Genomic DNA, 44,945 nt, shown 5'->3' on the forward strand with positions numbered 1-44,945 from the left:
TCCAGCAACTGGATCTGCCGACTCAGCGGCGGCTGCGTCATGTTCAGACGCTCGGCGGCGCGGCGGAAGTTGAGTTCGGTGGCGACCGTGGTAAAGCAGCGCAGTTGGGTGAGTTCGAACATTGATCTAATCCAGGTATCAATCGAATGCCTGTTTAGATTAGACGGGATCAATGCACGACGTCCATGATCGGCTCATTGCTTCAAGTCATCCCTAAAAAAACAAGATCGGGAGTCGCCCCTTGAAAACCCTCCAGAGTCCGCCGGACATCACGGTGCTCGCCCGCGCCGCCGCCAAGGTCAAACGCCACGTACTGCCGCTGTTCGTGGTGATGTTCATCGTCAACTACATCGACCGGGTCAATATCGGTTTCGTGCGCAGTCATCTGGAGACCGATCTGGGCATTGGCGCAGCGGCTTATGGACTTGGCGCCGGATTGTTTTTCATCGGTTATGCGCTGTTCGAAGTGCCGTCGAACATGCTGTTGCAGCGCTACGGCGCGCGGGTCTGGCTGACGCGGATCATGTTCACCTGGGGCGCTGCGGCCATGGCCATGGCCTTTGTTCAGGGCGAAACCAGTTTCTACGTACTGCGCTTTATTCTTGGCGCGGCTGAGGCCGGGTTCTTCCCGGGAATCATTTACTACTTCACCCAATGGCTGCCAGCGTCCGAGCGCGGCAAAACCATGGCGGTGTTCCTTAGCGGCTCGGCGATTGCCTCGGTCATTTCCGGCCCGGTGTCCGGTGCGCTGTTGCATATCAGCGGATTGGGCATGCACGGCTGGCAGTGGATGTTTCTGATCGAAGGCGCAGCGTCGGTGGTGCTGTGTGCTTTCGTCTGGTTCTGGCTGCAATCGCACCCGCGCCAAGCCAAGTGGCTGAGCGAGGAGGAGCGTGAAGCGCTGGTCGCGGCGATTGCCGAGGAGCAGCGCGCTCGCGAAGCGGTACAAGTCGCCAAGCCGTCGATGTTCAAGCTGCTGGCTGACCGACAGATCGTGCTGTTCTGCTTCATCTACTTTTCCATTGCCCTGACCATCTACGGCGCAACCTTCTGGCTACCGAGCATGATCAAGAAGATGGGCAACCTCGGTGATTTCCAGGTCGGGCTGCTCAACTCCATTCCGTGGATCATTTCGATTGTCGCCATGTACGGCTTCGCGGCGCTGGCCGGCAAGTGGAAATTCCAGCAGGCCTGGGTCGCGCTGACCCTGGTGATCGCCGCCATCGGTATGTTCATGTCGACCACCGGCGGGCCGGTGTTTGCCTTTGTCGCGATCTGCTTCGCCGCCATCGGTTTCAAAGCGGCGTCGGCGCTGTTCTGGCCGATTCCGCAGAGCTATCTGGATGCGCGCATTGCTGCGGCGGTGATCGCGCTGATCAACTCCATCGGCAACCTTGGCGGCTTCGTCGCGCCGACCGCGTTCGGCATCCTTGAACAAACCACCGGCTCCATCGAGGGCGGCCTGTATGGCCTGGCGGCGACATCGCTGATCGCTGCCGTGGTGATCTTCTTCGCCCGCACGGCGCCTGGCGCCAAAGATAAAACCCCGGCAAAGCCAAGTGACGAAGCCGCCGTTGTGGCGCCGGCTCGTCCGGCTGCGAGCCACTGAATCGATTGTTGATCTGTCAGGAGCGTTATCTTGAAAATCACCCGTGTCAGCGTCACCCCGATTGCCTTTCGCGATCCGCCACTGCTAAACGCCAGCGGCATCCACGAACCCTTTGCCCTGCGCTCGATCATCGAGATTGAAAGTGACAACGGCTACATCGGCCTCGGCGAAAGCTACGGCGATGCCCCGGCGCTGGCGATCCAGCAACAATTGCAGAGCCAGTTGATCGGCCTCGATCCGTTCAACCTCAATCAATTGCGCGCGATCGTGCAGGCCACCGTGGCGGCGAATAAACCCGCCGGCGTCGCTGGTGCCGAACTGGCCCCCGGTTCCCACGCCAGCAAAGCGGAGAGCAATGCCTACTCGGCATTCGAAGTGGCGTTTCTCGATTTGCAGGCGCACTACCTGAACGTGCCGCTGGTGGACCTGCTCGGCGGCGCGATCCGCGATGAAGTGCCGTTCAGCGCCTACCTGTTTTTCAAATACGCCGAACATATCGAGTCCCCCTACAAGCCGGACAACTGGGGCGAGGCGCTGAGCGAGCAACAGATCGTCGCGCAGGCAGCGCGGATGATCGAGGCGTACGGTTTCAAGAGCATCAAGCTCAAGGCCGGCACCTTGCCGCCGGAGCATGAGGTGGCATGCATCAAGGCACTGAAGAAAGCCTTTCCGGGTTTTCCGCTGCGCATCGATCCGAACGGCAACTGGTCGCTGGAGACAGCGATTCGCATGGCCGAACTGCTCGGCGATGATCTGCAGTATTACGAAGACCCGACGCCGGGCCTTGATGGCATGGCCGAACTGCACAAGCGCACCGGTCTGCCCTTGGCGACCAATATGGTCGTCACCGATTTCGACGAGTTCCGCCGCAGCGTTGCGCAGAACAGCGTGCAAATCGTCCTCGCCGACCACCATTATTGGGGTGGCCTGCGGGATACGCAGACGCTGGCAAAAATGTGCGATGTGTTTGGCCTCGGCGTGTCGATGCATTCCAACTCGCACCTGGGCATCAGCCTGATGGCCATGGCGCACGTTGCGGCGGCGGTGCCGAATCTGGATTACGCCTGCGACACCCACTACCCGTGGCAGGAGCCGGACGAGGAAGTGATCAAGGGCGGCAAGCTGCCGATTGTCGATGGCTGTGTGAAGATCAGCCGTGCGCCGGGGTTGGGGCTGGAACTGGACCATGAGCAACTGGCCAAGCTGCATGACCAGTACCTGACGTGCGGGATTCGCCAGCGCGATGATGTGCGGCAGATGCAGCGGTACAAGGCGGATTGGCGGGCGGTCAAGCCGAGGTTTTAAGTTCGTTGCGACTGGCTTCTTCGCGAGCAGGCTCGCTCCCACACTTGACATACGTTTCCCTGTGGGAGCGAGCCTGCTCGCGAATGGCCGCGACTCGATCCTTCAGAGGGTATCAATCAGCCAATCCCTGAACGCCTTCAACGAAGGCAGATTCTCATTACGCGGCGGGTACACCAGGTAATAGCTGCGTCGGCTGGTAATCGGCTCGCCCAGTTGCAGCAATTCGCCCTTGAGCAATTCGTCTTCGACCAGAATTCGCGGCACCAGGCCAACACCGATATTGGCGCGTACCGCCTGGATCAAGTGCGAGGTCATTTCAAAGCTCGGTCCGATCCGCATGCTGCGATGCGCAAGTTGGTGATGGCTGAACCATTCCGCCCATGCCTGGGCATTGCTGCTGACGTTGAGCAGCAACTGCCCGGCAATGTGCCGTTCGGCCTCCTCGCGTTCCGTTGCCGACAACTGCGCGCTGGCAATGGCCACCAGTTCTTCGGTGTGCAGGGGCAGGGCGGTCAGGCCTGGCCATTCACCGCCGCCGACGCAGATCGCCGCGTCGATTTCGCTGGTATCGAAGTCGATGGTTTCGATCCGCGAGTGCAGGTGCACGGTCATGCCCGGGTGCGCCGTGTAGAAATCCTTCAACCGTGGCAGCAGCCATTTCGAGCCGAAGGTCGGCAGCGTCGCCAGGCGCAGGCTGTGGATGCCCGAACCAAACGCCATTGCCTGCAAGGTTGCGCTGCGAATCTGCCCGAGGGCTTCGCTGAGTTCGCGCTGATACATGCGCCCGACATCCGTCAGCACCACCTGCCGGCCTTCGCGGCTGAACAAGCGCATGCCGAGCATCTTCTCGAGAATCTGTACCTGGCGGCTGACCGCGCTCTGCGTCAGTGACAGTTCATGGGCGGCGCGGGTGTAGCTCTCGTGTCGAGCGGCGGCCTCGAAAGCCAGCAGCAGCGACATGGACGGTGTGAGGGTGCGCGGATTCATTCGTAAAACTCATCGATAGCGGGTCGAAATTACGCTTGTTCCTGGGTTCGCCAGCAATGAACATGGGCGCAATCAGATGGCGGAGCCTGACGCAATCATTCGTTGCGCACAACTGTCCACCGCCACACAGCCCGATTTGACCGAGATAACCCGACCGATGATTGCCCAGCTGTCGCCCGCCAAAGCCTTGACCGGCGATTACCAACAATTCCTCGCCGCCCTGAAAATCAGCGGTTTTCGCGGGGAAATCAGCGCCGATTACGCCAGCCGTGTGGTGCTCGCGACCGACAACTCGATCTATCAGCGCCTGCCGCAAGCCGCTGTGTTTCCGCTGGATGCGGACGATGTGGCACGTGTCGCACGGCTGATTGCCGAACCGGCGTACGAGAAAGTGGTGATCACCCCGCGTGGCGGTGGCACCGGCACCAACGGCCAATCGCTGACGGATGGCATCGTCGTCGATCTGTCGCGGCACATGAACCGCATTCTGGAGATCAACGTCGAACAGCGCTGGGTGCGGGTGCAGGCCGGGGTGGTCAAGGATCAGCTCAACGCCGCGCTGAAATCCGCCGGGCTGTTTTTTGCTCCGGAACTGTCGACCTCGAACCGCGCCACGGTCGGCGGCATGATCAACACCGACGCCAGCGGCCAGGGCAGTTGCACCTACGGCAAGACCCGCGACCATGTGCTGGAACTGGAGATGATCCTGCGCGGCGGCGAGCGTTTGCGCGGTCTGCCGCTGACCGAGGATGAGCTTGCAGCGCAGTGCGCCCGTGACGACCGGGTCGGCGAAGTCTATCGTTGTGCGCGGCAGATCATTGATGAACAGGGCGAGCTGATCAAGGCACGCTTTCCGGATCTCAACCGCTGCTTGACCGGTTATGACCTGGCGCACCTGCGTGAGGCCGATCAGCGCTTCAACCTCAACAGCGTGCTCTGTGGCGCGGAGGGCTCGCTGGGCTTCGTCGTCGAAGCGCGGCTCAACGTGCTGCCGATTCCCAAGCACACGATGCTGGTGAATATCCGCTACGCCGGGTTCATGGATGCCTTGCGCGATGCACGGGCGTTGATGGCGCTCAAGCCGTTGTCGATCGAAACCGTCGATTCGAAAGTCTTGCTGCTGGCGATGCAGGACATCGTCTGGCACGGCGTTGCCGAATATTTTCCCGAAAACCCTGAGCGACCGACTCTGGGCATCAACCTGGTCGAGTTCTGCGGTGACGATCCCGAAGACCTGCAGCGCCGCGTCGAAGCGTTCCTCGAACATCTGCAAAGCGACCGCACCGTGGAGCGCCTCGGACATACACTGGCGATCGGTCAGGCAGCGGTGAACAAGGTCTATGGCATGCGCAAACGGGCGGTGGGCCTGCTCGGCAACGTCGCCGGCGAAGCCCGCCCGCAGCCTTTCGTCGAAGACACCGCAGTGCCGCCGCAGCATTTGGCCGAATACATCGCCGAGCTGCGCGAGCTGCTCGACAGCCACGGTTTGCAGTACGGTATGTTCGGCCATGTTGACGCCGGCGTACTGCACGTGCGGCCGATTCTCGACATGAAAGACCCGCAGCAAGCGGCGCTGGTACGCCCGGTGTCTGATGGCGTCGCCGCGTTGACCCAGCGCTACGGCGGCCTGCTCTGGGGCGAGCATGGAAAGGGCCTGCGTTCGGAGTACGCGCCGGCATTCTTCGGCGAGTTGTACCCGGCGCTGCAAGCCTTGAAAGCCGCGTTCGACCCGCTCAATCAGTTCAACCCTGGCAAAATCGCCACGCCGGCCAACGGCGGCGCGGCATTGCTGAAGATCGACGAAGTGACCCTGCGCGGCGAGCTGGATCGGCAGATCGACGAGAAAGTCTGGCAAAGCTACGGCGCGGCCATGCACTGCAATGGCAACGGCGCCTGCTACAACTTCGATCCCGATGACGCCATGTGCCCGTCGTGGAAAGCCACCCGCGAACGCGCGCAGTCGCCCAAGGGCCGCGCTTCGCTGATTCGTGAATGGCTGCGGTTGCAGGGCGAGGCGGGCGTCGACGTGCTCTCGGATGCGATTCGCAAACCGGCTTTTTTCCGCTCGCTGTGGCAGCGCTGGCGCAACAGCCGCGATCCGTCGGCGGACTTCTCCCATGAAGTGTATGACGCCATGGCCGGTTGCCTGGCCTGCAAATCCTGCGCGGGGCAGTGCCCGGTCAAGGTCAACGTGCCGGAATTCCGCTCGCGTTTTCTCGAGCTGTATCACAGTCGTTATCTGCGGCCGGCACGGGATTACCTGATTGCCTCGCTGGAATACACCATTCCCTATATGGCGCGGATTCCGGCGCTGTACAACGGTCTGATGGGCGCTGGCTGGGTGCGTGGCGCACTGGCGCGGATCGGTGGCATGGTCGATGTGCCGTTGCTCAGCCGTTTCGATTTCCACGCAGCGATGCGCCGTTGGCAGGTGCAGCCAGCAACGGTTGCAACGCTGTCGGCGCTGACCCCAGAGCAACGCGAACGCAGCGTGGTTATCGTGCAGGACGCCTTCACCCGCTACTTCGAAGCGCCGCTGCTGGCTGATCTGGTCGAGCTGATTTCACGCCTGGGTTATCAGGCCTATCTCGCGCCATTCAGCGCCAATGGCAAACCGCTGCATGTGCAGGGCTTTCTCTCGGCGTTCAATCGCGCGGCGTTGCGTAATGCTGAGCAGTTGCAGGCGCTGGCGCAGACCGGGGTGCCCTTGCTGGGGCTGGATCCGGCGATGACTCTGGTCTATCGCCAGGAATACCTGAAAGTACCGGGCCTGAATGAATGTCCTGAAGTGGCGCTGGTGCAGGAATGGTTGCTCAAGGTCATGCCAGAACGGACGCCTGATGCTCAGCCGAAAGCGTTCCGTCTGCTCGCCCATTGCACGGAGAAAACCAACGCGCCGGCCGCGACCCGCCAGTGGGAACAGGTCTTCGAACGTGCCGGACTGAAGCTGGCCACACAAGCCACCGGTTGCTGCGGCATGTCCGGTACCTACGGCCACGAAGCGCGTAATCGGCAGACCTCGGCAGTCATTTATGAGCAATCGTGGGCGCGTCAGGTGCAGGCTTCGGCGGAGCAGGGCGAGGCGTTGGCGACCGGCTATTCCTGCCGCAGCCAGGTCAAGCGCCAGTCGGATCAGGCGCTGCGCCATCCGTTGCAGGTGCTGCTGGAGACTCTGCGTCGCTGATCGTGTCGCTGGTGTCCTTGTCCCAGATCAGGCGCGGGTCGAAACTCATCGCCGCGAGCATGGTGAACACCACGACCAGGCCGAAGAACAGGATGCCCGGTCGTGGTTCGATATCGCCCAGCGCCTGGAATTTCACCAGCGCCGCGACCAGCGCGACCACCAGCACATCGAGCATCGACCAGTAACCGATCAGCTCGACGAAGCGATACAGCTTGGAACGCTCCTTGCGCGCCCAGTCGCTGTTGCGCTGCACGGTGACGAGCAGCAAGGTCAGGGCGACGAATTTGATTCCCGGCACCGCGATGCTGGCGATGAAAATGATCAGGGCAATGTCCCACGCCCCGGCCTCCCAGAACTCCAGCACGCCACTCATGATCGTGCTGTCGGCACCGTTGCCAAGCATCACCGTATTCATCACCGGCAGCAGATTGGCAGGAACATAAAACGCCAGCGCGGCGAGCATGTACGCCCAGGTGCGCGCCAGCGAATTGGTCTTGCGCCGGTGCAACGGCGCATCACAGCGCGGGCACTGGTGTGGCTCGTCGGTCATGTCACAGGCCAGGCCACAGCTGTGGCACAGGCACAGGTTGAGTTCGCTGGCGGTCGGTGGACGCTTCATAAAATGTCCCACAGTTCACGAATGTCCCGGCCGGCAATGCGGATCATCATCAGGCTCAGCACCGCCAGGGCGAACAGGCCGATCCCGGGCAGCACATCGAGCAAGCCGGCGAGTTTGAACACCGCGACCATCGCCCCCAGCAGACACACTTCGAGCATGCTCCACGGGCGCAGGGTTTCCAGCCAGCGCATGCACAGGTTGAATCCCGGTGCCCGACGCAGGCCGAGGGCAAAACTCAACACCCAGACCAGCAACACCAGCTGAAATGCCGGGGCGATGATGATCGCGATCGCCGCGACCATGGCGATAAAGGTGATCGGCCCCTGGCTCAGCGCGAGCACCGAATCCCATAGGGTCGCGCTGTTTTTCATGCCTTTGAGGCTGATGCTCATCACCGGGTAGAAATTGGCGAACAGCCACAGCATCGCCGCCGTGAACGTCAGCGCCAGACGCTGCTCGATGGTCAGGCCGTTGAAGCGCTGCAGCACGCCACCGCAGCGCACGCACAGGGTTTTCTGGTGTTTGGCGAGCACGACTTTCTCGTACACACAATCACAGTGCTCGCAGATGATCAGATGTTCGGTGTTGACCATGGACAACGCTCGAGGAGGGCCGCGACAGCAGGGCAGACCTGTTCACTATAGAAGCCCGGGGCCGATGGGCAACCTTGATCCTGACTTGTTTGGGTTTTGCTTTTTTGATGTTATAAGGTAACGCTAATTTGCGGGCGGCGTTGCGGCCGTCCGGTGTTATCCCTCTCGATTGCGAAAGATCCATGACCCCTGTGCTTCCCCGTTCTGCCCCATTGACGACTGGCCGGCTGCTGTCTATTGATGCGCTCCGAGGCCTGGTGATCCTGTTTATGCTGCTCGATCACGTGCGCGAAACCTTTCTCTTGCACCGACAGGTCTCCGATCCGATGGACATCGCCAGCACCGAGCCGGCGCTGTTTTTCAGCCGCACATTGGCGCATTTGTGTGCGCCGGTGTTTGTCTTGCTGACCGGTTTGTCGGCATGGCTCTACGGCGAAAAATACGCTGGCAAAGCCGATGTCAGCGCGTTTCTGTTCAAGCGCGGATTGTTCCTCGTGGCGCTGGAATTCACTTTGGTCAACTTCGCCTGGACGTTCCAGTTGCCGCCCAGCGTGATCTACCTGCAAGTGATCTGGGCGATCGGCCTGAGCATGATCGCGCTGGCGCTGCTGGTCTGGTTGCCACGTGCGGTGCTGCTGACGCTGAGCCTGGCGATCATCGCCGGGCACAACTTGCTTGATACGCTGCATTTCCCGGTCGAGTCGGCGCTGCATGTGCCTTGGGCGATTCTGCATGATCGAGGCTGGATCGAGATCAGCGACACCCTGCGCCTGCGCACCTCGTACCCGCTGCTGCCGTGGATTGGTGTAATCGGCCTGGGCTATGCACTGGGACCGTGGTTTGCCCGGGGCATGGATGCGGCGGTGCGTCAGCGTCGTTTGCTGATTGCCGGGGTCGGTGGATTGCTGGGCTTCGTGGTGCTGCGCTTGATTAACGGCTACGGCGAAAAACCGTGGGCGATCAACGATTCGCTGGTGCAGACACTGATGAGTTTTTTCAACATCACCAAATATCCGCCGTCGCTGCTGTTCATCGCGCTGACTGTGAGCGTGGGGCTGTTGCTGCTGCTCGTCTTTGAGCGCGTGCAGAGTCGCCGCTGGATTGGCTGGCTGACGGTGTTCGGTTCGGCGCCGATGTTTTTCTATCTGCTGCACTTGTACGTGTTGAAGGTGTTGTACCTGATTGGCGTGGCGCTGTTCGGCCTGAATCAGGGCAACTATTTCGGCTTTTCGACGGTGGCGGCGGTGTGGCTGGCGGCGGTGGTTCTCGCCGTGGTGCTGTTCCCGACAGTGCGCTGGTTCTCTGCATTGAAAGCGCGGCGGCGGGACATCAGCTGGCTGAAATATCTGTAAATTGCGTGGACTTGTGGGAGTGAGCTTGCTCACGAAAGCGGTGAATCAGCCGGTATAAATGCTGGCTGATGCACCGCCATCGCTGGCAAGCCAGCTCCCACAGGGTTCTATGGTGTTTGCTGTATCAGTTTCCACCGCAGTATTTGTGGGAGCTGGCTTGCCAGCGATGGCGCCGGTGGATTCGGCATCTTCATCGCTTGATACACCGCTTTCGCGAGCAGGCTCGCTCCCACAGGTTTTACAGCATCCGGCTTATTTACGATCCAGCCACACGGTCTGCGCGTTGCAGAATTCCCGTACGCCAAAGTGCGACAGCTCACGACCGAAGCCGCTTTTTTTCACGCCGCCGAAGGTCACACGTGGATCGCTGGCGGAGTAGCCGTTGATGAACACGCCGCCGGTTTCCAGTTCACTGGTCAGTTGCTCAGCCAGCGCCACGTTCGCGGTGTAGATAGTCGCGGTCAGGCCGAAATCGCTGTCGTTGGCCAAGGCCACGGCGTGTGCGCAATCGCGGGCGGTGATGATCGAAGCGACCGGGCCGAACAGCTCTTGCTTGAACGAAGTCATGCGGTCGGTGACATCCGCCAGTACCGTCGGCTCATAGTAGTTGCCCGAACCCTCAACCTTGCCGCCCCCCAGCAACAGCGTCGCGCCTTCCTCCAACGTGTCGCGCACTTGCTGATCCAGCTCATCACGCAGATCGAACCGCGCCATCGGCCCGATGTAAGTGTCGGCGTTCAGCGGATCGCCCACTTTCAACTGGCGTGTAGCTTCGACGAACTTACGGGTAAATTCCTCGACCACACCTTGTTCGATGATCAAGCGTTTGGCAGCCGCGCAGACCTGGCCGGAATTCTGATAACGACCGACCACCGCCGCGTGCACCGCCTCATCCAGGTCAGCATCGTTGAGCACGATGAACGGATCGGAGCCGCCGAGTTCCAGCACGCATTTCTTCAATGCCGCACCGGCCTGAGCGCCGATGGCCATGCCGGCGCGGACGCTGCCGGTCAGCGTCACAGCGGCGATGCGCGAATCGGCAATGGCGCTGGAAACGCCTTCCGGGGTGACGTTGATCACCTCAAACACGCCATCCGGGAAACCGGCACGAACAAACGCATCGCGCAACAGATAAGCGCTGCCCATCACGTTTGGCGCGTGCTTCAGTACGTAGGTGTTGCCAGCGATCAGCGTCGGCACCGCGCCGCGCAGCACTTGCCAGATCGGGAAATTCCACGGCATTACCGCCAGAATCGGCCCCAGCGGGCGGTACTCGATGCGCGCCTTGCCGCCTTCCACCTGAGTCGCCTCGGCGTCGAGCATGGCTGGGCCGTGTTCGGCGTACCACTCGCAGAGCTTGGCGCATTTCTCGATTTCGCCACGGGCCTGGGCGATCGGCTTGCCCATTTCCTGGGTGATCATGGTTGCCATCGCTTCTGAGGTTTCACGCAGCGCGCCGGCGAGGGCGGTCAAAAGGCGCGAACGATCCTGCAGCGGCTTGCGCTTCCACTTGCCGAAAGCGAAGGCAGCGCGAGTCAGTGCCGCATCAAGGGCAACGGCGGATTCAAACGCGTATTGCCCGATCTGCTCACCGGTGGCGGGGTTGATCGAGATGGCGTGGGTCTGGCTGGAAATCTGGCTCATGACGTTGTCCTGTAGGTTCGTCGGATGGGCCTAGAGTAGGGTGGCGTTAGTTTTCTGGAAACTGAATAATAAAGAGCGTTTCTTTCACGATTGGAGAATGACTTTGGATCTGGTGCAACTGGAAATCTTCAAGGCCGTGGCCGAGCACGGCAGCATCAGCGCCGCCGCCACGCAGATCCACCGCGTGCCGTCGAACCTGACTACGCGGATCAAGCAGCTTGAGCAGGATCTCGGCGTCGATCTGTTCATCCGTGAGAAAAGCCGATTGCGCCTGTCGCCGGCCGGGTGGAGTTTTCTCGAATACACGCGGCGCATTCTCGATCTGGTGCAGGAAGCCCGAGCCACGGTGGCGGGGGAGGAACCCCAGGGCGCGTTCCCCTTGGGTTCGCTGGAAAGTACCGCAGCGGTGCGTATCCCCGAACTGCTGGCGGCGTACAACCAGCAGCACCCAAAGGTCGACCTCGATCTTTCAACCGGGCCATCGGGGACGATGATCGACGGTGTGCTGTCCGGGCGTCTCGCCGCTGCATTCGTCGACGGCCCGGTACTGCATCCGGCCCTGGAAGGTGTGCCGGCGTTCGAGGAGGAAATGGTCATCATCGCGCCGCTCAATCATTCACCGGTCGAGCGTGCGGCGGACGTGAATGGCGAAAACATCTACGCCTTCCGTTCCAACTGTTCTTACCGGCATCATTTCGAAAAATGGTTCAGCACTGACGCTGCCGTACCGGGCAAGATCTTCGAAATGGAGTCCTACCACGGCATGCTCGCCTGCGTCAGCGCCGGTGCCGGCCTGGCACTGATGCCGCGCAAAATGCTGCAAAGCATGCCCGGCAGCGCGACGGTCAGCGTCTGGCCGCTGACCGCGGACTTCCGCTATCTGACCACTTGGCTGGTGTGGCGCCGGGGCACGGTGTCGCGCAGTCTGAGCATGTTCGTGCGCTTGCTTGAAGAGCGGGGCGTGGTGCGTGAGCAAGCCTGATCGAGCATGTCTTTATGGCGTGCCGTTGCGCCCGTACAAACGATAACCGTCGCGCTGATTCAAGCGATCGTAATAGGCGCGCACCGCAGCAAGATCCCCGTGATCGAGCGGCGTTTCGAACCAGCGATTGACCGACAGCCCGATCGGGATGTCCGCCAGGGAAAACTGCTCGCCACTGACGTAAGCGCCGGTCTTCTCCAGTTGGCGATCGAGGATTTGCATGTTGCGCGTCCAGTCCCGGCAGCCGGCGGCCAGGGCATCGCGATCCTGATAGTCCGGCGACTTGCGCACCAGCGCCATCAGCGGATACGACCACGAGCGATTCAGCTCCGAGGCCTGCCAGTCGGTCCACTGATCGACCCGCGCCCGGGCAACAGGCTCAGCGGGATACAAATGCGCGCCGCCGTAACGCGTCGCCAGATAACGAATGATCGTGTTTGATTCCCACAAGGTGAAATCGCCGTCCTGGATCACCGGCACCATGGCGCAGGGATTCAGCGCGAGAAACTCCGGCGTGTTTGGCGACTTGAAACCCGAACCCCAGTCTTCGCGCTCGAACGGGATGTCCAGTTCGGCACAGGTCCACAGCACTTTGCGCACGTTGATCGATGAGGCTTTGCCGAGTAGTCGCAGCATGGGATTTCCTTCTCCGGGTAGTGGACGCAGAAAAATACCATAGCGTAAAACACAAGGCCCGCATTGCGCGGGCCTTGGTTCATCAGCATCTGACTACGGCTTTTGCCGGGCGGGATTACCGGTTGAGGAACGCCAGCAGATCTTCATTCAACGCCTGCGCATGGGTTACGGCGAACCCGTGCGGCGCGCCGGCGTAAACCTTCAACTCAGCGCCTTTGATTTGCGCAGCGGCCTGCTTGCCGGTGGTTTCGAACGGCACGATCTGGTCGCCGTCACCATGGATCACCAGGGTCGGCACATCGATCTTGGCCATATCCGGGCGGAAGTCGGTTTCCGAGAACGCGGTCACGCAATCGACGGTGCCCTTGAGCGAGGCCATCAGCGCGATGTTCAGGGTTTGCGTGAGCACGCCGTCAGAGACTTTCTGGCCCTGATTGGTGCCGTAGAACGGCGCGTTGAAATCAGCGATGAATTGCGCACGATCCTTCAGCAGGCCGGCCTTGATGCCGTCGAACACCGATTTGTCGACGCCGTCGGCGAAGTCGGCTTTCTTGCCGAACAGCGGCGTGACCGCACCGAGCAATACCAGGCCGGCAACACGCTCGCTGCCGTGGCGGGCGATGTAGCGGCTGACGTCGCCGCCACCCATGGAGAAGCCGACCAGAGTTACGTCGCGCAAGTCCAGATGGTTGATCAAACCGGCGATGTCATCGGCGAAAGTGTCGTAGTCGTAGCCGGTCCACGGCTGCTCCGAGCGACCGAAACCACGGCGGTCGAAGGCGATGGTGCGGTAGCCGCGACTGCTCAGGTACTCCATCTGGTATTCCCACATGTCGGCATCCAGCGGCCAGCCGTGGCTGAACAGCACGGGCTTGCCGCTGCCCCAGTCCTTGTAATAGATCTCGGTGCCGTCTTGGGTCTTGAAGGTGCTCATGCAAACTCCTTGTGATCGTGTGTGGCAAGAATAGATGCCGAATGGGCAACGGCCACTATCCGCGCAAAACGCGCCCGCCACTTGTACGCAGGTGCTGGTTTCACCCATATGAAAGCGCGGCAAATCCCGATGAGCGGAACAAACTTAAGTTTGACGTCAAAATGATGGCCCTCTAATATCGCGCCACTATTTTGATGTCACTTTTTATGTCGAGGGATCGAACATGTTTTCACCCGCCTTCACGGCGCGGTTGTGCCTGGCGCTGCTTTGCCTTTCTCCGCTTGAATCTGCCTGGGCCGCGCCCACTCCTGGTGAAACCGACCTGATCCGCGAACGTCAGAGCCGCTTGCTCGAAGAGCAGCAGCGGCGCCTCGAAGAACTCAAGGATCTGCCCGGCAAAGACGCCAAACCGGCGCAACCGACAACCCCCGTCGATACGCGCTGCTTCACCATCAAGGACATCGAGCTCAAGGGCGCCGACAGCCTCTCGGAGCGTGAGAAGACGCGGCTGCTCAAGCCTTATATCGGCGAATGCCTCGGCGTGCCGCAGCTCAACGAGCTGCTCAAAGTCATCACCGATCACTACATCGAAAAAGGTCTGGTCACCAGTCGTGCGTATCTGCCGCAACAGGATCTGTCCGCCGGACACCTGAAAGTGCTGGTGGTCGAAGGCAAACTCGAAGGCATGAAAGGCGCAGAAAACAGCCGGCTCTCGGATCGCGAACTGGCCATGGCCTTTCCCGGCAAAAGCGGTGAACTGGTCAACCTGCGCGAGATCGAGCAAATGGTCGACCAGCTCAATCGCCTGCCGTCCAACCAGGCCAAAATGGAGCTGGCGCCGGGGCAGAATGTCGGCGGCAGTGAAGTGCGCGTCACCAACACGCCGCAGAAACCTTGGCGCGCCGGCCTGTCGCGCAGCAACGATGGCCAACGCAGCACCGGCGAGCAGCAGTGGGGCACGTCGTTCGACTGGGACAGCCCGCTGGGGCTGGCTGACCAATTGAGCCTGCGCGGCGGCCACGATGCGATGACCGATCACCAGCACACCTCCAACAACGCCATGCTCAATTACAGTCTGCCGTGGGGCTGGTGGACGTTCAGTTACACCTACAGCCAGAGCGAGTACCGCTCGCAGATTGCCGCCAACGGCTACAACTTCAAGCAGACCGGCGACAGCGAAAACCATCAGTTGCGCGCCGAACGCGTGATCCATCGCGACGCGGTCAGCAAGACCTCCCTCAGTGCGGGACTTTCGTACCTGCGCAGCAACAACTTCATCGAAGACAGCAAACTCAAACTGAGCAGCAATCGCATCAGCGAAGCGCAATTCGGCTTCAACCACGGCCGTCGTGTCGGCAGCGCGTTCGTCAACTTCGATGCTGGCGTGCAGGAGGGCATCGGCGCTTTCGATGCGCAGGGCAGTCACGATCCCGGTCCTGGCGAGCCGGACGCACGCTACCGCAAATACACCGCAACGCTGAGCTATTTGCAGCCGTTCAAATTGCTCGGTGAATCCTTCAGCTTCAGCAGCCTGATGACCGGCCAGCGCAGCGAAGATGTGCTGTTCAGCCCACAACGCACGAGCCTCGGCGGCTCGGCGTCGATCCGTGGCTACAAGGATCAATCGCTGTCCGGCGACAGCGGTGGTTACTGGCGCAACGACCTGCGCTGGAGCCGCCCGGTGACTGCCGAATGGCTGCAACTGGTGTTCGCCGAGTACGGCACCAGCCTCGGATACGACCAGGGCGTAATTCGCGGCGATCGCTACAACGGCGATCAGCACGGGCGCATGTCGAGCAACTCGCTGGAGCTGTTCGCCCGTGGTCAGCATGTGGCCGCCAGCGTGACTTTCGCGCATTCCCTGGAACGACCCGACGCGCTGACCGAGCGTGAAGCGCCGATCTATTTCCGCCTGGATTTCTTCATTTAATTTTTGCCCGCTTCGAGATTCTGATATGGACATTCGCCACCTGGCCTTCCTGGCCAGCCAACCTTCTGCGGCCGTAAAAAAGCGCGAGCAATTCTGCGGCATGCCCAAGCGTGGTCTGGCCTTTTTGCTGGCGAACGTCATGTTCTGGCAACCGGTGTGGGCGCAGGCGGACGGCATCGTTGTCAGTGCACCCGGCACCAGTCTGGATCGCGCCGGCAATGGCGTGCCAATCGTCAACATCGCAGCGCCCAATGGCAGTGGCCTGTCGCATAACCAGTTCCACGACTACAACGTCGGTGCGCAAGGCGTCATCCTCAACAACGCCACCGACCGCATGCAACAGACGCAACTGGGCGGGATCATTCTCGGCAACCCGAACCTGCGTGGCGCAGCGGCACAAACCATCCTCAACGAAGTCAATGGCGGCAGCCCGAGCCAGTTGCGCGGCTACACCGAAGTCGCAGGGCAATCGGCACGGGTGATCGTTTCCAATCCTTACGGCATCAGTTGCAACGGTTGCGGTTTCATCAACACGCCACGTGTCACGCTGACCACCGGTAAGCCGGTGCTCGACAATGGTCGCCTGGAGCGCTTTCAGGTCGACCAGGGAAGCGTTTCGATTGACGGCGTCGGTCTTGATGCGAGCAACGTCGACAGTTTCGAAATCATTACTCGCAGCGCGCAGATCAATGCACAGATCCACGCAAAAAACCTGAACATCACCACCGGCCGCAACGACGTCAACGCCGACACGCTCAGTGCCACCGCCCGTGCCGATGACGGCAGCGCCAGACCACAACTGGCCATCGACTCCTCGGCGCTCGGCGGCATGTATGCCGGTGCAATCAAACTGGTCGGTACCGAGCAGGGCGTTGGTGTGAAGCTGGCGGGGGATCTTGCCGCCAGCGCCGGTGACATCCGGATCGACGCCAATGGCCAGCTGACCCTGGCTAAAGTCACGGCGGGTAATGCCGTCGATGTAAAGGCCAAAAGTCTCGATGCCCAGGGCGCGGTTTATGCCGGTACGCAGGTCACCGTACAAACCGCCGAAGACCTGATCAATCGCCAAAGCCTCGCTGCCCGTGACAGCGTCAGCCTGAGCAGCGGCGGCAGGCTGACCAACGCTGGTGTGATCGAAGCCGGGGTGAACGCAGACAACAGCCGCAACGCCAAGGGTGATCTGTCGATCAACAGTGCTTCGGTGAGCAACAGTGGCAGCGTGTTGGCCAGCCGCACCCTGGCCGCCAGCGCAGCCGCAACGTTCGAGAACCAGAACGGTACCGTGCAGGCTCAAGACCTCACTCTGAACGCGGCGCGCCTGGTCAACCAAGGTGTGAATGCGCGTGTTTATGGTGAAACCCGTCTGGTCGTGAGCGCGCCGGCCATCGTCAACCTCAGCGGCCTGATTCGCTTCGCCGATGGGCAAGAGGCAACACTGGTGGTCGACAGTATCGACAACCGTCAGGGCCGTATCGAAATCGCCGGCGGCAGCCTCAAGCTCAATGCTCAGGAGGTAAAAAACACCGGCGGCAAAGTGATCGCCGGTCGCCTCGACGTGGACGCCCGTCAACTGGACAACGGTGGCGGCCTGATCGGCGCCAGCGACGGTGAGGCCAAGGTTGTCGCCCGCGAACGTCTGAATAACGGCGCGGGCAAGATCCAGGCGAAAACCACACTGGCACTGTCGGGAGGGGAGTTGCTCAATCAGGGTGGGACGCTGGCTGCCGACGACATTCACGTCACGGCCACTCGCCTTGATAACAGCGCCAAGGGTGTGATCAGCGCGGAAAACGGTGCTGCTGATCTGACGCTGACTCAGGATTTCGACAACCACGACGGCAAGGTGCAAGCCTCGGATCGCTTGACCGTCACTGCGCAGAGCATCAACAACCGCAACGCAAGTCTGACGGGCAAAACCCTCGAGGTGGCCAGTCGCGGCACGCTGGATAATACGCAAGGCGCGATTTCGTCCGATGACAGCGTGGTTTCCAGTGCAGACCTGGATAACAGCCTTGGCCTGATCCAGGGGACCGATCGCCTGAGCCTGACCGCGCAGGATCTGCAAAACGCCAGCGGCCAACTTTTGGGCGGCATCGTCGACGCAAACCTGCGCAATCTGATCGGCAACAACGACGGCACGCTCAGCGCCGAAACCGGGCAACTGACGCTCCTCGTCCAGCAGCACTTGAACAACGCATTGGGCCGTCTGCAATCCATCAAAGGCGATGTGGAACTGCGTGCCAGCTCTATCGATAACCGTGGCGGTGTAGTCGCCGCCCGGCAATTGCTGGTGGTGGCCAAGGACGGATACGTCGACAACCGTGGCGGGCGGATGATCGCCGACGACCTGGAGTTGCACGCGGCCAGCCTTGATAACCGTGCCAACGGGTTGTTGGCCGCAGGTGCCGATGGCGCGCGGTTGATCCTCAAGCAAACTGCACCAAGCCAGTCGCAACTGCTGAATCAACAGGGCCGGATTCAGAGCGAAGGTCAGTTGCACATCGACGGTGACGAGATCGACAACAGCGCCGGTGTCCTGCTCGGCAACGCTATCGACATCAATGCCAAACAACTTGGCAACAACGACAAGGGCGGCATCGTCGGTAATGGCGGCGATGTCGTCCTCAACATTGCCGGAGTTTTCAGCAACGTCACCGGTCTGGTCGATGCTGGCGCACAGCGCTTGCTCCTTGATCAACTGACCTCGCTGGATAACCGGGGCGGCACCCTGCAAGGCAAGCGCCTGGACATCAATAGCGCCTGGATCAACAACAACGCTGCCGGGCAGATCATCGCTGGCAGCGACGGCCTGAAGATTACTGGCAAAACACTGCTCAACCAGCAAGGTGTGATTCTGGCCAACGGCAGCCATGCCGAACTGGCGCTGAACAACGGCAATTTGCAAAACCAGGGCGGCACGCTGCAAGCCGACTCGGTGAGCATCACCAGTGCCGACCTCGACAACAGTGCAGCCAGCGGCAAGGCCGGGCTGATTTCCAGCCTGATTGATGACTTGACGCTGACCGTGACGCGCTTGGCTAACCGCGCCGGCAGAATGTTCGGCAAGGATCAGGTGATCTTCACTGGTACCAGCCTGGACAACACCGGCGGCGAGATCAGCGGTAATCAGCTGGGGCTCGAAGCCGTCGGGCAGGTTCTCAATCAGGGCGGCCTGATCGAATCGGCGAACAGCCTCAAGCTGACTGCCAGCGGCTTGGATAACAGCGCCGGCGGCCAGCTCCGCGCCCTCGGTGGCGCTGCGAGTCAGATCAAGCTGACCGGCAATCTGAACAACCAGAGCGGCGTGATCGAAATCGGCAGTCAGGACCTGCTGCTGTCGGGTGCCGAAATCAATAACTTCAGCGGCAATGTGCGCCACGCGGCGCAGGGCCTTTTCGACCTGGATGTGAGCCAACTGGCCAACAACCAGGGCAGTCTCACCGGGCTGGGCAATGGTGTATGGGATGTCGGCTCGGTCAACGGTGTTGGTACCTGGCAACTGAACGGCGGGCTGACCTACACCAGTGCGCAGAACCTGACGCTCAATGCTGGCGAACGGATCGCCAGTGCTTCGGCGCTCAGCCTCAACGTGGCCAACCTGAACAATGCCGGACAATTGCTCAGCGGCGGCGATCTGGCGCTGACCCTCGGCGGCAATCTGCTCAACAGCGGCAAAGTCTCCGCGCAGCAGAAACTCACGATCAGCGCCAACGACGTGATCCAGCAGGACGGGCGACTGGTTGGCGGCGGCGACACCGTGATGACCTTGCGCGGCACACTGGACAATCTCGGTCGCCTGATCGCCAACCAGAACCTCACGGTGACGGCGGCACGGATCAATAACAAAGGCACCCTCGGCGCCCAAGGCAATCTCGAACTCACCGCCGCCAACGGTCTCTACAACGATGCCGACACGCTGCTGTTCAGCGGCGGCACGATGAAGCTGCACGGCAACAGCCTGAATAACTATTACGGCGATATTTACAGCCGCGGCAACATGAGCTTCGACGCTGTCGATGGCGGGCGCGCGGCGTTGTTCAGCAACTTGTCGGGCACCATCGAAGGCGAGGGTGACGTCGATATCAACGCGGTTTCCTTCGAAAACGCCAAAGCCGAGTTCGAGCTGACTTCCGGTCAGTCGTCCGGCAGTTTGAGCTGGGTGTGCGGTCAGCACTGCGATGGTGGTGATGGCTGGAAGCGCGGCACCATCACCATCACTACCCAATTCAACGACGAGGTGCTCAAGGACTCGCGCGCGGCGCGATTCGTGGCAGGCAAGAACTTCACCATCCACGCCAACCAGGTTGAAAACCGTTACAGCCTGCTGGCCGCCAACGGCAACCTGACCGTGACGGCTGACAGCCTGCTGAACCAGGGCGGGGAGTCGCGTTCGGGGACGCGCGTGGTGAAAAGGGGCACCCCTGGGCGTATCGACAACAGCCTCTGGGACAAGATGGAGTTCGTCGATGTTCCGGCGTTCAACGCGGCTACCGCGGCCGGCAACTTCGATCAGGTGCGGTTCGATGAACTGATCAGTCGCTCCAGTGATTCGCGATTCTCTTTGATGAGTGACGTCACCACCTGGAACGCAAACGGCAACGCCGTTTACGCTGCGGTGATGCAGGCCGGCGGCAAGGTCAAGCTCGACGTCACCAACAGCATCCAGAACGGCACGCTATACGACAACACTTATGGCCAACTGACAGGTTCTCTGGCCAGCGACCAGACTGACGCGGTCGGCGGCATCAACATCAACCTGGGCAAACATAGCACCGACGCTGTCGCCCAAACCTCCAGATCCGTTACCCGTATCGAGCATGTCGACGCCGATGGCGTGAAGCAGATCAGCTTCACACCGGTGGACTTCAAAGGTGTGCCGTTCGCCGCCGTCGACCCGACGGCTTCCTCGACCTTCCGGTTGCCGAAAGGCCCGTACGGCATGTTCGTGCAAAGCACGAATCCGCAGAGCCGTTATCTGATCGAAACCAACCCAGAGCTGACTCAGACGACGGCGTTCATGAGCTCCGACTACCTGCTCGGCAAGCTCGACTTCAGCGCCGATGAAGCGGCGCGTCGCCTCGGTGACGGTCGCTATGAATCGCGGCTGATCAGCGACGCCGTCATGGCCCAGACCGGCCAGCGTTTTCTCGCCGGTGGCCTGGAGAACGACTACGAGCAATTTCGTTATCTGATGGATAACGCGCTCGCCAGCAAAAATCAACTGAACCTCTCAGTCGGCGTCAGCCTGACCTCGGCGCAGGTCGCTGCGCTGACCCACGACATTGTCTGGATGGAAGAGCGCATCGTCGACGGCCAGAAAGTGCTGGTGCCGGTGTTGTATCTGGCGCAGGCCGAGTCGCGCAACGTGCGCGGTGGCAGCCTGATTCAGGGCCGAGATCTGGAAATGCTGGCCGGTAGCGATCTGGTCAACGTCGGCACATTGAAGGCCAGCAACGACGTGTCCGTCGACGTCAAGGGCAGCCTCTATCAGGGCGGTCTGGTCGAAGCCGATGAGCGCATCAAACTCATGGCCACCGACAGCATCCGCAACGCCCTAGCCGGCGAAATCCGTGGCAATCAGGTCGAACTGACGACACTCAAGGGCGATATCGTCAACGATCGCACCGCCATCGCGGTGCGTGATGGCAACGGCATGCGCACCCTCGTCGACGACGGCGGCATCATCAGCGCCCGCGACAGCCTGACCATCAAGTCCGGACAGGATCTGACCAACGCGTCTGCCATCAGCAGCGGTGGTGACGCCAGCCTGAGTGCAGCGCGCGACATCAACCTGTTGGCGACACGCGACGAAGACGAACTCCACGAATCCTTCGATGGCGGCCATCGCTCAGTCATTACCACCACCGTGGAAAACCTCGCGTCTACAGTGAAAACCGGCGGCGACCTGAAGCTCGATGCCGGTCGCGACATCAACGTCGTCGCCAGCACAGCCGAAGCCACCGGCAACCTCACCGCCGAGGCCAAGCGCGACATCTACCTGTCCTCGGCCGGTGATGAACACAACGTCGAAACCCATAGCAAGGACGGCAAGAAACGCGTCCATGAACAGGATGACCACACTGTTCAGAAAGCAGCTGAGTTCATCGCCGGCGGCGACGTAAAAACCAGTTCCGGGCGTGACACCACACTGATCTCGAGCAAAATCAGCGCAGGCAATGAAGCCTACGTCTACGCCCGTAACGACCTCAATTTGCTGGCCGCGCAGAACAAGGACCACACGCTCTACGACATGAAGGAGAAGGGCGGTTTCGGCAACCTGAAACTCCAGCGCGACGAAGTCACCCAGGTCACCCACGTCGGCAGCGAAATCAAGACCGGCGGCAACCTGTCTCTGGTCAGCCTGGGCGACCAGCATTACCAGGTGGCCAAACTCGACAGCGGCAAGGACATCCTCCTCGACAGCGGCGGCGCCATCACCTTCGAAGGGGTGAAGGATCTGCATGACGAGAGCCATACCAAAACCAACAACAACGCGGCGTGGGTCTCGGCGAAAGGTCGCGGCAACACCGACGAAACCCTGCGCCAGACGCAGATGATCGCCAAGGGCAACATCGTCCTGAAAGCGGTCGATGGGCTGAAGATTGATATCAAGGATGTGAGTCAGGAGTCCGTCAGCCAGACCATTGATGCGATGGTCAAGGCTGATCCGCAACTGGCGTGGTTGAAGGATGCGGAGGCTCGGGGAGATGTTGATTGGCGGCGCGTGAAGGAGATTCACGAGTCGTTTAAATACAGCAACTCGGGGCTTGGCCCGGCTTCGCAGATGATTATTGCGATCGTGATGGCTGCCTTTGTCGGGCCTGCTGCGTTCGCTTCGCTAAGCGCGAGCATGGGCACAGCCTGGGCCGCAGGCCTCGCCGCTGTGGCAACAGGTGCAGCCACGAATGCCACGACCAGTTTTATCAATAACGGCGGAAACCTTGGAGCGGTTTTCGCGGACGTTACTTCATCCGATGCACTGAAGGGCTATGTGATTTCCGGAGTGACAGCCGGATTGATGGCCGAATACCTGAACCAGCTGACGGGTATGAAATACGATCCGAATACCGGAAAGCTGCTCGGCCCGTCGTTAGCCACGTGGGAGGGCGTCGGTAGATTCGCTGGAAGCCAAATCATCCAGGGTGGCACTTCCGCGCTGATCACCAAGGCAGTCGGCGGCGATGCAAGCGCCGGTGACGTTCTGAAGACGGCTCTGTTCAATACCGTCGCAGCGTTCAGCTTCAACATGGTGGGCGATCTCACGCAGGGCGTTCTGGATGATGGCTCAGCGGGCAAAATCATCATTCATGCGGCGGTGGGTGGGCTGTTGTCGGAGATGACCGGCGGGGATTTTGCGACAGGCGCGTTGGCGGCTGGTGCGAATGAAGCGCTTGTTGGTGAGATGAACAAATGGTTCAAGGGCAATCCCGAGTTGTTGCTCATGGGGTCGCAGATAGTGGGGGTGCTCTCCGCAACTGCGCTGGGCAATACTGATCAAGAGTCATTGGAAAACGCCTCTTGGGTTGCCAACAATGCGACACAGTACAACTTCCTGAATCACCAGGATGTAAAAGACCTCGAGAAAGCGCTTAAGGAGTGTAAAGACAACTGTGATGCTGTTCGAGCTGAGTTTGCCAAGCGTGATGCGGATAACACGGCGCGGCTCAATAACTGTTGGGCGACCGGCGATTGCGCGCAGATCAAGGCTGAGATTGATGAAGGCTCTCTTGCATTAAATAAACTTTGGGAAAATGACGATTCGGGGATCACAGATCAATTCCTTCATAGCAATATCGCCGACTCGACCAACGCTAGGACGCGAGCGGTCCTCGACCACCTTCCGAAAGGGGATCCGGCTAATGCGGTGAAATTGTTGGCTGCAGCGGGAATTATTGCTCTTGCGCCGGAAGCGATTGGTTTGCTTGGACAGTTGGCCACGAGAGGTGCAGCTACTTGTGCAGCAAACCCAGTGCTGTGCGCGAACGAAGTCGCGATCTGGACCGCTGAGGCAGGAATGTCGGAGGCACTTCCCGTGGGGTTAGGGGCCACAGCAGGTGGGGCCGCAGCCAAGGAACTGAGTGATCTCCGCGGTTTGATGGAGATCGAAGCGAAAACTGGGGCTAAGCTAACGGCTGAGCAGATTGCGGCAGTCGTTAGGCCGGCAGCGATAGGTTCAGAGGGGGCAGCCACCGTTGGAGGTCAGGCAACCTCTACATTTTTGAAAGATTTTGGCGAGAAAGTTCTTAGTCATAACACCCAGATTGGCGTGCGTAATAGTAAGGCGGGGACGATTTCTGGTGCTCATAACAGCGATGCCTTCTTGGAGTCGGTTGAAAAAACTGGGGCAAAAATCTCCAATAAAACTACGGATGTCCGTTATCCTGGCCTTGTGGAGTATAGTTATCAGTTGCCTAAAACTAACACTCGGGGCGAGTTGGTCGGTGGATACAAGTCCAAATCCACCAAAACAACTTATGATTCGAAAATTCTGTCAGATATCAAGGTGGCTGATATGTCGAGCAGGGCGGCAGTCGAAGCTGGCTCTTTGTTCAGAGCTAATCCAGCCATGAGGGAGGCCAGTATCAAAGTTGATGGTTATTACTTTCAAGTGACGCGTGATAGCAAAACTGGAGATATAACAAACTCATTTATTACTATGCCGCCGAGGACGAAATAATGGCTGATTTGGTTTGGTTAGAGGTTCTCAAGGAATCATTTTCTTCAACTGACGCAGATTATGAGGGTCTTTACGAGTTAATTGAGGCTTCTATCGTAAGAGGGAGGACTAATTTTCCTGCGTTTATCTACGACGCTTCGCAGGGACATGGGTTCTCAGTGGCTGAAGGTTTTTTTTACTCGCTTGATCAGGATTGGGACGATCCAGAAGAATTCAATGAGGTAAGTTTCTTCTTGGGGGAAGCGTTAACTTCTAGCATACCTGTGGCTGACTACGTTTCTCTGATGAAAATTGCAGCTGATGTTTATTCTGCTTACTTTCCAGATGAACGCGATGGAGTTCAAAGGTCTGCTGAAAGATTAGAAAAGCGTTATTCACAACAAATGGAGGAGATAAACGGGGACAGACCACCTTTCAATTCTCGTCCAGCGTAAAAGCGGTGGCGACCTGAAGCTCAATGCCGGTCGCGACATCAACGTTGTCGCCATCGCCGAAGCTACCGGCAACCTTACCGCCGAGGCCAAGCGCGATATCTCCCTGTCTCGGCCGGTGATGAACACAACGTCGAAATCCACAGCAGGCACGGCAAGAAACGCGTCCATGAAGAGGACGACCACTCTTTTCAGGAAGCTGCTGATTCATCGCCAGCGGCGACGCAAATACCAGCCCGGACCTCGACACCACACTGGTCGCGGGGAAGATCTGCACAGGCAACGAAGCCTACGTCTACGCCGGTAATGATCTGAACCTGCTGGCCGCGCAAAACAAGGGCCGCACCCTCTACGACATGAAGGAGTAAAACGTGTCTGTCCGCCGTTTTCCCAAGTAAGGTGATTGGAACAAACGTCTGATGCGCTCCGATCTCGACAATCAAAATAAATGTTCGGGATGGTGTGATCCAGACTGCGTTCTCGTACTGGTTAGGAATGGTTATGAGCAGTGGCGGCACGATAATAGAACGATTTGTGGCCCAAGAGTTGGACGACAGCGTTCGCTCTATTTTGAAAAACGCCTTTGATGAGCGGGTTTGCTCAGAGAGCATTCTGTTCAGGGCGTTCGAGTTTAATTGCTTTGACGTTTCTTTAGACTTTGAAAAAGGCATCGTCACATTGCAAGATGTACTCTCCGCTGGAGAAAGTAGCGTTCTTGATATACCGATACGTGATTTTATCTCTGCTTGTGGTTTGAATGTCTCTTGTTAATTGTAGAGGCCTAGATGTGATCTGACACCGGCCTAGCACCCAGATAAACGGGGACAGACCATGTTTAAAACGCATTCCAAAACGTGATCTGTCCCCGTTTCCCCGAGTCGGCGCAACATATTGAAGATGCCATCGGGGCAGGAAAGCCTGACACGTTGACCAGGCGCTTGTATTGGCGCTCAATGCAGAGAGTTGCCTAACGGGACGAAGGTTAGAATAGAGGTGATAGATTAGATTGTGAATAATTTGGATAAGTTGTTATCGATTGCAAGTTCGTCCTTGAGTGAGCGTGAACCAGAACTGTCTGGGCCAATACGCAACATGGCAGGGACTTCGGCGGAACAACTTTTTAATGTGCTGCGTCAGCGCAATGGCTTCTATGCTTTTGAAGGCGCGCTGCATATTTTTCCAAGCAACTCCAGCCAAAGTGAAATGGGCATATCTGATTGGAATCATGCTGACCTGTGGCGCACTAGCTACAAAGGTCTAGCCGATAATGGTGTCTTTTTTGCTGAAGATATCTTTGGTGGGCAGTTCTGTATCAAGGATGGCAGTATCTACATTTTTGATCCGGAAACTGGCTCGTTAGAGTACTTGGCTGCGGATGTTGAAAGCTGGGCTGAAGTAGTTCTGCACGACTATGAAGTATTGACAGGCTATCCGTTGGCTCATCAGTGGCAAAAGCGCAATGGTCCAGTTCGTGCTGGGATGCGTTTGCTGCCCAAAGTGCCTTTTGTAATGGGTGGTGATTTTTCCTTGGATAATTTATATGTTGCCGATGCTGTAGAAGGCATGCGGCTCAGAGCCGATATAGCCGATAAGATTAAAAATTTACCAGACGGTACTCAGGTTTAATTCAGTCTGGACTGACAGGAGACAAATGATAGTTTCAGCGATGTTTGATTCCCTCGTCACATTTGACTGCGTATATGGAGGCTTTGAGCTCGAAAATGGAGTAGTTCGCCTTTATGTCGAAAGAGGCCTAGCCTTGAAAAAAACGAAGTTGGTAACAGCGGCGGATGGCGCTCGGATCGTACAGTGTGATGAAGATGAGTGTCCTAAGGGCGAAAATATTTTTCCTGTTCATTATATTTACGATCCCGCTAGAGATGTGGAGTATGTTGAATGGAGTCTTGTAAATGGTTTGTTACACGCTCGAAGCGAGGGTGGTGAATGGGTCAAATACGAGAGCAAGAGTGAAGGTTTGCACGCAATGCATGAATATGTGGGTGACTGCTGGCTGGTCTTTTCGGGTGTGAGTGTGTTGAGAAAAGTTATCTATGAATATTCTCTCGATCGAAAGAGTTCCTCAGGTAATGAGTTTGTCGAGGAGTTTATTAGTGGGCCTAAAGTCGATAAGTCTGCAAGTGAGTATTTTCTTGAGGGTGAAATAAACGTTTTGCCTGGGCCAGGATGGATGTCTTTGAAAATTGATGCAGATTCGTTTCATATCGAGATTCCCGACGATTGAAAGAAAAGCGGATAAATGGGGACCGGATAAATGGGGAAAGACCACCTTTCGAGAGACAAACGGGGACAGGCCACCTTCAAATTCGCGTCGAGCGTAAAAGCGGCGGTGACCTGCAGCTCGATGCCGTCGCAACATCTATTTGTCCTCGGCCGGAGATGAATACAACGTCGAAACCCATAGCAAGGACGGCAAGAAACGTGTCCATGAACAGGACGACCACACTGTTCAGAAAGCCGCCGAGTTCATCGCCGGCGGCGACGTAAAAACCAGTTCCGGCCGTGACACCACACTGGTCGCGAGCAAAATCAGCGCAGGCAATGAAGCCTACGTCTACGCCGGTAACGACCTCAATCTGCTGGCCGCGCAGAACAAGGACCACACCCTTTACGACATGAAGGAGAAGGGCGGTTTCGGCAACCTGAAACTCCAGCGCGACGAAGTCACCCAGGTCACCCACGTCGGCAGCGAAATCAAGACCGGCGGCAACCTGTCTCTGGTCAGCCTGGGCGACCAGCATTACCAGGTGGCCAAACTCGACAGCGGCAAGGACATCCTCCTCGACAGCGGCGGCGCCATCACCTTCGAAGGGGTGAAGGATCTGCATGACGAGAGCCATACCAAAACCAACAACAACGCCGCATGGGTCTCGGCCAAGGGTCGCGGCAACACCGACGAAACCCTGCGCCAGACGCAGATGATCGCCAAGGGCAACATCGTCCTAAAAGCGGTCGATGGGCTGAAGATTGATATCAAGGATGTGAGTCAGGAGTCCGTCAGCCAGACCATTGATGCGATGGTCAAGGCTGATCCGCAACTGGCGTGGTTGAAGGATGCGGAGGCTCGGGGAGATGTTGATTGGCGGCGCGTGAAGGAGATTCACGAGTCGTTTAAATACAGCAACTCGGGGCTTGGCCCGGCTTCGCAGATGATTATTGCGATCGTGATGGCTGCCTTTGTCGGGCCTGCTGCGTTCGCTTCGCTAAGCGCGAGCATGGGCACAGCCTGGGCCGCAGGCCTCGCCGCTGTGGCAACAGGTGCAGCCACAAATGCCACGACCAGTTTTATCAATAACGGCGGAAACCTTGGAGCGGTTTTCGCGGACGTTACTTCATCCGATGCACTGAAGGGCTATGTGATTTCCGGAGTGACAGCCGGATTGATGGCCGAATACCTGAACCAGCTGACGGGTATGAAATACGATCCGAATACCGGAAAGTTGCTCGGCCCGTCGTTAGCCACGTGGGAGGGCGTCGGCAGATTTGCTGGAAGCCAAATCATCCAGGGTGGCACTTCCGCGCTGATCACCAAGGCAGTCGGCGGCGATGCAAGTGCCGGTGACGTTCTGAAGACGGCTCTGTTCAATACCGTCGCGGCGTTCAGCTTCAACATGGTGGGCGATCTTACGCAGGGCGTTCTGGATGATGGCTCAGCGGGCAAAATCATCATTCATGCGGCGGTGGGTGGGCTGTTGTCGGAGATGACCGGCGGGGATTTTGCGACAGGCGCGTTGGCGGCTGGTGCGAATGAAGCGCTTGTTGGTGAGATGAACAAATGGTTCAAGGGCAATCCCGAGTTGTTGCTCATGGGGTCGCAGATAGTGGGGGTGCTCTCCGCAACTGCGCTGGGCAATACTGATCAAGAGTCATTGGAAAACGCTTCTTGGGTTGCCAACAACGCGACACAGTACAACTTCCTGAATCATCAGCAAGTAGACGATCTCGTCACAGAGTTGAAGGGCTGTAGAGCTAGCGAAAATCCAGCAGCCTGTCGAGAGAAAGTGAAGGATACCTATGCGAAACTGAGCGCGAAAACCAGTGGATCCGAACTGTTCAAGTGCGAGGGTTTCGATCAGTGTAATGGTCAGACGAACGCCGCTGAAGGAGGGACCCTGGCGCTTGAAAACTACGATGCAAATGGCGGGTTAAGTGCTGAAGAGCGAGCGATTGTTCAGGACTTCCAAGACTCGAACCACACGGACGAGCTGAACTCTCACCATAAAACGATGCTGGGTGATCATGCGGAAATCGCTGGGACGATTCTGACTGGAGGGATCGGGGCTGGGAGCAAATTGGTTGGCAAAACCGAGGAGGTTCTGGTTGGTGCAAAAGGTGCGGCGGATATCGGAGCCGTAGACGACGTAGCTCTTCCCGGCTTAGGTTCGACACCAGGCCTACTCTCGTCACCTAGCATTCCATCGGGAGCAGGACTTGGTGGTTTCAAATTTGGACTAAGCGCGGGTGAAATAAACGCCATCAATTCAAAATTTGATGGTTCAATATCGTTTCGAAGCGTGGATACGGCTATTGCAAACGCCAGCAATTATGATGGATTCTTTAATAAGGCTGGTTCAATTATAAGAGATATCGCAGGGGGGCATCTGTTTGATAATGGGAATAAACGAACGGCTGTTGAGGTTGTGGAGCGGCTAATTATAAGAAACGGTGTCGATGGTCCGCCAAAGCAGGTGATATGGAATGTCGTAGATAAGGTTGCTACAGGGAAATTAACAGATGTTAAAGATATTTCTAACGCATTGAGAGGTCTGGATTGATGTCTTGTGATCCTTCTGATAAATATGCTGCTCGTTTTGGGTTTTTAGATATGAATAGTGTGCATCTGGATGATTTCATTCAGATTATGGAGCTGGTAGCAAAAAAATGCGAAGGATTCTTTATATTTAAAATCGACGGTGAAAGGAAGTCCGATATTTATACTTTTGTTCTAAATGCCTCTTCGCAAAGTAACGTGGTTCTAAGAAAGGACACAGATAATATACGAGAAGGTATGAGGTTTTTTTTCTGCGAGCTTGAAAGAGCTGGAATCTACCTCTGACTAAAGAGTTGGCAGGTTCGGCAGTCGAAAGCTCAGCGTATCTAGAAGTGCGGTGTGTGGCTTCTTTCGGGAATGGTCGGCAGCGAAATCGAGACCGGTGGCAACCTGTCGCTGATCAGCTAGGGCGACCAGCATTACCGGTGGCCAAACTCGACAGCGACAAGGGCTTCGTCCTCGATAGCGGCGGCGCCATCACCTTCGAAGGGGTGGAGGATCTGCATGACGAGAGTCACACCAAAACCAATAACAACGCCGCGTGGGTCTCGGCCAAAGGTCTGGGGCAACACCGACGAAACCCTGCGACAGACCCAGATGATTTCCATAGGCAACATTGTCCTGGAGATAAACGGGGACAGATCACCTTTCAATTCGCGTCGAGCGTATAACGCGATGGTGACCTGAAGCTCGATGCCGGTCGCGACATCAGCGTCGTCGCCATCGCCGAAGCTACCGGCAACCTTACCGCCGAGGCCAAGCGCGACCTCAACATGTCCTCGGCCGGTGATAAGCACAACGTCGAAACCCATAGCGAGGACGGCAAGAAACGCCTCCATGAGCAGTACAACCACACCGTTTAAAAAGCTGTTGAATTAATCGCTGGCGGCGACGTAAAACCCAGCTCGGGCCGTGACATCACTTTGATCGCGGGTAAGATCTGCGCAGGCAACGACGTCTACACCGGCAATGACCTGAACCTGCTGGCCGCGCAGAACAAGGACCATACCCTATGCGACATGGAGGAGTAAAACGTGGTCTGTCCCCCCGTTTTCAAAATGGCAACGTCCACCGATTTGAAGGGACGAATGGTGGGTTTCACTGGAACGGTAGTACGGGTGACGCCGGCAACCAATTGTCGGCTAGTTATATACCGGCGGCGGTGCAAAAAACGCTAGGAGTAAGATTGAAGTGATTTACGGTGATCCTTTTATATTCTCAATTCAGTTTGATGTCGTGAGGGATTGGAATGATTCAAGTTGTTTCTGGGCAAATGGCTTGTTTTCGTTGTTTGTTTGTGGGGAAAGGCTCCTTGATGTGGTGGATGTAGTCGAGCTTAAAACTGCCGTGAACTTCTACGCAAAAATGGAGTTCGAAAATGTAGAGGAGGGCGATTCGGCGATTTCTGCAAAAGAATTATTTGCTTCCGCGCATCGTTATTTCTTCAAAGGAGAGTCCGCCATTTTAGAAGGCGTGCAAGATATAACGTGCACCTTTTTGGGAGACGCCGGTCTGTTTATTTTTTTTCAAAAAACAGCGCATGCAGACAGACTGGTCTGGAGTAAGGACTTTGGCAACCTTGTCCATGAGGCGTTGCTGCCTCGGGGGGCAGTGGTTGGCGTAATTGAAAGTATTGAAGAGTTGTAGATGTTTTGTGGTAGTTGTAGCGATGCAGGTTTGTTGAACTCGAAGAATCTGGCCGCTACTCTTTGAAAAGGTAAGAAAGAGTTGATTAAAGCCGGACTTTTGCTGCTTTTTATTGTCCTGATGGCAGGCTGCCATTCCAACGTCAGAGACTCTTCCCCCAGTCTATTGAAGGATGGTGTCCAACTTCAGCAAAGAACGGCAACGCCAGATGCACAACACGCCAAAGTCATCATGAAATCGACAGGCTACACATATCCTGTCGAGTGCTCGGTTCGCCGTGCTACAGATCCTGATCGGCGAATGGAAGTGATGGGTACTGTGGTCGATTCCGAGCGGGGTAAGGTATTCGGCTGGATCGCCAAGCTTAACGAAGCGGCCAATAGCGCCACGTTCAAGCACTTCCCTCAGTTGGAAGCGCAAGCCAATGCCGACGAACCCTTCGAAGTGTCGGGGCGTTCCAACGGCATGGGCACCGGCAACACTTATAGCTGCGGGCCGCTGAGCAGTACCTTTACGCCGGAGCGAAGCAAGGTCTACCTGGTGGAGTTTCAGTTTGTTGGGCGGGGTTGCGAGCAGCGTGTTTACGATGTCACCCAGCCGGGCCAGCGCATTCCCGTGATCTCTAAAAACTAAAGCCCCGGACAAGTCCGGGGCCTTTTAGTGGGTCAGAGACCGTCCGCCGAGTAATCAACGAAACGCCGGCACCACATGCTTGATAAACAACTCCAGCGACTTCTTCTTCTCTTCATGCGGCAAGCTGTTGTCGCACCAGAAACTAAACTCATCCACCCCCAATTCCTGGTAATACTTGATCCGCGGAATGATCTCTTCCGGCGTGCCGATCATTGCGGTCTTGTGCAGGCTCTCCAGTTCAAACTCAGGACGCCCGGCAAACTTCTCTTCAGGACTCGGCGCGAGGAAGCCATTGACCGGGGTTTGCTTGTTGCCGAACCAGGCATCGAACGTGCGGTAGAAACGTGAGATGGCTTTGGCGCCAACTTGCCAGCCGTCCGGGTCATCAGCGGTGTGCACGTGGGTGTGGCGCAGCACCATCAATTGTGGGCGCGGTACGTCTGGGTTGTTGTCCAGTGCAGTCTGGAATTTGTTCTTCAGGTCGAGGACTTCTTCGTCGCCTTTCATCAATGGCGTGACCATGACGTTGCAGCCGTTGGCGACGGCGAAGTTGTGCGAGTCGGGGTCGCGGGCGGCGATCCACATGGGTGGGTTGGGCTTCTGGATCGGTTTCGGCACGCTGGTGGAGGTGGGGAATTTCCAGATGTCGCCGTCGTGGGCGTAGTCGCCTTGCCACAGGGCGCGGACCACCGGGACCATTTCGCGCAGGGCCTGGCCGCCGCTGGAGGCGGGCATGCCGCCGGCCATGCGGTCGAATTCGACTTGATAGGCGCCGCGCGCCAGACCGACTTCCATGCGGCCGTTGCTGATCACGTCGAGCAGGGCGCATTCGCCGGCGACGCGCAGCGGGTGCCAGAACGGCGCGATGATGGTGCCGGCGCCGAGGTGGATGGTGGTGGTTTTCGCCGCGAGGTAGGCCAGCAGCGGCATCGGGCTTGGGGAGATGGTGTATTCCATGGCGTGGTGTTCGCCGATCCACACGGTGCTGAAACCGCCAGCCTCGGCCATCAGGGTCAGTTCTGTCAGGTCTTCGAACAGTTGGCGGTGGCTGACGCTTTCGTCCCAGCGTTCCATGTGTACGAACAGGGAAAATTTCATGACGCTACCTCGAGTCTTTTGTAATTGGCCGGTCGTGTGCGGGCCTGTCGAACTGACGTGAACGCTGCGCGCTCGCGAGTCTTCTCACCATTCAAGCACGCCTTCGAGGACGGCTGTTCGGTTGATTGAATATTGGTATACCATAATACGGAATATCCGCAAAATATTTCTGACCGACACTTCGAACAAGGAAGGCGCAAGCAATGAACATAAAACAAAAACTGACTCTGGCGTTTGCGGTAATCGCCAGCCTGCCGGTGTTACTGGTGGCAGCGCTGATCATCCTCAATGTCCGCGAGGGCGCGCGCGACACCTTTACCGACAGCACCGGGCGCGAGGTGCGTCAGGTGGAAAACGCGATGCAGCTGTTTTTCGAGGGCATCAGCCAGAACGTCGCCTATCTGGCCGAGCATCCGCAACTGCAGAGCATCGACGCCAGCCTCAAACGCTACCTGAGCAGCGACGCCGCGCAAGTGCCGATGGGGCCGCACGATCAACAGCTGTTCAAGCTGTTCGACGGTCTGGCCAAGGCGCACCCGGCTTACACCTATCTATCTGTCGGCACCGAGCAGGGCGGTTATCTGTTCTGGCCGGGCGATGCGCAACTGGCCAACTACGATCCGCGTACCCGGCCCTGGTACAAAACCGCGATGGCCAATCCCGGTAAAACCCTGCGCACCGAGGCCTATTACTGGGCGGCGGATGACGTGGTGCTGGTGAGCACCGTGCGCAGCTTCAACAACCAGTTGGGCAGCAATGCCGGCGTGGTCAACATCGATGTGTCGCTCAAGCAATTGACCGATCTGGTCAAGCAGATCCGCCTCGGTGAGAGCGGTTATCTGATGCTGATGGAAGCCAACAACACCGTGCTGGTCGACCCGAGTGATCCGGCGCACAACTTCAAGAAACTCAGCGATCTCGGCGACGGTTATCAGCAACTGGCCGAGGCGGGCAAAGGCCTGGTGGAGGTGCAATTGGCCGGCGAGGATTACATGGCGCTGGTCTGGCCGTCGCAGGCGTTGGGCTGGCGGTTTGTCGGCTTGGTCAAGGCGAGCGAAGTGATGGCCGGGGCGACTCGTTTGACCTGGTTGATCGGCGCTATCGCTGTGGTTTGCGCACTGTTGTTTGCAATGGCCGGCGCGTGGTTCGCCGGGCTGATGGTCAAGCCGATTCGTGGTGTCGCCAGCGGACTCGAAGGCATTGCCCAGGGCGAGGGCGATCTGACTGCGCGACTGGAAGTACGCGGGCAGGATGAAACCGCGCAACTGGCGGGCTGGTTCAACCAGTTTCTGGAAGCGATTCGCACGTTGATTCAACGCATCGGCCAGGCAGCGGGGCAGATTCACAGCAGCTCCGGCAGCGCCACCGAGGTCTCGGCGGAGATGGCCGACGTCGCTTCGCGTCAGCGTGAGGCGGTGGACATGGTGTCTACGGCGTTTCACGAAATGGTCGCCACTTCCAACGAGGTCGCGCGTTCGTGCAGTCAGGCGGCCGATTCGGCAGACAACGGTCAGCGTCAGGCACACACCGGGCAGCAGCAGATCGATGCGGCGGTGAGCAACGTCGGGCGCTTGAGCCAGGAGATCGGCCACAGTGCCGAGTCGATGCAGCAACTGGAGCAGGACAGCAACGACATCCAGTCGATCCTCGGCACGATCCGTTCGATTGCCGAGCAGACCAATCTGCTCGCGCTCAACGCCGCCATCGAAGCCGCGCGCGCCGGTGAACAGGGCAGGGGCTTTGCTGTGGTCGCCGATGAAGTCCGCGCGCTGGCCAAACGCACCTCGGATTCCACCGGTGAGATTGACGCACTGCTGGGCAATCTGGCGCGGCGCACCCACCAGATGGGCAAGCAGATGCACGCCAGCCTTGAGGTGTCGCAGGAAACCGTGGTGTCGATCAACGAGGCGCGGGCGAGTTTTGAATTGATCCGTGAATCGGTCGACGTGATCCGCGACATGAACACCCAGATCGCCACGGCGGCGGAGGAACAGCATCAAGTGGCGGAGGACATCAATCGACACATCAGCCAGATTCATGGTGATGCGCAGTTGGTGGCGAGCCTGGCGGATTCAACTCGCCAGGATGCGCAGAACCTGACGGCGTTGTCGCAGACGTTGAATCAGTTGGTGAGCCGGTTTAGGACCTGACACGGTCGCCCAGGCAACACCAAAACTTGTGGGAGCGAGCTTGCTCGCGAAGGCGTCGGGTCAGTCAAAAATGTAACAACTGACCCATCGCATTCGCGAGCAGGCTCGCTCCCACATGGATTTTCGGCGGATGTGAAAATCACGCCACAACCGGCAACGCACCCATCTTGCCGTGGCAATACACCAGCGGCCCGGCGACCTGCTCGGGGACGATCAGGTTCTTCACTGCGCCGACCATGATCGCGTGGTCGCCACCTTCGTATTCACGCCACAACTCGCACTCGATCACCGCCGTGGCATTGGCGAGGATCGGGTTACCCAGTTCGCTCAACGTCCACTCGATGCCCTGCGCCTTGTCCTTGCCTTTGCGCGCGAAGGCATAGGCCTCGCTTTGCTGCACGCTGGACAACAGGTGAATCGCAAAGCGTTTGTTCTTGATCAGTACGGGATAGGAGTCGGAGCTGTAGTTGGGGCAGAACAGCACCAGCGCCGGGTCCATCGACAGTGAGCTGAACGCGCTGGCGGTCAGGCCGACGATCTGACCGTCGTCGTCCAGCGTGGTGATAACGGTGACGCCGGACGGGAACGAGCCCATGACTTGTTTGTAAATGGCAGCATCGATCATTGGGTGGTCCTCGGGTGGTGTGACGCGGTTTTTATGGTTAGTAGGTCTGATGGTATACCGTAATACATATCTTGCAAGAGCTTTTCTGGTGAACCGATAAACGTGCCACTTTCGTCGGAAACTCAGTGTTTACGGGGCTTTCAGCTAGCCGGTCAGGGGTGGGATCAGCGAGGATAGCGGATCAGACAGCGACAGAATCAGCGGATCAGGCTTGTGCAAAGTTTGGAATACCATAATATGGTCTGCATCTGAGGGGCGACCCAAGAGTCCTCCCGGTTTGGCTTCATACAAAGATAAAAACAGACAAACTCGAGTTCATGCATATGTCCCAGATGTCCCGGCAAGATCCGTTGATCGAGAATCATACGGTCGATTACGTCCCACTCGCGGAACGCCACGGGAGGGCCCGCGATCTGTTCACTCTTTGGTTCAGCACCAACATCGCGCCACTGCCCATCGTCACCGGCGCCATGGTGGTCCAGGTGTTCCACCTCAATCTGTTCTGGGGGCTGCTGGCGATTGCGCTGGGGCACATGATCGGCGGCGTGGTGATTGCGCTGGCCTCGGCGCAGGGTCCGCGCATGGGCATTCCGCAAATGGTCCAGAGTCGCGGTCAGTTCGGTCGTTATGGCGCACTGCTGATCGTGTTCTTCGCGGCGCTCATCTACATCGGTTTCTTCATTTCCAACATCGTGCTTGCCGGTAAATCCATTGTCGGCATTGCCCCGTCAGTGCCAGCGCCGCTGAGCATTCTGATCGGCGCGCTGGCTGCTACGGCGATCGGTGTGATCGGCTACAACTTCATCCACACCCTCAACCGCATCGGCACCTGGGTGATGGGCGGCGCGTTGCTCGCCGGATTCATGTACATCTTCGCCCATGACTTGCCGGCGGACTTCCTGACGCGCGGCAGTTTCAATCTCTCCGGCTGGCTGGCGACGGTGTCGCTAGGGATCATCTGGCAGATCAGCTTCTCGCCGTACGTCTCCGACTATTCGCGTTATCTGCCAGCAGACATCGGCATCGCCAAACCCTTCTGGGCGACGTATCTGGGTGCGACGCTGGGCACGATTCTGTCGTTCAGTTTTGGCGCGGTGGCGGTACTGGCGACGCCGGAAGGCACTGAAGCGATGGCAGCGGTCAAGCAGTCCACTGGTTGGCTAGGGCCGATACTGATGGTGCTGTTTCTGCTCAACATCATCAGCCACAACGCGCTCAATCTGTATGGCGCAGTGTTGTCGATCATCACCTCGATTCAAACCTTCGCCAGCCAGTGGACGCCGAGCATCAAAGTGCGCGTGGTGCTGTCGAGCGTGATTCTGGCCGGATGCTGTGTGGTCGCCCTCGGTGCCTCGGCAGATTTCATTTCCGAATTCATCGGGCTGATTCTGGCGCTGCTGCTGGTGTTGGTGCCGTGGGCGTCGATCAACCTGATCGATTTCTATCTGATCAAGCGCGGTAACTACGACATCGCCTCGATCTTCCGCGCTGACGGCGGGATCTACGGGCGCTTCAACCAGCATGCGATCATTGCCTACTTCATCGGCATCATCGTGCAGCTGCCGTTTGCCAACACCTCGCTGTACGTCGGGCCATACGCCAATCTGGTGGAAGGTGCCGACCTGTCGTGGCTGGTTGGCCTGGTGGTCACCGTGCCGTTGTATTACTGCCTGGCAACTCGTGGTCAGGCGCAGCAGAGCAGGGCGGCCAGACTCGGCTATACCGACTGATCGAAACGGCAACACAGCAATGCCCGGCCAGCGCCGGGCATTTTTGTTTGCGTATCTTGGCGGTCAAGCAAATTGGCCATATCGATCCCCTTTTGGCCTGCCGCCTACTGTCATCGCGCTACGCTGTCAGCAAGAATCGAAACCATAACAACAGGCTCGACCTTTTTTGCCCTTGGCTATCGTTACAGCCACTGCCGTGTACAGAACATAAAAACCATCGATCTCACGTCGCATTCGGGGAAACAACCATGGTCACGATCAAACGCATTCTGGGCGCCACCGTGTGTGGCCTGACGCTGCTGGCCAGCGCCGTCCAGGCCGAGCAGCGCGAACTGCGGGTGTACAACTGGGCGGATTACATCCTGCCGTCAGTGCCCAAGGACTTCGCCGAGCAAAGCAAGATCAAAGTGACCTGGGACACCTTCGACACCAACGAATCCCTGGAAGCCAAACTGCTCACCGGCAACTCCGGTTACGACCTGGTGGTGCCGTCCAATCAGTTCATCGAAACTCAGATCAAGGCCGGCGTGTTCCAGAAACTCGACAAGTCGAAATTGCCGAACTGGCAGCACCAGGATCCGGCCCTGCTCAAATTGCTCGACGCCAACGACCCCGGCAACCAGTACGGCGTGCCGTACATGTACGGCACCGTGCTGATCGGCTTCAACCCGGCCAAGGTCAAGGCCGCCCTGGGCGAAAATGCGCCGGTAGACAGTTGGGATCTGGTGTTCAAGCCCGAGAACATGGAAAAGCTCAAGGCCTGTGGCGTGGCGATGCTCGATTCGCCGTCGGAGATCCTGCCGCTGGCCCTGCATTACCTCGGCCTCGACCCGAACAGCCAAAACCCGGCGGACTATGAAAAGGCCAAGGCCTTGATGATGAAGATTCGCCCTTACGTGACCTATTTCAACTCGGCCAAGTACATGACCGACATTGCCAACGGCGACATCTGCGTGGCGATCGGTTATTCCGGCAGCTTCTACCAGTTCGGCAATCGCGCCAAAGAGGCGGGCAACGGCGTGGTGGTCGACTGGCGTTTGCCGAAGGAGGGCGCGCCGATCTGGTTCGACACGTTCGCCATTCCGAAGAGCGCGAAGAACGTCGCCGAGGCCCACGAATTCCTCAACCACTTGCTCGACCCGAAAGTGATCGCACCGATCAGCGATTTCCTCGGTTACCCGAATGCCAACAAGGACTCGATGCCGCTGGTCAACAAGGACATCACCGACAACCCCAACCTGACCCCCACCAGCGAAGCGCTGAAAACCCTGTATGTGGTGCAACCGTTGCCGCAGAAAATGGAACGGGTGCGCACTCGGGTGTGGACCAGTATCAAATCCGATAAATAAGAGCACCGCACTTCAAATGTGGGAGCGAGCCTGCTCGCGAAAGCGGTGTGTCATTCAACTCCTATGTTGAATGATCCGGCGTATTCGCGAGCAGGCTCGCTCCCACAGGTGGGTTGTGTTGTGTCATTCAGTGCGGCGTTCTGCCTCGCGGCTGGTCGCCAGACTCAACAACACCGACCCCAGAATCACCGACCCGACGATTGCCAGCGACCATTCCACCGGCATGTGGAACCACGGCATCAGCACCATCTTGCCGCCAATGAACACCAGCACGATCGCCAAGCCATACTTGAGCAGGTGAAAGCGGTCAGCCATGTCCGCCAGCAAGAAGTACAGCGCGCGCAGGCCCATGATCGCGAAGATGTTCGAGGTGAAAACAATGAACGGGTCAGTGGTGACGGCGAAGATCGCCGGAATGCTGTCGACCGCGAACATCAAGTCGCTGGCTTCGATCAGCACCAGCACCAGGAACATCGGTGTTGCCCAGCGCACGCCGTTCTGCAGGATAAAAAACTTCTCGCCGTGAAAGCCGCTGGTGATGCGCATATGTCCGCGCACCCAACGCAATAACGGATTCTTTTCCAGATCCGGTTGATGATCAGCGAACACCAGCATCTTGATCCCGGTGATGATCAGGAACACACCGAAGGCATAGAGCAGCCATTCGAACTGCGACACCAGCCACACTCCGGCAAAAATCATGATCGCGCGCATGACAATCGCGCCGAGCACGCCGTACAGCAGCACTCGTCGTTGCAATTCCGGTGGCACCGCGAAGTAGCTGAAGATCATCACGAAGATGAACATGTTGTCGATCGACAGGGACTGCTCGATCAGATAACCGGTTAAAAATTCCAAGGTTTTCTGTCTGGCGATCTCACCCCCGAATTCGCCATGCAGATACCACCAGAGCAGCCCGGCGAAGCTCAGCGCGAGCAGGCACCAGGCAATCACCCAGGCCGACGCTTCACGCACCGACACCCGGTGCGCCTTGCGCCCGCCGAAGACAAACAGGTCCAGGGCCAGCATGGCCAGAACGAAGACGATGAAGGCGCCCCACATCCAGGGTTCGCCGATGTTGATGTTCGTGGCAGGCATGGCACGCTCCCCTGTCTTTTTATTTGCAGCAAGCACATCCCCTGTGGGAGCGAGCCTGCTCGCGAATACGATGGAACAGTGAAGTTGAGGTTGCTGACCCACCGCGTTCGCGAGCAGGCTCGCTCCCACAGGGATCATCTTCTCTTCTCGATCAAAGTCAGACGGGGCCATGCTAGCGACGGATCTGGAGCAAAGAAAAATCGTTTATTTCTGACTGACAGTTCGGCAAAAACGAAGTGTCAGCGGAAAAACTCCCCCGGCGTCTCGCCAAACTGCTGACGAAATGCGGCGATAAACGCCGAGGTCGAGTCGTATCCACAAGCCAGCGCAACATCGGTCACACGCTCGCCTTTTTCCAGCGGGGTCAGGGCGCCAAGCAAGCGCAGGCGCTGGCGCCAGGCGCGGAAGGTCAGGCCGGTGTCGCGCAAAAACAGCCGTGTCAGAGTCTTTTCGGTGACACCGAATTTTTCGCTCCAGTGGCTCAGCGTGGTCTGCTGCTCCGGATGTTGCTCCAGGCTCTGATAGATCTGCTTCAGGCGCGGGTCTTGCGGCAGCGGCAGCATCAAATCGATGGTCGGCGCGTCGGCCAATTGATCAAGGATCACCTGGGCCAAGCGTCCGTCAGGGCCGCTCTCGTCGTATTCCACCGGGACCTGACTGAAGGCGCGAATCAATTCCCTGAGCAGCGCGCTGACGCCGAGCACATGGCAATGCTCGGCCGCCCAACCGGTGACGCTGCTGTCGATGTACAGGCTGCGCATTTCCGTGTGTGGCGCGCTGAACACCCGGTGCGGCACGCCCGCCGGAATCCACACCGCACGTTCCGGCGGCGCGACAAAACGGCCGGCGCTGGTCTGCACTTCGAGTACGCCTTGAATCGCATAGGACAACTGCACCCACGGATGGCTATGACGGCGGGTGAGGGCGCGGTTGGGCAGCGATTCAGTGCGTCCATACACCGGGCGCGGCAGGCTGGGCAGCCCGGGAACACTGCGGCGAACGCTTTTGGTATGTCCTTTAGGCGGCATCTTGTGGCTCTTCGGCGTTAGTCGGTAATTGCCAGTCACGTTAGAGTCGTCGGCACGCACTGGCAACCCCCGGATGAATCTCATGACGCGCCCACGTTTTCTGCCCGATAACTTCACCCTGACTTTGATCGGCGTGGTTCTGCTGGCCAGCTTCCTGCCCGCCAGCGGCCAGGTCGCGGTCGGCTTCGGCTGGCTGACCAACATCGCCATCGCCCTGCTGTTTTTCCTGCATGGCGCCAAGCTGTCGCGCGAATCGATCATCGCCGGCGCTGGCCACTGGCGTCTGCATCTGTTGGTGTTCGGCCTGACCTTCGTGCTCTTCCCGATTCTCGGTCTGGCGCTGAAACCGCTGTTGTCACCGCTGATCGGCGATCAGCTGTACATGGGCATGCTCTACCTTTGCGCGTTGCCAGCTACGGTGCAGTCGGCCATCGCGTTCACTTCGCTGGCGCGAGGCAATATTCCGGCGGCGATCTGCAGTGCGGCGGCGTCCAGCCTGTTCGGGATTTTTCTTACGCCGCTGCTGGTGACTTTGCTGCTCAACGTCCACGGCGACGGCGGCTCGACCCTCGATGCGATCGTGAAGATCAGCGTGCAATTGCTCCTGCCGTTCATTGCCGGGCAGATCACCCGCCGCTGGATCGGCGCGTGGGTAGGGCGCAACAAGAACTGGCTGAAATTCGTTGATCAGGGCTCGATTCTGCTGGTGGTGTACGGCGCATTCAGCGAGGCGGTCAACGAAGGCATCTGGCAGCAGATTCCGTTGTTCGAGTTGCTCGGCCTGGTGGTGGTCTGCTGCATCCTGCTGACGCTGGTTCTGGTGGCATCAATTCTGTTGAGCAAAGCCTTCGGCTTCAATCAGGAAGACCGCATCACCATCCTGTTCTGCGGCTCGAAAAAGAGCCTGGCCACCGGCGTGCCGATGGCGCAGGTGTTGTTCGCCGGCAGCACCATCGGCGTGCTGATTCTGCCGCTGATGCTGTTCCACCAGATTCAGCTGATGGTCTGCGCGGTGCTGGCGCAGCGCTATGCGAAACGGCCGGAGTCGGTGCCGGATCTGATGGCGCAGGTTGATCCATAAAAGGGTTCACAGACCCGAATACTTGACCGCCGCTGCCGCCCGCGTCGGCACGTCCAGCGTGCGCAACAACGAAGACACATGGATCCTCACCGTGAACGGCGAAATATCCAGTTCACGGGCGATTTCCTTATTGGTCTTGCCTTGCGCAATCAACCGCAGCACGTCCTGCTGACGCGGCGTCAGCGTCGTTGCGGTTTCCAGCGGCAACAGCCCGGACGGCGCCGACTTCACCAGCACCTCGCCTTCACGGATCGCCAGAATCGCCTGGCCGATTTCATCCGGCGCAATGTTCTTGCCGATAAAACCGTCAATGCCCGCCGCCATGACTTCACTGATCAGCGTCTGATCGTCAACCATCGACACCACGATCAGCGTGGTGCGCGGCAATCGTTGGCGCAAGTCGGCGAGTTGAGTGATGCAGGTCAGTCCGGGAAAACGCAGATCGAGCATCAGCGTGTCCGGCTCGTCGCCCTGTGGCAGCAGCTTGAGCACCGCGTCGAAGTCGCCGGCCTCGCAGGTATCGGCATCGGGCAGCAAGCGCTGCACGGTGCGCAGCATCGCCTCGCGAAACAGCGGGTGATCGTCGGCTATGATGATCCGGCACGTCATGACGCGACCCTCCCTGGGTCAGGCGTGATTCAAGGCCTGCACCTTAGCACTGGACGCGAAGGTTGCCTGTAGGCTGCTTCCGAAACTGACGATTGCTGCACAAGGACGTTTACCATGAAGTTCGAAAAAAATACCGAACTCGACCAAGCCAACCTGCGCATCATCATCGCTGCAATTGCGGTGGTTTACATGGTCGTGCTGGGTTTTCTGCCGGGCCATCGCTTCGATACCTACCTGCCGGTCATCACTTACATTGTCTTGTTTCTGCTGGCTTCGATCACGTTCCGCCAAGCCATTGCGCGTTGGCCCGGGCATTATCCGGCGCGGCGGATTTTTGCCATGGTCCACGATTACACCGGCACCTGTTTTGGACTGGTGATCGGCGGCGAAGCGGCGCTGCCGTTGTATGCGGTGATGGTCTGGGTCAATCTCGGCAACGGCATGCGCTACGGCTCGCGCTATCTGGCAATCGCCACCGGCCTTGCATTGGTGGCGCTGCTGGTGGTCTATCGCCTGACGCCGTATTGGCAGGCGCAGCCGTTCATGGTGCTGATGCTGCTGATCACCAGCACGGTGATTCCGTTTTATGCGCACTTGCTGCTTGAGCGCACGCGCAAGGCGTCGGAAGAAGCGCTGGCGGCTAATCTGGAAAAGTCGCGGTTTCTGGCGCAGGCCAGTCATGACTTGCGTCAGCCGATTCATTCCATCGGTCTGTTTACCGCGTGTCTGCGAGAGTCGCGCCTGGGCGACGACGAGCGGCGGCTGGTCGATAACATCGACCGCTCGCTGCTCAACGTCTCGCAATTGTTCCGCTCGATTCTCGACCTCTACACCCTCGATAACGGCCGGGTTGAAGCGAAAATGCAAACGCTGAATCTTGGTGAATGGCTTGCGGATCTGATACGCCAACACCAGGAAGCGGCCCGTTGGGCAGGCGTCGAGCTGCGGCTGCGACCGTGCAACCACTGGGTCAGAACCGACCCGGCGCTGCTCGCGACCATGGTGCAGAACGTGCTCTCCAACTGCTTCAAATACGGCGCGCAACGACCCGTGCTGATCGGCGTGCGTAAACGTGGGGCAGGGCTGGCCATCGTCATCCATGACCGTGGCAACGGCATTGCCGAAGAGCATCTGCATAAGGTCTTCGAGGAGTTTTATCGGGTACGGCAAGTGCGCGACAAAGATGTCGAGGGCGTCGGGCTGGGCCTGTCGATCATCAAGCGTCTTGGTGAACTGATCGATGTGCACGTTGCTCTGCGTTCACGGTTGGGAAGCGGCACCGCTGTGACGCTTGCGGGGTTGCCGATCGTGGCCGCGCCGCAGTCACTGGTGGTTCGCAGTGAAGCGCGGCAGATGGGTTTGTTGACCGGGCTGAAGGTGTGTCTGGTCGAGGATGACCGCAACGTGTTGCTCGCGACTTCGGCGTTGCTCGAACGCTGGGGCTGCGTGGTGCAGGCCGAGTGGTCAGCTGAAGGCCTGGTCACCGACTGCGACATCATCGTCGCCGACTATGACCTCGGCACCCATGCCACGGGTATCGAATGCATCGATGAAGTGCGCAGGCAGCGCGGTTGGGCAGTGCCGGCGATGATCATCACCGGGCATGACGTCGAGAAGATTCAGGCAGCCTTGCATGACCGGCAGATTGCGATTCTGTCGAAACCTGTGCGGCCGGCCGAGTTACGCGCGACGTTGCGCGCCCTGCGTGATCGACAAGGCGCAGCGGTTGAACAGATGCTGTAAAGGCCAATGTAAACGGGCGGCTCAGGAGCTCGCCCGTTATTTCGCGGCGATTATTGTGGGCTGTTGAACTGGTCGGAATAGCTGCCGGTCATCAGCGCCGATGCCACGCGATCAGAACCGACTCCGACCCGGGAGTAGGCCACTCGGTTGACGCCGGTGCGGTCGGCCCCATCCGCTGCCAATGCTCCGGCACCGACACGATCAGCGCCATCGGCAGCCACTGCGCCAGCGCCGACACGATCAGCACCATCGGCAGCGACTGCACCTGCGCCGACACGATCAGCGCCATCGGCAGCCACTGCGCCGGCGCCGACGCGATCAGCACCATCGGCAGCGACTGCACCTGCGCCGACACGATCAGCGCCATCGGCAGCCACTGCGCCAGCGCCGACACGATCAGCGCCATCGGCAGCCACCGCGCCGGCACCGACACGATCAGCGCCATCGGCAGCCACCGCGCCGGCACCGACACGATCAGCGCC

At 58.6% G+C, this 44,945-nt stretch carries 32 protein-coding genes and 3 pseudogenes (1 of these 35 running past the window's edge); 20 read left to right on the forward strand and 15 right to left on the reverse strand.

The window, feature by feature from the left end; all coding sequences use genetic code 11:
• A protein-coding gene (locus AC0Z5Z_RS19510; RefSeq protein WP_056789291.1) for a LysR family transcriptional regulator crosses the window boundary here: on the reverse strand, positions 1-122 show its 5' portion. 778 nt of this gene lie to the left of the window's left edge; the window shows 122 of its 900 coding nt (coding positions 1-122); the start codon lies at positions 120-122; its stop codon lies beyond the left edge, outside the window.
• A 119-nt stretch (positions 123-241) separates the two neighbouring features.
• On the opposite strand from AC0Z5Z_RS19510, the gene AC0Z5Z_RS19515 reads away from it, so the two are divergent.
• Positions 242-1,609 (forward strand): MFS transporter, encoded by a 1,368-nt coding sequence (locus AC0Z5Z_RS19515; protein ID WP_315434736.1) that lies wholly within the window; start codon positions 242-244, stop codon positions 1,607-1,609.
• Between the two features lie 30 nt (positions 1,610-1,639).
• Positions 1,640-2,914 (forward strand): glucarate dehydratase family protein, encoded by a 1,275-nt coding sequence (locus tag AC0Z5Z_RS19520; protein WP_150635057.1) that lies wholly within the window; start codon positions 1,640-1,642, stop codon positions 2,912-2,914.
• Positions 2,915-3,016: 102 nt separating this feature from the next.
• Here AC0Z5Z_RS19520 and AC0Z5Z_RS19525 read toward each other — a convergent pair whose 3' ends face one another.
• The gene (locus AC0Z5Z_RS19525) at positions 3,017-3,901 is read right to left on the reverse strand and encodes a LysR substrate-binding domain-containing protein (RefSeq protein WP_236168672.1); all 885 of its coding nucleotides are present in this window, start codon (positions 3,899-3,901) and stop codon (positions 3,017-3,019) included.
• A gap of 157 nt (positions 3,902-4,058) precedes the next feature.
• On the opposite strand from AC0Z5Z_RS19525, the gene ydiJ reads away from it, so the two are divergent.
• Positions 4,059-7,085, forward strand: coding sequence for a D-2-hydroxyglutarate dehydrogenase YdiJ (gene ydiJ, locus AC0Z5Z_RS19530; RefSeq protein WP_485611553.1), 3,027 nt, complete (start codon positions 4,059-4,061; stop codon positions 7,083-7,085).
• On the opposite strand, the gene AC0Z5Z_RS19535 is transcribed toward ydiJ, so the two are convergent.
• Positions 7,018-7,704 (reverse strand): paraquat-inducible protein A, encoded by a 687-nt coding sequence (locus AC0Z5Z_RS19535; RefSeq protein ID WP_485611548.1) that lies wholly within the window; start codon positions 7,702-7,704, stop codon positions 7,018-7,020. The two genes, ydiJ and AC0Z5Z_RS19535, sit on opposite strands and share 68 nt — an antisense overlap.
• Positions 7,701-8,297 carry a paraquat-inducible protein A gene (locus AC0Z5Z_RS19540; RefSeq protein WP_016775060.1) on the reverse strand — a complete coding sequence of 199 codons (597 nt, stop codon included), beginning with the start codon at positions 8,295-8,297 and terminating at the stop codon, positions 7,701-7,703. The genes AC0Z5Z_RS19535 and AC0Z5Z_RS19540 overlap by 4 nt, the downstream gene beginning before the upstream one ends.
• 182 nt (positions 8,298-8,479) lie before the next feature.
• Between AC0Z5Z_RS19540 and AC0Z5Z_RS19545 the strand changes: the two genes are divergently transcribed.
• Entirely contained in the window at positions 8,480-9,649 is a 1,170-nt protein-coding gene (locus AC0Z5Z_RS19545; protein ID WP_150635060.1) for an acetyltransferase domain-containing protein, read from the forward strand.
• Between the two features lie 252 nt (positions 9,650-9,901).
• On the opposite strand, the gene AC0Z5Z_RS19550 is transcribed toward AC0Z5Z_RS19545, so the two are convergent.
• A complete protein-coding gene (locus AC0Z5Z_RS19550) occupies positions 9,902-11,293 on the reverse strand; it encodes an aldehyde dehydrogenase family protein (RefSeq protein ID WP_150635061.1) in 1,392 nt (463 codons plus the stop codon).
• Positions 11,294-11,396: 103 nt separating this feature from the next.
• Between AC0Z5Z_RS19550 and ptrR the strand changes: the two genes are divergently transcribed.
• The gene (ptrR, locus tag AC0Z5Z_RS19555) at positions 11,397-12,275 is read left to right on the forward strand and encodes a putrescine utilization regulator PtrR (RefSeq protein ID WP_038862196.1); all 879 of its coding nucleotides are present in this window, start codon (positions 11,397-11,399) and stop codon (positions 12,273-12,275) included.
• Positions 12,276-12,287: 12 nt separating this feature from the next.
• Here the strand turns inward: ptrR and AC0Z5Z_RS19560 are convergent, their stop codons facing one another.
• Both AC0Z5Z_RS19560 and AC0Z5Z_RS19565 read right to left on the reverse strand, forming a co-directional pair.
• Complete coding sequence (locus AC0Z5Z_RS19560) at positions 12,288-12,911, reverse strand: glutathione S-transferase family protein (protein WP_056789310.1); 624 nt, start codon at positions 12,909-12,911, stop codon at positions 12,288-12,290.
• Between the two features lie 115 nt (positions 12,912-13,026).
• A complete protein-coding gene (locus tag AC0Z5Z_RS19565; RefSeq protein ID WP_095180222.1) occupies positions 13,027-13,845 on the reverse strand; it encodes an alpha/beta fold hydrolase in 819 nt (272 codons plus the stop codon).
• Between the two features lie 223 nt (positions 13,846-14,068).
• On the opposite strand from AC0Z5Z_RS19565, the gene AC0Z5Z_RS19570 reads away from it, so the two are divergent.
• From AC0Z5Z_RS19570 to AC0Z5Z_RS19580, 3 genes are read left to right on the forward strand one after another with little or no spacing between them, the layout of a single operon-like run.
• Complete coding sequence (locus tag AC0Z5Z_RS19570) at positions 14,069-15,775, forward strand: ShlB/FhaC/HecB family hemolysin secretion/activation protein (RefSeq protein ID WP_252876463.1); 1,707 nt, start codon at positions 14,069-14,071, stop codon at positions 15,773-15,775.
• Between the two features lie 25 nt (positions 15,776-15,800).
• Entirely contained in the window at positions 15,801-24,452 is an 8,652-nt protein-coding gene (locus AC0Z5Z_RS19575; RefSeq protein ID WP_252876462.1) for a two-partner secretion domain-containing protein, read from the forward strand.
• Positions 24,452-24,886, forward strand: coding sequence for a hypothetical protein (locus tag AC0Z5Z_RS19580; RefSeq protein ID WP_016775049.1), 435 nt, complete (start codon positions 24,452-24,454; stop codon positions 24,884-24,886). The genes AC0Z5Z_RS19575 and AC0Z5Z_RS19580 overlap by 1 nt, the downstream gene beginning before the upstream one ends.
• Here AC0Z5Z_RS19580 and AC0Z5Z_RS19585 read toward each other — a convergent pair.
• On the reverse strand, positions 24,867-25,166 hold the full coding sequence (locus AC0Z5Z_RS19585) for a hypothetical protein (RefSeq protein ID WP_130927882.1): 300 nt from the start codon (positions 25,164-25,166) through the stop codon (positions 24,867-24,869). The two genes, AC0Z5Z_RS19580 and AC0Z5Z_RS19585, sit on opposite strands and share 20 nt — an antisense overlap.
• A gap of 218 nt (positions 25,167-25,384) precedes the next feature.
• Between AC0Z5Z_RS19585 and AC0Z5Z_RS19590 the strand changes: the two genes are divergently transcribed.
• The 4 genes and pseudogenes from AC0Z5Z_RS19590 to AC0Z5Z_RS19605 form a co-directional block, all read left to right on the forward strand.
• Positions 25,385-25,654: a hypothetical protein gene (locus AC0Z5Z_RS19590; RefSeq protein ID WP_016775048.1), complete on the forward strand. Its 270-nt coding sequence runs from the start codon at positions 25,385-25,387 to the stop codon at positions 25,652-25,654.
• Positions 25,655-25,891: 237 nt separating this feature from the next.
• Positions 25,892-26,509 carry an SMI1/KNR4 family protein gene (locus AC0Z5Z_RS19595; RefSeq protein WP_224787207.1) on the forward strand — a complete coding sequence of 206 codons (618 nt, stop codon included), beginning with the start codon at positions 25,892-25,894 and terminating at the stop codon, positions 26,507-26,509.
• Positions 26,510-26,549: 40 nt separating this feature from the next.
• Entirely contained in the window at positions 26,550-27,125 is a 576-nt protein-coding gene (locus tag AC0Z5Z_RS19600; protein ID WP_485611549.1) for a hypothetical protein, read from the forward strand.
• A gap of 127 nt (positions 27,126-27,252) precedes the next feature.
• A pseudogene (locus AC0Z5Z_RS19605) lies at positions 27,253-29,676 on the forward strand (DUF637 domain-containing protein); the annotation flags it as partial.
• A gap of 415 nt (positions 29,677-30,091) precedes the next feature.
• On the opposite strand, the gene AC0Z5Z_RS19610 reads toward AC0Z5Z_RS19605, so the two are convergent.
• Positions 30,092-30,511 (reverse strand): hypothetical protein, encoded by a 420-nt coding sequence (locus AC0Z5Z_RS19610; RefSeq protein ID WP_485611550.1) that lies wholly within the window; start codon positions 30,509-30,511, stop codon positions 30,092-30,094.
• 352 nt (positions 30,512-30,863) lie between these two features.
• Between AC0Z5Z_RS19610 and AC0Z5Z_RS19615 the strand changes: the two genes are divergently transcribed.
• Both AC0Z5Z_RS19615 and AC0Z5Z_RS19620 read left to right on the forward strand, forming a co-directional pair.
• Complete coding sequence (locus AC0Z5Z_RS19615; RefSeq protein ID WP_159894627.1) at positions 30,864-31,319, forward strand: Imm42 family immunity protein; 456 nt, start codon at positions 30,864-30,866, stop codon at positions 31,317-31,319.
• A gap of 120 nt (positions 31,320-31,439) precedes the next feature.
• A complete protein-coding gene (locus AC0Z5Z_RS19620) occupies positions 31,440-31,952 on the forward strand; it encodes a hypothetical protein (protein ID WP_371857529.1) in 513 nt (170 codons plus the stop codon).
• Positions 31,953-32,006: 54 nt separating this feature from the next.
• On the opposite strand, the gene AC0Z5Z_RS19625 is transcribed toward AC0Z5Z_RS19620, so the two are convergent.
• Positions 32,007-33,050 carry an LLM class flavin-dependent oxidoreductase gene (locus AC0Z5Z_RS19625; protein WP_101155121.1) on the reverse strand — a complete coding sequence of 348 codons (1,044 nt, stop codon included), beginning with the start codon at positions 33,048-33,050 and terminating at the stop codon, positions 32,007-32,009.
• A gap of 359 nt (positions 33,051-33,409) precedes the next feature.
• On the opposite strand from AC0Z5Z_RS19625, the pseudogene AC0Z5Z_RS19630 reads away from it, so the two are divergent.
• Positions 33,410-34,294, forward strand: a pseudogene (locus AC0Z5Z_RS19630) (cache domain-containing protein); the annotation flags it as partial.
• Between the two features lie 306 nt (positions 34,295-34,600).
• A pseudogene (locus AC0Z5Z_RS19635) lies at positions 34,601-35,200 on the forward strand (methyl-accepting chemotaxis protein); the annotation flags it as partial.
• Between the two features lie 139 nt (positions 35,201-35,339).
• Here AC0Z5Z_RS19635 and AC0Z5Z_RS19640 read toward each other — a convergent pair.
• Positions 35,340-35,825, reverse strand: coding sequence for a flavin reductase family protein (locus AC0Z5Z_RS19640; RefSeq protein WP_016775037.1), 486 nt, complete (start codon positions 35,823-35,825; stop codon positions 35,340-35,342).
• Positions 35,826-36,148: 323 nt separating this feature from the next.
• On the opposite strand from AC0Z5Z_RS19640, the gene AC0Z5Z_RS19645 reads away from it, so the two are divergent.
• Together AC0Z5Z_RS19645 and AC0Z5Z_RS19650 are read left to right on the forward strand one after the other, a co-directional pair.
• The gene (locus AC0Z5Z_RS19645) at positions 36,149-37,555 is read left to right on the forward strand and encodes a purine-cytosine permease family protein (RefSeq protein WP_252876459.1); all 1,407 of its coding nucleotides are present in this window, start codon (positions 36,149-36,151) and stop codon (positions 37,553-37,555) included.
• Positions 37,556-37,803: 248 nt separating this feature from the next.
• On the forward strand, positions 37,804-38,904 hold the full coding sequence (locus AC0Z5Z_RS19650; protein WP_041480044.1) for a polyamine ABC transporter substrate-binding protein: 1,101 nt from the start codon (positions 37,804-37,806) through the stop codon (positions 38,902-38,904).
• Positions 38,905-39,027: 123 nt separating this feature from the next.
• Here AC0Z5Z_RS19650 and AC0Z5Z_RS19655 read toward each other — a convergent pair whose 3' ends face one another.
• Positions 39,028-40,002 carry a TerC family protein gene (locus AC0Z5Z_RS19655; RefSeq protein ID WP_252876458.1) on the reverse strand — a complete coding sequence of 325 codons (975 nt, stop codon included), beginning with the start codon at positions 40,000-40,002 and terminating at the stop codon, positions 39,028-39,030.
• 239 nt (positions 40,003-40,241) lie between these two features.
• Positions 40,242-41,030, reverse strand: coding sequence for an AraC family transcriptional regulator (locus tag AC0Z5Z_RS19660; protein ID WP_252878182.1), 789 nt, complete (start codon positions 41,028-41,030; stop codon positions 40,242-40,244).
• A gap of 82 nt (positions 41,031-41,112) precedes the next feature.
• On the opposite strand from AC0Z5Z_RS19660, the gene AC0Z5Z_RS19665 reads away from it, so the two are divergent.
• Positions 41,113-42,111, forward strand: coding sequence for a bile acid:sodium symporter family protein (locus AC0Z5Z_RS19665; protein ID WP_236169601.1), 999 nt, complete (start codon positions 41,113-41,115; stop codon positions 42,109-42,111).
• A gap of 6 nt (positions 42,112-42,117) precedes the next feature.
• Here AC0Z5Z_RS19665 and AC0Z5Z_RS19670 read toward each other — a convergent pair whose 3' ends face one another.
• Complete coding sequence (locus AC0Z5Z_RS19670) at positions 42,118-42,720, reverse strand: LuxR C-terminal-related transcriptional regulator (protein ID WP_252867757.1); 603 nt, start codon at positions 42,718-42,720, stop codon at positions 42,118-42,120.
• Between the two features lie 114 nt (positions 42,721-42,834).
• Between AC0Z5Z_RS19670 and AC0Z5Z_RS19675 the strand changes: the two genes are divergently transcribed.
• Positions 42,835-44,463 (forward strand): ATP-binding response regulator, encoded by a 1,629-nt coding sequence (locus tag AC0Z5Z_RS19675; protein ID WP_485611551.1) that lies wholly within the window; start codon positions 42,835-42,837, stop codon positions 44,461-44,463.
• Positions 44,464-44,554: 91 nt separating this feature from the next.
• Here AC0Z5Z_RS19675 and AC0Z5Z_RS19680 read toward each other — a convergent pair.
• Positions 44,555-44,945, reverse strand: a 391-nt coding sequence (locus AC0Z5Z_RS19680; RefSeq protein WP_485611552.1) for a hypothetical protein, incomplete at its 5' end; no start/stop codon positions are given.

Source organism: Pseudomonas sp. 1L-E-NC-VB-C3 (assembly GCF_057291535.1).

Coding starts and splice junctions, on each gene's coding strand:
- AC0Z5Z_RS19575 (WP_252876462.1), top strand. CDS start 15,801: ATGGACATTCGCCACCTGGCCTTCCTGGCCAGCCAACCTTCTGCGGCC.
- AC0Z5Z_RS19525 (WP_236168672.1), bottom strand. CDS start 3,901: ATGAATCCGCGCACCCTCACACCGTCCATGTCGCTGCTGCTGGCTTTC.
- AC0Z5Z_RS19600 (WP_485611549.1), top strand. CDS start 26,550: ATGTTTGATTCCCTCGTCACATTTGACTGCGTATATGGAGGCTTTGAG.
- AC0Z5Z_RS19570 (WP_252876463.1), top strand. CDS start 14,069: ATGTTTTCACCCGCCTTCACGGCGCGGTTGTGCCTGGCGCTGCTTTGC.
- AC0Z5Z_RS19625 (WP_101155121.1), bottom strand. CDS start 33,050: ATGAAATTTTCCCTGTTCGTACACATGGAACGCTGGGACGAAAGCGTC.
- AC0Z5Z_RS19675 (WP_485611551.1), top strand. CDS start 42,835: ATGAAGTTCGAAAAAAATACCGAACTCGACCAAGCCAACCTGCGCATC.
- AC0Z5Z_RS19645 (WP_252876459.1), top strand. CDS start 36,149: ATGTCCCAGATGTCCCGGCAAGATCCGTTGATCGAGAATCATACGGTC.
- AC0Z5Z_RS19590 (WP_016775048.1), top strand. CDS start 25,385: ATGAGCAGTGGCGGCACGATAATAGAACGATTTGTGGCCCAAGAGTTG.
- AC0Z5Z_RS19535 (WP_485611548.1), bottom strand. CDS start 7,704: ATGAAGCGTCCACCGACCGCCAGCGAACTCAACCTGTGCCTGTGCCAC.
- AC0Z5Z_RS19660 (WP_252878182.1), bottom strand. CDS start 41,030: ATGCCGCCTAAAGGACATACCAAAAGCGTTCGCCGCAGTGTTCCCGGG.
- AC0Z5Z_RS19545 (WP_150635060.1), top strand. CDS start 8,480: ATGACCCCTGTGCTTCCCCGTTCTGCCCCATTGACGACTGGCCGGCTG.
- AC0Z5Z_RS19610 (WP_485611550.1), bottom strand. CDS start 30,511: ATGGAGGCGTTTCTTGCCGTCCTCGCTATGGGTTTCGACGTTGTGCTT.
- AC0Z5Z_RS19550 (WP_150635061.1), bottom strand. CDS start 11,293: ATGAGCCAGATTTCCAGCCAGACCCACGCCATCTCGATCAACCCCGCC.
- ydiJ (WP_485611553.1), top strand. CDS start 4,059: ATGATTGCCCAGCTGTCGCCCGCCAAAGCCTTGACCGGCGATTACCAA.
- AC0Z5Z_RS19620 (WP_371857529.1), top strand. CDS start 31,440: ATGGCAGGCTGCCATTCCAACGTCAGAGACTCTTCCCCCAGTCTATTG.
- AC0Z5Z_RS19665 (WP_236169601.1), top strand. CDS start 41,113: ATGACGCGCCCACGTTTTCTGCCCGATAACTTCACCCTGACTTTGATC.
- AC0Z5Z_RS19540 (WP_016775060.1), bottom strand. CDS start 8,297: ATGGTCAACACCGAACATCTGATCATCTGCGAGCACTGTGATTGTGTG.
- AC0Z5Z_RS19650 (WP_041480044.1), top strand. CDS start 37,804: ATGGTCACGATCAAACGCATTCTGGGCGCCACCGTGTGTGGCCTGACG.
- AC0Z5Z_RS19655 (WP_252876458.1), bottom strand. CDS start 40,002: ATGCCTGCCACGAACATCAACATCGGCGAACCCTGGATGTGGGGCGCC.
- AC0Z5Z_RS19640 (WP_016775037.1), bottom strand. CDS start 35,825: ATGATCGATGCTGCCATTTACAAACAAGTCATGGGCTCGTTCCCGTCC.
- AC0Z5Z_RS19560 (WP_056789310.1), bottom strand. CDS start 12,911: ATGCTGCGACTACTCGGCAAAGCCTCATCGATCAACGTGCGCAAAGTG.
- AC0Z5Z_RS19565 (WP_095180222.1), bottom strand. CDS start 13,845: ATGAGCACCTTCAAGACCCAAGACGGCACCGAGATCTATTACAAGGAC.
- AC0Z5Z_RS19580 (WP_016775049.1), top strand. CDS start 24,452: ATGGCTGATTTGGTTTGGTTAGAGGTTCTCAAGGAATCATTTTCTTCA.
- AC0Z5Z_RS19670 (WP_252867757.1), bottom strand. CDS start 42,720: ATGACGTGCCGGATCATCATAGCCGACGATCACCCGCTGTTTCGCGAG.